The sequence below is a fragment of the Streptosporangium pseudovulgare genome (assembly GCF_014648055.1).
Lineage (GTDB): Bacteria > Actinomycetota > Actinomycetes > Streptosporangiales > Streptosporangiaceae > Streptosporangium > Streptosporangium pseudovulgare.
Genome location: NZ_BMQJ01000027.1, coordinates 1 through 57,671 on the forward strand (window position 1 = coordinate 1; position 57,671 = coordinate 57,671).

The 57,671-nt window shown below is 74.1% G+C and carries 45 protein-coding genes, 1 tRNA gene and 1 riboswitch (1 of these 47 running past the window's edge); of the genes, 26 read left to right on the plus strand and 20 right to left on the minus strand.

Going from position 1 to position 57,671, the window contains the following annotated elements; translation table 11 throughout:
* Window positions 1–264, plus strand: a 264-nt coding sequence (locus tag IEZ10_RS34525) for an FGGY-family carbohydrate kinase (protein ID WP_268246409.1), incomplete at its 5' end; no start/stop codon positions are given.
* A 260-nt stretch (window positions 265–524) separates the two neighbouring features.
* Window positions 525–821, plus strand: coding sequence for a hypothetical protein (locus IEZ10_RS34530; RefSeq protein ID WP_189250718.1), 297 nt, complete (start codon window positions 525–527; stop codon window positions 819–821).
* 106 nt (window positions 822–927) lie between these two features.
* Here the strand turns inward: IEZ10_RS34530 and IEZ10_RS34535 are convergent, their stop codons facing one another.
* The 5 genes from IEZ10_RS34535 to IEZ10_RS34555 form a co-directional block, all read right to left on the minus strand.
* Window positions 928–2,289, minus strand: coding sequence for a cytochrome P450 (locus tag IEZ10_RS34535; RefSeq protein ID WP_189250719.1), 1,362 nt, complete (start codon window positions 2,287–2,289; stop codon window positions 928–930).
* The gene (locus tag IEZ10_RS34540) at window positions 2,286–3,764 is read right to left on the minus strand and encodes an acyl-CoA reductase (RefSeq protein ID WP_189250720.1); all 1,479 of its coding nucleotides are present in this window, start codon (window positions 3,762–3,764) and stop codon (window positions 2,286–2,288) included. Before IEZ10_RS34540 ends, IEZ10_RS34535 begins: the two co-directional genes overlap by 4 nt.
* Window positions 3,764–5,158 (minus strand): phenylacetate--CoA ligase family protein, encoded by a 1,395-nt coding sequence (locus tag IEZ10_RS34545; protein ID WP_189250721.1) that lies wholly within the window; start codon window positions 5,156–5,158, stop codon window positions 3,764–3,766. The genes IEZ10_RS34540 and IEZ10_RS34545 overlap by 1 nt, the downstream gene beginning before the upstream one ends.
* Complete coding sequence (locus IEZ10_RS40155; protein ID WP_189250722.1) at window positions 5,155–11,121, minus strand: type I polyketide synthase; 5,967 nt, start codon at window positions 11,119–11,121, stop codon at window positions 5,155–5,157. Before IEZ10_RS40155 ends, IEZ10_RS34545 begins: the two co-directional genes overlap by 4 nt.
* Window positions 11,122–11,246: 125 nt before the next feature.
* Window positions 11,247–11,819, minus strand: a complete 573-nt coding sequence (locus IEZ10_RS34555) for an EF-hand domain-containing protein (RefSeq protein WP_189250723.1) — start codon at window positions 11,817–11,819, stop codon at window positions 11,247–11,249.
* Window positions 11,820–12,412: 593 nt separating this feature from the next.
* Between IEZ10_RS34555 and IEZ10_RS34560 the strand changes: the two genes are divergently transcribed.
* The gene (locus tag IEZ10_RS34560) at window positions 12,413–14,038 is read left to right on the plus strand and encodes a serine/threonine protein kinase (RefSeq protein WP_189250724.1); all 1,626 of its coding nucleotides are present in this window, start codon (window positions 12,413–12,415) and stop codon (window positions 14,036–14,038) included.
* 55 nt (window positions 14,039–14,093) lie between these two features.
* Here IEZ10_RS34560 and IEZ10_RS34565 read toward each other — a convergent pair whose 3' ends face one another.
* Entirely contained in the window at window positions 14,094–14,810 is a 717-nt protein-coding gene (locus IEZ10_RS34565; protein ID WP_189250725.1) for an OsmC family protein, read from the minus strand.
* Between the two features lie 196 nt (window positions 14,811–15,006).
* Here IEZ10_RS34565 and IEZ10_RS34570 point away from each other — a divergent pair, with 196 nt between their 5' ends.
* Together IEZ10_RS34570 and IEZ10_RS34575 are read left to right on the plus strand one after the other, a co-directional pair.
* On the plus strand, window positions 15,007–16,341 hold the full coding sequence (locus tag IEZ10_RS34570; protein WP_229811939.1) for an acyltransferase family protein: 1,335 nt from the start codon (window positions 15,007–15,009) through the stop codon (window positions 16,339–16,341).
* Window positions 16,338–17,477: a CapA family protein gene (locus IEZ10_RS34575; protein WP_189250726.1), complete on the plus strand. Its 1,140-nt coding sequence runs from the start codon at window positions 16,338–16,340 to the stop codon at window positions 17,475–17,477. The genes IEZ10_RS34570 and IEZ10_RS34575 overlap by 4 nt, the downstream gene beginning before the upstream one ends.
* A gap of 151 nt (window positions 17,478–17,628) precedes the next feature.
* Here the strand turns inward: IEZ10_RS34575 and IEZ10_RS34580 are convergent, their stop codons facing one another.
* On the minus strand, window positions 17,629–18,447 hold the full coding sequence (locus IEZ10_RS34580) for an NAD-dependent protein deacetylase (protein ID WP_229811949.1): 819 nt from the start codon (window positions 18,445–18,447) through the stop codon (window positions 17,629–17,631).
* A 591-nt stretch (window positions 18,448–19,038) separates the two neighbouring features.
* Here IEZ10_RS34580 and IEZ10_RS34585 point away from each other — a divergent pair.
* The 3 genes from IEZ10_RS34585 to IEZ10_RS34595 all read left to right on the plus strand — a co-directional run bounded on the left by IEZ10_RS34585 (window position 19,039) and on the right by IEZ10_RS34595 (window position 22,422).
* Entirely contained in the window at window positions 19,039–19,944 is a 906-nt protein-coding gene (locus IEZ10_RS34585; RefSeq protein ID WP_189250728.1) for a nitroreductase/quinone reductase family protein, read from the plus strand.
* Between the two features lie 15 nt (window positions 19,945–19,959).
* Window positions 19,960–20,055: riboswitch (TPP riboswitch) on the plus strand.
* A gap of 88 nt (window positions 20,056–20,143) precedes the next feature.
* Window positions 20,144–20,824 carry a thiaminase II gene (gene tenA / locus IEZ10_RS34590; protein ID WP_189250729.1) on the plus strand — a complete coding sequence of 227 codons (681 nt, stop codon included), beginning with the start codon at window positions 20,144–20,146 and terminating at the stop codon, window positions 20,822–20,824.
* Window positions 20,825–20,946: 122 nt separating this feature from the next.
* On the plus strand, window positions 20,947–22,422 hold the full coding sequence (locus IEZ10_RS34595) for a glycosyltransferase family 39 protein (protein WP_189250730.1): 1,476 nt from the start codon (window positions 20,947–20,949) through the stop codon (window positions 22,420–22,422).
* A 143-nt stretch (window positions 22,423–22,565) separates the two neighbouring features.
* Here IEZ10_RS34595 and IEZ10_RS34600 read toward each other — a convergent pair whose 3' ends face one another.
* The 4 genes from IEZ10_RS34600 to IEZ10_RS34615 form a co-directional block, all read right to left on the minus strand.
* Complete coding sequence (locus tag IEZ10_RS34600) at window positions 22,566–23,558, minus strand: SDR family oxidoreductase (protein ID WP_189250731.1); 993 nt, start codon at window positions 23,556–23,558, stop codon at window positions 22,566–22,568.
* 88 nt (window positions 23,559–23,646) lie between these two features.
* Window positions 23,647–24,207, minus strand: a complete 561-nt coding sequence (locus IEZ10_RS34605) for a TetR/AcrR family transcriptional regulator (RefSeq protein ID WP_189250732.1) — start codon at window positions 24,205–24,207, stop codon at window positions 23,647–23,649.
* A 168-nt stretch (window positions 24,208–24,375) separates the two neighbouring features.
* Window positions 24,376–25,044 carry a response regulator transcription factor gene (locus tag IEZ10_RS34610; protein ID WP_189250733.1) on the minus strand — a complete coding sequence of 223 codons (669 nt, stop codon included), beginning with the start codon at window positions 25,042–25,044 and terminating at the stop codon, window positions 24,376–24,378.
* On the minus strand, window positions 25,041–26,219 hold the full coding sequence (locus IEZ10_RS34615; protein WP_189250734.1) for a sensor histidine kinase: 1,179 nt from the start codon (window positions 26,217–26,219) through the stop codon (window positions 25,041–25,043). The genes IEZ10_RS34610 and IEZ10_RS34615 overlap by 4 nt, the downstream gene beginning before the upstream one ends.
* Before the next feature lie 111 nt (window positions 26,220–26,330).
* Between IEZ10_RS34615 and IEZ10_RS34620 the strand changes: the two genes are divergently transcribed.
* Entirely contained in the window at window positions 26,331–27,932 is a 1,602-nt protein-coding gene (locus IEZ10_RS34620) for a DUF1349 domain-containing protein (RefSeq protein WP_189250735.1), read from the plus strand.
* On the opposite strand, the gene malQ is transcribed toward IEZ10_RS34620, so the two are convergent.
* Together malQ and treZ are read right to left on the minus strand one after the other, a co-directional pair.
* Window positions 27,906–30,104 carry a 4-alpha-glucanotransferase gene (gene malQ, locus IEZ10_RS34625; protein WP_229811940.1) on the minus strand — a complete coding sequence of 733 codons (2,199 nt, stop codon included), beginning with the start codon at window positions 30,102–30,104 and terminating at the stop codon, window positions 27,906–27,908. The genes IEZ10_RS34620 and malQ overlap by 27 nt on opposite strands.
* 3 nt (window positions 30,105–30,107) lie before the next feature.
* A complete protein-coding gene (gene treZ / locus IEZ10_RS34630; protein WP_189250736.1) occupies window positions 30,108–31,838 on the minus strand; it encodes a malto-oligosyltrehalose trehalohydrolase in 1,731 nt (576 codons plus the stop codon).
* Window positions 31,839–32,152: 314 nt separating this feature from the next.
* Between treZ and IEZ10_RS34635 the strand changes: the two genes are divergently transcribed.
* From IEZ10_RS34635 to IEZ10_RS34685, 11 genes are all read left to right on the plus strand, one after another.
* Window positions 32,153–32,545 carry a hypothetical protein gene (locus IEZ10_RS34635; protein WP_189250737.1) on the plus strand — a complete coding sequence of 131 codons (393 nt, stop codon included), beginning with the start codon at window positions 32,153–32,155 and terminating at the stop codon, window positions 32,543–32,545.
* A 1-nt stretch (window position 32,546) separates the two neighbouring features.
* Window positions 32,547–35,027, plus strand: coding sequence for a DUF4132 domain-containing protein (locus IEZ10_RS34640; protein ID WP_189250738.1), 2,481 nt, complete (start codon window positions 32,547–32,549; stop codon window positions 35,025–35,027).
* A 349-nt stretch (window positions 35,028–35,376) separates the two neighbouring features.
* On the plus strand, window positions 35,377–37,023 hold the full coding sequence (locus tag IEZ10_RS34645; protein ID WP_189250739.1) for a TIGR04028 family ABC transporter substrate-binding protein: 1,647 nt from the start codon (window positions 35,377–35,379) through the stop codon (window positions 37,021–37,023).
* A 2-nt stretch (window positions 37,024–37,025) separates the two neighbouring features.
* On the plus strand, window positions 37,026–37,961 hold the full coding sequence (locus IEZ10_RS34650; RefSeq protein WP_189250740.1) for an ABC transporter permease: 936 nt from the start codon (window positions 37,026–37,028) through the stop codon (window positions 37,959–37,961).
* A complete protein-coding gene (locus IEZ10_RS34655) occupies window positions 37,958–38,755 on the plus strand; it encodes an ABC transporter permease (protein WP_189250741.1) in 798 nt (265 codons plus the stop codon). The genes IEZ10_RS34650 and IEZ10_RS34655 overlap by 4 nt, the downstream gene beginning before the upstream one ends.
* Window positions 38,752–40,305, plus strand: a complete 1,554-nt coding sequence (locus IEZ10_RS34660) for a dipeptide ABC transporter ATP-binding protein (protein WP_189250742.1) — start codon at window positions 38,752–38,754, stop codon at window positions 40,303–40,305. Before IEZ10_RS34655 ends, IEZ10_RS34660 begins: the two co-directional genes overlap by 4 nt.
* On the plus strand, window positions 40,302–41,294 hold the full coding sequence (locus tag IEZ10_RS34665; protein ID WP_189250743.1) for a putative FMN-dependent luciferase-like monooxygenase: 993 nt from the start codon (window positions 40,302–40,304) through the stop codon (window positions 41,292–41,294). The genes IEZ10_RS34660 and IEZ10_RS34665 overlap by 4 nt, the downstream gene beginning before the upstream one ends.
* A 46-nt stretch (window positions 41,295–41,340) precedes the next feature.
* Window positions 41,341–41,970 (plus strand): CMD domain protein, encoded by a 630-nt coding sequence (locus IEZ10_RS34670; RefSeq protein ID WP_189250744.1) that lies wholly within the window; start codon window positions 41,341–41,343, stop codon window positions 41,968–41,970.
* Window positions 41,967–42,536, plus strand: coding sequence for an alkylhydroperoxidase domain protein (locus tag IEZ10_RS34675; protein WP_189250745.1), 570 nt, complete (start codon window positions 41,967–41,969; stop codon window positions 42,534–42,536). Before IEZ10_RS34670 ends, IEZ10_RS34675 begins: the two co-directional genes overlap by 4 nt.
* On the plus strand, window positions 42,533–43,174 hold the full coding sequence (locus IEZ10_RS34680) for a VOC family protein (RefSeq protein WP_229811941.1): 642 nt from the start codon (window positions 42,533–42,535) through the stop codon (window positions 43,172–43,174). The genes IEZ10_RS34675 and IEZ10_RS34680 overlap by 4 nt, the downstream gene beginning before the upstream one ends.
* 40 nt (window positions 43,175–43,214) lie before the next feature.
* Window positions 43,215–43,751: an OsmC family protein gene (locus IEZ10_RS34685; RefSeq protein WP_189250746.1), complete on the plus strand. Its 537-nt coding sequence runs from the start codon at window positions 43,215–43,217 to the stop codon at window positions 43,749–43,751.
* Between the two features lie 97 nt (window positions 43,752–43,848).
* Here the strand turns inward: IEZ10_RS34685 and IEZ10_RS34690 are convergent, their stop codons facing one another.
* The 5 genes from IEZ10_RS34690 to IEZ10_RS34710 all read right to left on the minus strand — a co-directional run bounded on the left by IEZ10_RS34690 (window position 43,849) and on the right by IEZ10_RS34710 (window position 49,424).
* Window positions 43,849–45,414, minus strand: coding sequence for a pectate lyase family protein (locus IEZ10_RS34690; protein WP_189250747.1), 1,566 nt, complete (start codon window positions 45,412–45,414; stop codon window positions 43,849–43,851).
* A gap of 654 nt (window positions 45,415–46,068) precedes the next feature.
* Window positions 46,069–46,305: a hypothetical protein gene (locus tag IEZ10_RS34695; RefSeq protein ID WP_189250748.1), complete on the minus strand. Its 237-nt coding sequence runs from the start codon at window positions 46,303–46,305 to the stop codon at window positions 46,069–46,071.
* 43 nt (window positions 46,306–46,348) lie between these two features.
* On the minus strand, window positions 46,349–47,119 hold the full coding sequence (locus tag IEZ10_RS34700) for an SDR family oxidoreductase (protein WP_189250749.1): 771 nt from the start codon (window positions 47,117–47,119) through the stop codon (window positions 46,349–46,351).
* A gap of 176 nt (window positions 47,120–47,295) precedes the next feature.
* A complete protein-coding gene (locus IEZ10_RS34705) occupies window positions 47,296–48,474 on the minus strand; it encodes a low temperature requirement protein A (RefSeq protein ID WP_189250750.1) in 1,179 nt (392 codons plus the stop codon).
* Between the two features lie 206 nt (window positions 48,475–48,680).
* Window positions 48,681–49,424 carry an SDR family oxidoreductase gene (locus IEZ10_RS34710; protein WP_189250751.1) on the minus strand — a complete coding sequence of 248 codons (744 nt, stop codon included), beginning with the start codon at window positions 49,422–49,424 and terminating at the stop codon, window positions 48,681–48,683.
* 349 nt (window positions 49,425–49,773) lie between these two features.
* Here IEZ10_RS34710 and IEZ10_RS34715 point away from each other — a divergent pair, with 349 nt between their 5' ends.
* Entirely contained in the window at window positions 49,774–50,199 is a 426-nt protein-coding gene (locus IEZ10_RS34715) for a DUF4259 domain-containing protein (RefSeq protein WP_189250752.1), read from the plus strand.
* 205 nt (window positions 50,200–50,404) lie between these two features.
* Window positions 50,405–50,878, plus strand: a complete 474-nt coding sequence (locus IEZ10_RS34720) for a hypothetical protein (protein ID WP_189250753.1) — start codon at window positions 50,405–50,407, stop codon at window positions 50,876–50,878.
* Between the two features lie 73 nt (window positions 50,879–50,951).
* Here IEZ10_RS34720 and IEZ10_RS34725 read toward each other — a convergent pair whose 3' ends face one another.
* Window positions 50,952–51,107, minus strand: a complete 156-nt coding sequence (locus tag IEZ10_RS34725) for a hypothetical protein (protein WP_189250754.1) — start codon at window positions 51,105–51,107, stop codon at window positions 50,952–50,954.
* A 646-nt stretch (window positions 51,108–51,753) separates the two neighbouring features.
* Window positions 51,754–51,830: transfer RNA gene (locus tag IEZ10_RS34730), tRNA-Arg, on the minus strand.
* Between the two features lie 218 nt (window positions 51,831–52,048).
* Here IEZ10_RS34730 and IEZ10_RS34735 point away from each other — a divergent pair.
* The 4 genes from IEZ10_RS34735 to IEZ10_RS34750 form a co-directional block, all read left to right on the plus strand.
* The gene (locus tag IEZ10_RS34735; RefSeq protein ID WP_189250755.1) at window positions 52,049–52,849 is read left to right on the plus strand and encodes a phosphotransferase; all 801 of its coding nucleotides are present in this window, start codon (window positions 52,049–52,051) and stop codon (window positions 52,847–52,849) included.
* Between the two features lie 190 nt (window positions 52,850–53,039).
* The gene (locus tag IEZ10_RS34740; RefSeq protein WP_189250756.1) at window positions 53,040–54,026 is read left to right on the plus strand and encodes a cobalamin biosynthesis protein; all 987 of its coding nucleotides are present in this window, start codon (window positions 53,040–53,042) and stop codon (window positions 54,024–54,026) included.
* 178 nt (window positions 54,027–54,204) lie between these two features.
* Window positions 54,205–55,695, plus strand: coding sequence for a cobyric acid synthase (locus IEZ10_RS34745; protein ID WP_189250757.1), 1,491 nt, complete (start codon window positions 54,205–54,207; stop codon window positions 55,693–55,695).
* 288 nt (window positions 55,696–55,983) lie between these two features.
* Window positions 55,984–57,671: the 5' portion of an NACHT domain-containing protein gene (locus tag IEZ10_RS34750; RefSeq protein ID WP_189250758.1), read on the plus strand. 1,684 nt of this gene lie beyond the right edge of the window; the window shows 1,688 of its 3,372 coding nt (coding positions 1–1,688); its start codon is at window positions 55,984–55,986; its stop codon lies beyond the right edge, outside the window.

Here is a 57,671-nt window from a genome sequence, read left to right on the forward strand (position 1 = left end):
GCCAACGACCTGTGCATGCAGATCCAGGCCGACGTGCTCGGCGTGCCCGTCTCCAAGCCGGTCGTCGCCGAGACCACCGCCCTGGGCGCCGCCTACGCCGCCGGGCTCGCCGTCGGCTTCTGGAAGTCCACCGAGGAGCTGCGGCAGAACTGGAACGAGGACCGGCGCTGGGAGCCGCGGTGGTCCGACGAGCAGCGGGCCGAGGGCTACGCCGGCTGGAAGAAGGCGGTGAACCGCACCCTCGACTGGGTGGACGTGTCCTGACGCGTCCCCCGGCGGCCACCGGAACGCCGGCCGGCTTCTCCGGTGGCCGCGTCATCTCCCGGACCTTCCGGGACCCTCCCGCAGCCTTCTCAAACCTCCCAGATCATCCCAAAACTTAAAACCATCGGAATCCTCTCGGACTCTCCCTGACCCTCCCGGGCCGGACGTATGGAACCGCGCGGGGCGGGCACGGAGCCCGTGACGGGACCCCGCCGCGGGAGGGCGGGGCGCCGAGGGACGAGCGGGGAGGAAAGGGCACGATGGCGGCACGCGGTGACCCCTCGGTCGCGGCGTCGGACGAGTGGGTGGACGAGAACGGGGTCCGGATGCCCGCCGGTGACGCGCACGCCTGGTGGCAGGGGACGAACCAGACGCTGTGCGGGCTGGCGCTGAGCCGGTCGCGGCTGCGTCGCTTCGCCCACGTGCCGTGGCCGGACGCGTTCCCTGAGACGGGCGGCGCGGCCGAGGAGATCCGCCGGGTCTGCCCGAAGTGCCGGGCCGCGAGCGGGCACGGCCGCTCCGGCAGGAGCTGGACCAGGACCGACCCGCGCCCCTGACCCGGGCGCGGACGTCGTCGGGCCGGCCGCACCGGGGGCATCGGGGAACCGGGGGACCGGAGCCGGGACCCGTTCCCGTCTCCCCGGAACGCCCGGACAGGCCGGCTCAGGGTGTCCGGGCCGTGCGGAACCGTACCGGCAGCCGGTCCAGGCAGATGTGCCGGCCGTTCTCGTAGTAGCGGCGGGTCCCGCCCGCGAGCTCGTAGTCCGGGTGGCGGGCGAGCTCGCGCAGGACGGCGAGGAACTCCACGCGGGCCAGGTGGGCGCCGAGGCAGAAGTGGATGCCGTGGCCGAAGGTCAGGTGCCGGTTCGGCGTCCGGTCCAGCCGGAACTCCTCCGGCTCGGGGAAGGCCCGCGGGTCGCGGTTGGCCGCGCCGGTCAGCAGGACGACCCGCGACCCGCGCGGGATGACGACCCCGCCGACCTCGACGTCCCTCGTGGTCAGCCGGGTGCCGTGGTCGACCGGTGTCCACAGCCGCAGCGCCTCCTCCACCGCCGCGGGCATCAGGTGCGGCTCGGCGCGCAGCCGGTCCTGCAGGCCGGGGTGCGCCGCCAGGTGCCGCAGCAGGTGCGCCAGGGTGTTCATGGAGGTCTCGTGGCCGGCGATGGCGTAGGCGACCAGCATGACGTGCAGCTCGGCGTCGGTGACCGGGCGGCCGTCGATCTCCTCGCGGACCAGGACGGACAGGTGGTCGCCGCCGGACCGGGCGCGGGCCCGGCGGATCTCCGACTGGAACAGCTCGGCGAACGCCGGCCAGAAGCCGCCCGCGTCGCCGTCCCTGGGCATCCGCGCCCACGTGTTGCTGGTCAGGTCGCGGATGCGGTCGCGCGCGTCCTCCGAGAAGCCGACGGCGAGCGACACCACCGCCAGCGGCAGCGGTACGGCGAGCTCGCGCACCAGGTCCCCGCCGCCCCGCGCGACGACGGGCCGTACGGTGCGGGCGACCAGGACGGCGATCTCCGGCGCCAGCCGCCGGGCCTCGGGCAGCAGCAGCGGGGGCTTCATCAGGGCGCGGAAACGGGTGTGCTCCGGCGGGTCGTACTCCAGGGGCGCGAACGGCGGGGTGCCCTCGGCGCGCGGGAAGAAGACCCCGGAGGCCGAGCTGAACGTGTCGTGGTCCCGGAGCGCGGCGCGGACGTCGTCGTAGCGGGACAGGATCCACATTCCGCCGTGGGCGCGGGAGTACGCGACCGGCGTCGTCTCCCGGATCTCACGGTGGACCAGGCACGCCAGGTCGGGCGTGAGCTCGGGGTCGTGGTGGTCGAAGTCGGCGGCCAGCCGTTCGACGGCCCGCCGGTCGTCGTCCACCGGCCCGCCGCTCTTCGGAGTCCCGTCCGCCGCGTCCCCGATCGCCGGGCCGCCGCTCTTCGGAGTCCCGTCCGCCGCGTCCCCGGTCACCGGGCCGCCGCTCCCCGGCCCGTTCACCGGGCCGTTTCCCGCCGCCTGGACGCCGCGCGTGCCCGTCATGACCGTCCCCAGGGCTCCGCCCGCCGGTCCAGGTGACCGAGGGGGTGGACGTCGCCGGGGGAGCAGCTCTCGTCGACGATCCACTTGACCATGCGGCGGACCGGCTCCATGGCGTCCTGGGGCACGTCCGGCCGGAAGCGGGTGGCGTAGCCGAGCGAGACCAGGCGCTGCACGCCGTACAGCGGGAGAAGGTCGCGCAGCCGCCGCTTGAGCGACTCGGGGTAGACGCCGACCGTCTGGGTGTAGGCGTTCATGGCCTTCAGCGCGTCCCGCGGCGAGGCCACCGGAACGACGTTGGCCACCCGGCCCGACAGGGCGGTGTGGAAGTCGACCGGCTCGGCCACCCGGGAGACGACCACCGCCCCCTCGTCGTCGTGGCCGCCGATGACGCGGTACCAGTCGGGGCTGGTCCGCAGCGCCCGCAGCGACGCCCGCAGCTCCGGGTCGAACCACCGCGCCGGGGTGCTCACCGCGGCGGGCAGCCGCAGGATCTCCCGGTGGAGCAGTTCCCCCCAGCGCTCGGCGCGTTCCAGGCCCGCGGCGTCGAGGCCGGTGACGACGTGGACGACGCGGGCGTTGAAGCAGCCGAGCTGGTTCAGCGCGCCGACGTCCACGGCGGCCAGCCGGGCCGTCTCGGCCATGCTCGCCTCGTCGGCGAACGCCTCCGCGCCGACGATCGTGGCGCTGAGCTTCGGGTCGAGGGTGACCAGCTCCACGCCCGGCTGGATGTAGCGGGTGACGTGCCGGACGGACGCGAGCCCGCCCCACGCCACGATCTTGTCGATGTTGCCCGGCTGGTAGAGGCGGTCCTCGACGGCGGCGTTGCCGCCCTTCCAGTAGGCGACGGCCAGGTGCCGGGTGAGCGGGTGGCCGGGCGCCGTCTCCGCCATCGTCCGGGCGACGGCCACCGCGGTGAGCGGGTCGTTGGCCGGGGTCTTGATCACGGCGTCGCCGCGCACGAGGGCGTTCCGGATGATCGTGATGGCCGCGATGATCGGGCTGTTGCCCGCGATGACGTGCACGGCGCGGGCCCCGACGGCCCGCACCGCCGCGGTCCCGCCGCCGGGCGAGGCCACCTCCTGCCAGCCGTCCAGGAACCGGGCTCCCACCGTCCCCTCGGCGACCGCGCGGACGGCCTCGGGCGTGAACAGCGACGGGAGCTGCTCGTAGCAGGCCGCCAGGACCTCCGGCGTCATGTCGGACCACGCCGCCGAGTGCTCCAGCGCCTCCCGCAGGAAGCCGTTCACCGAGAGGCGGAGCCGCGGCCCCAACTCGGCGAGGTAGTCCACGACGTCGGAGGTGGTGATCTCGGCCAGGTCGCGCATGCGCAGCGGGTCGGTCAGCGGCAGCCGGTCCAGCAGGGCCACCGGGTCGGGCGCGCGGAACGCGCACGCCTCGCCGGTCCCGCCGAAGGCGACGGGGTCGTCCCAGACCGTCTCGCCCCGGACGAACGCCGGGATCGTCGGCGCGCCCATCAGAGCAGCGCCCCGTTGAGGAAGTCCAGCGCGTCGTTGAGCGCCTCCGGGGTCGCCGCGCAGGTGATCTTGTCGTCCCCCCGCCGGTCGCTGTAGCGGCCGATGTCCATGGACAGGTGGGGGGTGGTGCGCCCGCAGCCGCACGGCGACCAGTCGACGGTGACCTCGTCGCCGGAGACGAAACCGCCCCAGCAGACGTCGGCGAGCAGGTCGAAGAACGCGGCCCGGCCGGTCCGCGTCCCCTCGCGGGGCAGCGGGGCCCCGGTGTCGGGGTCCAGGACGTACAGGACCACCCACGGCTCGATGTGGTAGCGGCCGCGCGGGCAGATCAGGTTGAGCGCGATGACCTCCGCCATCGCGTAGCAGTACCGCAGGGCCGGCACCCCGGCGAACCGCTCGACGTCCCCCGCCCAGTCGGCGGGCAGGGCCGTGCCCTTCGCGCCGCCGCCCGGGAAGATCACCGAGTCCGGGGCGAAGAGCCCCTCGATGCCACGGACGAGACCGGCCGCGGCCATCTCGTGGTAGGTGGCCCAGAGGCTGAGCGAGACGACCCGCCGCCCGGCGAGACGCTCGGCCAGCTCCTCGACGTACCGGCCCATCCCGGCCGCGGCGGCCCGCTGCGCCTCCTCGAACTCCGCGCGGCGCTCCCGGAGCGTCGCCGGGATCTCCATGCGGCCGGCCTCACCCCGGGCGGCCGCGGCCCGCAGCCGGGCGGCGAGGAACATCACGTCGGCGCTGAGCGGCCCCGGATGGGCGCTGTGGAACCGGTCCGGCGAGCCCGCGATCCGCTCCGCCATGGCGGCGGCGTGCCGGTCGATGCCGCTGCGGCCGGTGCGGAACCCGGGCCAGACGACGTCGAGCCGCTCCCCGCTCCGCTCCGGGCCGGGGAGGACCTCCAGCCGCACGATGTCGTAGAGCCTGGTGTACTGCTCGCGCGTGTGCGGGATGAACGACATCGTGCCCGAGGTGCCGGAGGAGTGGGCCAGACGCAGCTCGGTCCGGCCGTCCAGCAGGTCGAGCCACCCGTCGATGGAGTCGCACCCCGAGACGTCGAGGCCGGACAGGTCGACGGTGACGAGCCGCGACAGCCAGGTCGTCAGCCGGTCGAACCTGCCCTCCAGCAGCAGCGACGCCGGGTACGACTTGTAGATCGTGTGCGGGAACAGCAGCGGGGCCGCGTCGTCGAGCCGGGTGATCCCGTCGATGCCCTGCTCGTCGGCCATCGCGCGGAGCACCGGCAGCCGGTCGCGCAGCTCGGTGAAGCGCAGCCGCAGCGCCGCGAGCTGGAGGGCGGCGAGGTCGTGCGGGGGCATGGTGTGCATGGCGTGGCGCGAGCCGCCGAAGAACTCCATCGGGTCGTCCGCGAAGAGGCGGACATCGGGTCCGGTGATCATGTTGCGCTCCTAGGGAGGGAAGAGTCGGCCGCGCGCAGTTCGGCCAGGTAGTCGGCGATGTCGGAGATCGCGGGCCGGTTCCACAGCAGCGTGGCCGGCAGGGTGAGCCCCAGCCGTTCCTGGAGCCTGGACCGCAGCAGCGTCGCCAGGAGGGAGTCGACGCCCAGCTCGGCGAGCGGCCGGTGCGGGTCCAGCGCGCCGGGCTCGGCGCGCAGGGTCTCGGCGGCGGCCCGGCCCGTCTCCGCCAGCAGGAACGCGCGCAGCTCGGGACCGTCGAGGTCCCTCCAGGAGAGCTCGGCTCCGGTCCCGGCACCGGAACCGTCCGCCGCCGCGCCCGCGGGGCCGGTCGCGTCGGACGCGGCGGCGTCGGGGATCGCCGCCAGGACGCGGGGACGGCCGGCGCGTGCCCCGCCGGGCAGGACGCGCAGCACCGCCAGGTTGCCCGCCGCGCGCGGGCCGGCGCGGTCCCACGCCCGCAGCGCCTCCCCGGCCGTGATGCCCGCGGTCCCCCGGACGCGCAGCTCGGCGTCGGTGACCGCGGACGACACGGACATGCCGAGCCCGTGCCAGCTCGTCCACGCCACGGAGACGGTGTCGCGGGCGCCCCGGCACCGCCGGTGCCGGGCGAGGCCGTCGAGGAAGGCGTTCGCCGCCGCGTACGCGCCCTGCCCCGGCAGCCGCAGCAGCTGTCCGGCGGAGGAGAACAGCACCAGGAAGTCCAGGCTGCCGGGCGGGTAGAGGTCGTGCAGGGTCAGCGCCCCGGCGACCTTCGGCCGCATGGCCGCCCGGATCGCCGGGCCGTCGAGGTCCCGCAGCAGCCGGTCGTCGACGACCCCGGCGGCGTGCACGACCCCCCGTACGGCCGGCATGCCGAGCGCGTCGGGCGCGAGGAGGTCGGCCATCCAGTCGTGGTCGGCGACGTCGGCGGCGATCGTCCGGACCGTCACCCCCGTCGCCTCCAGCGAGCGGATCATCGCGACGGCGAGGTGGCCGTCGCCGTCCCACCGCCCGCGCGGCGGCAGGGGGGTGCGGCCGACGAGCACCAGCCGCCGGGCGCCCCGCTCGGCCAGCCGCCGGGCCACCCGCAGCCCGAGCGCCCCCGTCCCGCCGGTGACGACGTAGGTGGCGTCCGCCCGGCACCGGACGCCGGAGGCCGCGCCGGCCGGGGCGGCCGGGGCGGCGGGGACGAGCCGCGTGGTGGTGGCCGTACCGCGGTCGACGCCGATGACGTCCTCGTCCCACCGGCCGCCCAGCAGCCGGGCGAGGGTCGCGACGTCGTCCCTCCTGGGCTCCGCGGGCAGGTCGGCGAGACCGCCCCAGAGGTCGGGGTGCTCGCCCGCGACCACCCTGCCCAGGCCCCACAGGGACGTCTGCGCCAGCGCCGCCTCGTCCCGCGCCTCGCGCGCACCGCGGGTGACGCACCACAGGCGCGGACCCCCGACGGGCGCCGTCGCGGCCAGCAGCCGCACCGCCCCGGTGAGGAGCAGCGCGTGGCGCGCCGCCGCCTCGGCCGGATCGAGACCGCACGACGCCGACCGGCCGGGACCGTACGGCGACGCGACCGGACCGGAACCGTACGACCACGCGGCCGGATCGAGGCCGTACGGCGACGCGGACGGTGACAGGGACGGCGCGAGGACCACCGCGTCGGCGGCGGAGAGCCGCCCGGCCCGCCGTACGAGATCGTCCGGATCGGCCGCGATCTCCAGGGACGACCCGGCGCCGGACAGGCAGGCGTCCAGCGCCTCGCGGAGGGCGGGGTCGGCGCCGGCCAGGAGCACGGTGCGCGGCAGTCCCCGGTCGGTGACCTCCAGGGGATGCCAGGCCACCTCGTGGACGAGGCCCGCCGGGTCGCCCGCGCCGCCCGCGTCCTCCGCGTCGCCGTGGGGACCGGGGCGCGGGCCCGCGTCCGGCTCGCCGAACCGCAGCCCGAGCAGCCGGGCGACGGGGACGCCCCGCCCGTCGATGATCTCGACGTCGACGACGGCACCGGTACCGGCACCGGTGCCGTCACCGGACCCGGTGACCGCGCCGACGACGGCCGCGGCGCCGGCATCGGCGGCGGACGCGGCGTCGACGCCGTGACCGGGCGCGAGATCCGTACCGGTCGGCCGCACCTCGATCACCGCGTGGGACGGCGGCTCGCCGATCAGGACCGCGTGGCCCACGTGGGCCGGCATCCGCAGGCGCGCCGGGCCGGGAAGGGTCACCGAGGCGACGGAGAAGGCGGCGTCCAGGACGCCGGCCCAGGTGGGGGAGTACGGGGTCTCTCCGGGAGCGGTGGTGACCGTCGCGGTGCGTGCGTCACCGGTCCGTCGTGGCTCCTCGGGAACGACGGTGACCGTCGCGGTGAGCGTGCCGCCGGTCCGGCGCAGCTCCTCGATCCGCCAGGGGAGGCCCATCGACGCCACCCCGACCGAGGCGAGCCGGTCGACCACGAAACCCGGGTCGAGCGGCTCCCCGGCCCCGGCCGGCCCCTCCGGTGCGGGATCGGCGGCCGGGGCCGGCCGCTCGCGGGTGGTGACATCGGGAAGGCCGCCGAAGGCCGCGACACGCGGACGCCCGGGACGCCCGCCGTCTCCGGCGCGCGCCTCCCGGCGGCCGGGTGGAGACGATGGTCCGGGGACCTCGTCGCCCGGGGGGACGACGACCGCCGTCGTGTGGGTGAGCCACTCGTCGGCCGCCTCCCCTCGCCCGCCCGGCTCGTCCACGCCGAAGCGGGAACCGCCCATGCCAGGCGGAAACCCGTTCATACCGGGACGGAGCCCGTCCGTGCCGGCGGGTGGTCCGGCGGGGTCGCGGAGCAGCCGGGAGGACAGCCGCAGCGTCCCGTCCTGGCAGACCACCTGGACCTCCCGGGGAACGGCGGGGGACAGGGGCACCCGCAGCGACACCCCGGCCAGCGCCGGCGTCCCGCCGAAGACCTCTCCGGCCGCCGCGAACAGCGTGTTCAGCAGCACGGCCGCCGGCACCACCTCGGTCCCCCGCACGGGGTGCTCCCCGGGGTAGGGGCGGTTGCCGTGCCGGAGCCGGGTGCGCCACAGGTACGCCGGGGAGGCGCCGTGCACCGTCTCCCGGCCGCCCAGCAGCGTGTGACGGTCCGGGTCGTGGCCGGGGCCCCCGGCCGCCGCGGGCGGGTGGCCCACCCAGTGCGACCGGTGCCGCCAGGCGTATCTCGGCAGGTCCACCAGGTCGTCGCCGGGGCAGAGGGCCGGCCAGTCGACGGGCACGCCACCGCCGTGCAGGACGGCCAGGCCGCCGAGGAGCGCGCGCCGTCCGGGCCGGCCGCGCCGCAGGCTGTGCGTGACGACGGCGCCCGTCACCCCGGCCGCGGCGAGGACCTCCCCGATCGAGTGGCTCACGACCGGGTGCGCTGAGACCTCCAGAAAGGCCCGGTGGCCGTCCTCCGCGGCGGCGCCCACCGCCGCGGCGAAGCGGACGGGGTCGCGGAGGTTGCGCGCCCAGTACGCCGCGTCACGCTCGGCCGGGTCCCTCGGATCGGCCAGGGCGGTCGTGTAGAGGGGGACCCGGGCCGGGCCCGCCGGAAGGTCCTTGACCGCGGCGGCGAGGTCGGCGCGCAGGGGGTCCATGTGACGGCTGTGGAAGGCCACGTCGGAGGCGACCTCGCGGACGGCGATCCCCCGGGCGCGCCAGCGGCGGGCCGCCCGTCCCACCGCCTCCCGGTCACCGGCCACGACGGTGGAGTACGGCGAGGCCCACACCGCCGCGCACAGCTCCCCGTCCCCGGCTCCGCCCTCGTCCCCGGCTCCGCCCCCGTCCCCGGCTCCCTCCCCGTCATCGGCTCCGTCTCCGGCGAGCAGGGCGGCCGTCTCCTCGGGGGACAGGCCGACCATCACCATCGCCCCGGCCCCCGCGACCCGGCGCAACAACCGGGAGCGGCGGCAGGCCAGGCGCGCGCCGTCGGACTCGGTCAGGACCCCGGCGGCCACCGCGGCCGCGATCTCGCCGACGGAGTGCCCGATGACGGCGCCGGGCCGCACGCCGTACGACCGCCAGACGGCGGCCAGCCCGGCCTGCAGCGCGTAGGTCAGCGCCTGGACCCGGTCCGTCCCGCCCAGGTCGGCGGCGCGCAGCGCGTCGGCGGGGGAGAGGCCGAGCTCCTCGCGGTACACCGGCTCCAGGCGGTCCAGCGTGGCGGCGAACGCCGGCTCGTCGGCGAGCAGGTCCGCGCCCATGCCCGCCCACTGCGCCCCGTGCCCGGAGAACACCCACACCGGGTCGTGCCGTGCCGGCCCGGCGTCCGCGTGCGGGCCGGATCGTACGTACTCCGGTGCGGCCTGGCCGGTCACGCGGGCGGGCCGTCCGGGTTCCGGCGCGGCGTGGCCGGTCACGGCGGCCGGGTCGCCCGCCGCCAGGGAGCGCAGCCGCTCGACCAGCTCGGCCCGTCCGGCCGCGACGACGACGGCGCGGCGGGCCAGGTGGGTACGGCGGCGGGCGAGGGTGGAGGCCACCGCGGCGAGCGGCGGGTCCTCGCGCTCCGACAGCCGGTCGGCCAGCCGGGCGGCGTTGGCCCGCAGGGCCTCGTCGGTGGCGCCGGACAGCGGGTACGGCCGGACCACCGTGTCGTCCGTGCCATCCGCGTCGTCCGTGCCATCCGCGTCGTCCGCGTCGTCCGCGCCGTCCGCGGGGTCCGGGGCGGGGACGGGCGGGGCCTCCTGGAGGACGAGGTGGGCGATCGTGCCGCCGTACCCGAAGCCCGAGACCCCCGCCCGCCGGGGACGCCCGGTGTCCGGCCACCCGGTCGTCTCGGTGACCAGCCGCAGGCCGGAGCTCTCCCAGGGGATCGCCGGGGTGGGCCCGGCGGTGGTCGGCGTCGGCGGGATGAGCCCGTGTCCCAGGCACAGCACGGTCTTGATCAACCCCGCGACGCCCGATGCCGCCTCCAGGTGGCCGATGTTGGGTTTGAGCGAGCCGATGAGGCAGGGGCGGCCGGCGGGGCGTCCGGCGCCCAGCACCGCCGCCAGGGCGCCGGCCTCCACCGGGTCGCCCACGCGGGTCCCGGTGCCGTGGGCCTCGACGTAGCCGACGCCTGCCGGGTCGACGCCCGCCGCCCGGTACGCCCGGCGCAGCAGGTGCTCCTGGGCCTCGCGGCTGGGGGCCATGATGCCCGGGGTCCTGCCGTCCTGCAGCACCGCGCTCCCGGTGATCAGTGCGAGCACCCGGTCGCGGTCGGCGACGGCGTCGCGCAGGAGCTTGAGAACGACGACGCCGCAGCCTTCGCCGCGCCCGTAACCCGTCGCCGCGGCGTCGAAGGCCCGCGACCGCCCGTCCGGGGAGATCGCGCCGGCGGCGTCGAGCACCACGCTCAGCTCGGGGCCGGCCATCAGCATCACGCCGCCGGCCAGCGCCAGCGGGATCTCGCCGAGCCGGAGGCTCTGGCACGCCTGGTGGATCGCTACCAGCGAGGCCGAGCAGGCGGTGTCCACGGCAACGCTGGGGCCGCGCAGGTCGAGGGCGTGGGAGACGCGGTTGGCCACCCCGCACGGGGCGGCGCCGATGCCGGTCCACGCCTCGATCCGGGGAAGGTCGGAGAGCAGCCGCCGGCCGTAGTCGTCGGCGCTGACGCCGGTGAAGACGCCCGTGTCGGAGCCGGCGAGGGAATGCGGCGGGATGCCGGCGTGCTCCAGGGCCTCCCAGGCGACCTCAAGCGTCATCCGCTGCTGCGGGTCCATCAGCCGGGCCTCGCGCGGGGATATCCCGAAGAACTCCGCGTCGAACCCGGCGATGTCGGGAATGAAGGAGCCGCGGGCCGTGGTCGCCCGCAGAACGGCGGAGTTTTCCGGACTTATGCGGTAATAAGGGGACCAGCGGCCTTCCGGCACCGTTCCCGATGCGTCGCCGCGTTCGATGAGAAAACGCCACAGCGAATCGGGGGTGTCTATGCCGGATGCGAAACGGCACGCCATTCCGATGACCGCGATCGGCTCACATCGGCTTTCCATTGGTTCTCCAAGCTCGCGTTCGCTCGTTGGCGGGATCCGGCGGACACGCGAGAGCGGTCCCCGGCGCGGGCGCGCCGCGCCGGGGACCCGTCCCGGTCCGGTCAGAGCTTCACGCGCGGGCCGTTCTAGGCCTCGTCGCCCCAGATGTCACCGAAGAGCCAGTTGCCGGCGGCCTGGGGGTCGGGGCTGGTGTAGTACTCCTGCCACGCGGCCAGCAGCTCCTCCACCGAGAGCGTGCCGCTCTTGTTCGTGTCGAGCCTGTCGAAGGCGATCCTGCTGTTGGCCGGCGACGTGCCGAAGGCCCGCTGGAAGGCCGCGAACTCGTTGGGGCCGACCGTCCCGTCGTCATCCCGGTCGCAGATGCTCCACAGAGCCTCGGCCAGGGGGCGGAACCCCTCGTCGAACGCCTTGGAGTCACCGGCGAACGCGCCGATCATCCCGGTGCGCCACTCCAGGGGAGTGACCTTGCCGTCCTGGTTGGTGTCCATGCGGGCGGAGACGTGCTTCCAGAAGTTCTCGAAGCCGTCCAGCAGCGCCTGCGCCTTGGGGGAGTTGAAGGGCTCGCCCAGGTAGGCGATGATCCGCGCGGCCAGGGCCAGGGCGTCGGCCGGTTCGAGGATGCCGTCGCCGTTCTGGTCGCCGTGCCCGAAGCAGATGTCGATCTTGCGGTTGAGGAGCTGGTTGCCGTTCAGTTCCATCGGTCTCTCCTTCTTTTCTGGGCACCCCCTGCCCCAGGTGATTGCTCTGACATTCTTGTGCGGCCCGGGCGTCATTTCTTCATCCGCACGGGAGGGGAATTCTGGCCGTTCGGCCATGGAAAATGGGCGCGGAGGAGTATTGCGGAACGGCGGCGGATATGTCGCTCGGGGACGTTCCCAATTACTTTTCTGACCTATTTCGTATATAGCATTTAAGGTGCTTAGGGTGAATAGGGTCAATAAGGTATATGTCGCCCGACAGATCGCCGTAGCGGCCCGCCCGCGCCACGGAGAGCCGCCCGCGCCGTGACAGCCCGCTCGTGCCATGCCCGGCCGTCGTGCCGACCCGCCGTGCCGACCTGTCGTGCCGACCTGTCGTGCTGACCCGCCGTACCGGGCCACCGGGATGGTGATCATCGGGCCCATCGGAGCCGTGCTGGACATCGCGCCTCGGATGTATCCGTCAAAGACCGTTATGGCCGTCGAACACCGCCATGGCGGGTGAAGCCCGCCTCAGTGGAAAGACTGATTTCTCCCACCACGGGATTTACGATTCGTACGTTCGCCGGTCGACGGAAAGGTGTCGGAGGCAGATGTCGGATCTCCACCCCCTGGAACCGGGTGATCCCACAATGCTCGGCCCCTACCGCGTCGTCGGAAGGATCGGCGAAGGCGGGCAGGGCGCCGTCTACCTCGCGGAACTCGCGGAACTCGCGGACACGGGTCCCGGTCTCCGCGTGGCGGTCAAGCTCTACCACGCCCGGATCGGCGGGGAACCCGCCGCGCACGACGACCTCATGCGCGAGGCGGAGATCGCCAAGCGGGTCGCCCGGTTCTGCACGGCGCAGGTCCTGGACTTCGGCCTGTACGGCATGCGCCCCTACCTCGTCAGTGAGTACGTCCCGGGCCCCTCGCTGCAGCGCGTGGTCACCACCGAGGGACCGCGCTCGGGCGGCGCCCTCGAACGCCTCGCCGTCGGCACGGCCACCGCGCTGGTCGCCCTGCACGACGCGGGCGTCGTCCACCGGGATCTCAAGCCGCAGAACGTGCTCCTCGGCCCGGACGGCCCGCGGGTCATCGACTTCGGCATCGCCCGATCCCTCGCCGCGACCGGCACGGTGACCAGCGGGATCGTGGGCACGCCCGCCTACATGGCGCCCGAGCAGCTCAACGCGGACGAGCCCGGCCTCCCCCTGGACGTGTTCGCCTGGGCCTCCACCATGGTCTTCGCCGCCACGGGCCGCCCGCCGTTCGGCAACGACTCCATCCCCGCGATCATCAACCGGATCCTGAACGAGGAACCCGTCCTGGACGGGATCGAGCCGCCCCTGCTCGATCTGATCCGCGAATGCCTCATCAAGGACCCGGCGCGGCGGCCGACGGCCCAGCAGATCCTCGGCCGTCTCGTGGGCGGAGGACACGGAGCGGCCGCCGGCGGCCATCCGCCCCCGGGTGGGCCGGCCCCGGTGCGACCGCCGGGCGGCGCGACCGCGTCCGGCGGGACGGCGGGCACGCGGCCTCCGGCCACGCCGGGAAGGCGCCGCGTGCCGCTGATGACCGCCGTCGCCGTCGCCGCGATGGCCGTCGCCGGGACCGCGGGCGTCATGCTGCTGCCCGGCGGAGACCCGACGGGGACGGACGCCGGCGTGTCCCGGACCTCGCAGGCCAGGGCCGCGGGGATCACGCCGGAGGCGCCCACCGGCCTCGATACGACCTCTCCCGCCGGGAAGCCCCACCTCACGGCGACCCCCGCGGCCGCTACCCCGGAGACCTCCCCGCCGACCGCGCCGACCTCGCCGTCCCCGGCGACGCGCGGTCCCCGGCCCCGGGTGAGCGGGCATCCCACGGCCACCCGCACGCCGGACGACCGGGTCCGGCCGCGGCCACCCGAGACCACCACCGCCCTCCCCTCCCCGCCGAGATCACCGAAGCCGCCGAAGCCGTCGAACACGTCGAAGCCGTCGCCGTCCCGGTCGCCCCAGGCCCGGGTCGCGGAACTCGGCCCCGGCCACTTCACGCAGTACTGCGTCACGCTGGGCTGGGAATGGGTGGAGTACCGGGAGACTCCCCGCCCGGGCGCCTACTGCGTCAAACGGAAGGGCGAGACCATGTACCTGGCCGGTGGCCGCCTCGACGACGGCTGCCGGTGGCGGTACCGGGAGCCGCGCGCGTTCCACCGGTTCAAGAACAAGTCCAACTACTGCTACATCCTCAGGTGAGATCCCGGGCGACCGGATGGGGGAACCGGCCGTGCCCGGTGCGCCGCTCAGCCGTTCACCGGGGATGGGTGGGCGGTCCCGGAACGGGGGCGGGGATCGCCGGGAGGTCGAACTCGACGCAGACCCGGAGCGCCTCCTCCGGGGGGCGGCGGCTCAGCCGTACGAGCAGGCGGGGGATCCGCAGCCCGAGCCGGTCGAGGGCCTCCACCAGGGGCGTGACGTCCCAGCGGCCGTGGTCCGGCTGCTCGCGCAGGAACCGCGCGAGCAGGTTGTCGAACTCGCGCCGCAGCCTCTCGTCCCCGCGGACGTAGCGGAGCGCGGTCCCCCGGGCCCTCTCCGGCACGCACCCGGGGACGGAGCCGGGCTCGGCCTCGTGGACCCGCACGCCGACCTCCGGCGGGACCCGCAGGAAGGCGGTCACGGTGCTGTGGTCCAGGGCGTTGGCCAAGGACTCCCGCAACCCGTGCGGGATGTCGGGGACCTCCACCACCAGCTCGACCCGGCTGGCGTGCTCCGGGCGGACGTCCAGGTCGTAGCGGGCCGTCACCGAGACGCCGGCGGGCAGCTGGCAGCGGTGGAGGTAGCGTTCGGCGCACTGGGCGACGGAGGCGGCGAGGCTCCCGACGAACAGTTCCACGGGGGTGGGGCCCGTGTCGCTGCCGCGGAAGTCGCTGGTCTGGTCGACGCGGACCACGTGGCGGCGGGCCGCCAGGTCGAAACGGTCCCCGCCCCGCCAGGAGAGCCTCACCACGCCGTTCCTGTCGTGTTCCACGAGTGGCTCCAAGTGTGCGATCCCCGCGCCCCGACGGTTCACGGGTTTTCCCCTGCCTTCGTTCACCGTGCGACGGCGGGACCCGCGCGCACCAGGGACCTAAGCCCCGCTCTCCCGGGCCCGAGGTCCAGACCCGCCCTGACCGGGTAGGAACCGTTCATCCGGCCGGGCCGGCCGGACGGATGGAGGATCGGCCGTGTGCGAGGTGCTGCTACGCCGCCCCCGGGCCGCCGTCCGCGCGATCCGCCTGACCGCGGAGCGGACGCCGCCGCACCGTGACCGCCACCTCGACCTGCTGCGCGCCGTCGCGATCACCGCGGTGGTGCTCGGCCACTGGCTGGCCGTCGTGGTGACCTACCACGGCGGGTTCGGCGGCGACACCGTCCTCGCGGTCCTGCCCTGGGCCCGCCCGCTGACCTGGGCGTTCCAGGTCATGCCGGTGTTCTTCCTGGTGGGAGGCTTCGTGAACGCCGCCTCCCTCGACTCCCACCGGCGGCGGGGCGGCACCGCCACGGGCTGGTTCCTCGGCCGCACCGACCGGCTGATCCGCCCCACCACGGCGCTCCTCCTCACGCTGAGCGCCGCGGCGCTCCTCGCCCTCCTCCTCGGGGCCGGCGAGGGGACGGTCGCCACGGCCGTGTGGCTCGCCGTCATGCCGCTGTGGTTCCTGGTCGCCTATCTCGCGGTCGTCCTCCTGACGCCGGTGATGCTCGCGCTGCACCGCCGGGCGGGCCTCGCCGTGCCGGTCGTGCTCGCCGCGCTGGTCGGGCTGGGCGACGCCGTCCGCATCCGGTCCGGCCCGCCCCTCCTCGGCCAGGCCGGCTTCCTCTTCGCCTGGCTGGCGATCCACCAGCTCGGCATCGCCTGGCGGGAGGGGGCGCTGCCGGCCCGCCGTACGGTGGCCCTGCCGATGGCGGCCGGGGGGATCGCGGCCCTGGTGCTGCTCACCGTGGCCGGGCCGTACCCGGTCAGCATGGTGGCGGTCCCCGGCGAGCGGCTGCAGAACACCTCCCCGCCGACCCTCGCCCTGCTGGCCCTGGCGACCGCGCAGACCGGGCTCGCCCTGCTCCTGCACGACCCCGCCGACCGCTGGCTCCGGCGCGCCCGCCCGTGGACGGTCGTGGTGGGCGTCAACTCCGTGATCATGACCGTCTTCCTCTGGCACCTGACCGCCGTCGTGGTCGCGGCCGTCGCGCTCTACCCCACGGGCCTGCTGCCGCAGCCGCCCGTGGGGTCGGTGCCGTGGCTGCTGCTCCGCCTGCCCTGGCTCGCCTGCCTGCTCGTGGTCCTGACGGTCCTCGTCGCGGTGTTCGGCCGGATCGAGCGGCGCGCCGGGCCGGTCCCCGGCGTGGACGGGCCCGCGAGCGGGGTCCCGCGCGCGGTCGCGGCGGTCGCCGGCGCGGCGCTGGCCGCCGGGGGGCTGCTGGGCGCCGCCGTGACGCTCCCGGCCCGCCTGCCCGTCCCGATGCTCCTGGCCTATCTCGCCGGGGCGGGCCTGCTCCGGTTCCTCCGGAGACGTCCGGGATCATGAGCCGGTCCGCGGACACGACCACCGGCCGGATACGGCTGTTCCTCGGCGGGGACGTCATGCTCGGCCGCGGCGTCGACCAGATCCTGCCGCACCCGGGCGACCCGGAACTGCGGGAGCCGCACATGCGGAGCGCGCTGTCCTACGTCGAGCTGGCGGAGGCGGTGGGCGGCCCGGTTCCCCGCCCGTGCGGCTTCTCCCTGCCCTGGGGCGACGCACTGCCGATGATCGATGACTTCGGGCCCGACGCGCGGGTGGTGAACCTGGAGACGAGCGTCACGCGAAGCGACGACTTCGCCCCGGGAAAGGCCGTGCACTACCGGATGAACCCGGCCAACCTTCCGTGCCTGGCCGCGGTCCGGCCCGACGTCTGCGCGCTGGCGAACAACCACGTGCTGGACTTCGGCCGGCGGGGGCTCGCCGAGACGCTGGACGCGCTGGCCGCCGCGGGACTGCGGTCGGCGGGGGCGGGACGGGACGCGGAGGAGGCGCGGCGGCCCGCCGCCGTCCCCCTGCGCGGCGGCGGGCGGGTGCTGGTCCTGTCGTTCGGGATGGAGTCCAGCGGCATCCCGCCGGACTGGGCGGCGACCGCGGACCGCGCGGGGGTGGATCTCGTGGACCTCGCCGCCGGCACGCCGGACGCCGAGGCGGCGCGGATCACCGATCGGGTACGGCGGATCCTGCGGCCGGGGGACGTCGTGGTCGCCTCCGTCCACTGGGGGTCCAACTGGGGTTACGACATCCCGCCCGGCCTGGTGCGTTTCGCGCACGCGCTCGTCGACGGCGGCGTCGACGTCGTGCACGGCCACTCCTCGCACCACCCGCGTCCCGTCGAGGTGTACCGGGACCGGCTCGTCCTGTACGGCTGCGGCGACCTCATCGACGACTACGAGGGCATCGCGGGTTACGAGGAGTACCGGGACGAGCTGCGGCTGCTGTACCTCGTGTCGCTGGAGGCGGCCACCGGGAGGCTGGCCGGGCTGCGGATGACGCCGGTGCGGACCCGCCGGATGCGGCTCCACCGCGCGCCGGACGAGGACGCGGCGTGGCTGCGGGCGGTTCTCGACCGGGTCAGCCGTCCCTTCGGGACGCGGATCGGCCTCGGCCCCGAAGGCACGCTCGTGGCGGGGTGGACGTGAGCCGGGCGGCACGTCACCGCGGACGGCGGGCCTGCCGCCGCCCACCGGGTCGTACGTGTCGCGCCAGGCCGTACGCGCCGGGCCGGGGGCCGGTGCCGGGCCGTGCGTCAGCGTGCCGGGCCAGGCCGGGCCGTACGCGCCGGGCCGTGCGTCAGCGTGCCGGATCTAGCGCGGCGGCCAGGGCGGCGAGGGTGGGACCGAGCGGGGCGTCGAGCGTCAGGAGGGCGTCGCCGTCACCCCGGGTCGGCCCCTGGTTGACGATCGCGACGGGGATGCCGTGCTCGGCGGCGCGCCGTACGAACCGGTAACCCGACATCACGGTCAGCGAGGACCCGAGGACCAGCAACAGGCCCGCCCGTTCGACCAGCTCGTAGCACTCCTGGACGCGGGGGCCGGGGACGTTCTCCCCGAAGAAGATCACGTCGGGCTTGAGCACGCCGCCGCAGTCGCGGCAGTCGACGATCCGGAACGCCTCGACCAGGTCGTCGTCGAGCACGGCGTCGCCGTCGGGGTTGATCACCGCGGTCCGGGCGTGCGCGTGCCAGCCGGGGTTGGCCTCGCCCAGGCGCCGTTCGAGCTCGTGGCGGGACGTCCGCCGGCCGCAGGACAGGCAGCGGACGCGGTCGAGGCCGCCGTGCAGCTCGATCACGTCCCGCGCCCCGGCGGCGTGGTGCAGGCCGTCGACGTTCTGGGTGATGATCCCGCCGACCAGCCCCCGCTCCTGCAACCCGGCGACCGCGCGGTGACCGGCGTTGGGGAGGGCACCGGCGATGTGCCGCCAGCCCAGGTGGCTGCGCGCCCAGTATCGCCTCCGGGCCGCGGCGCTGCCGACGAACGTCTGGTACGTCATCGGCTCGGCCCGCCGCATCCGGCCGGTCTCCCCGCGGTAGTCGGGGATGCCGGACTCCGTCGACAGGCCGGCCCCGCTCAGCACCACCACGTCGCCGTCGGCGACGAGATCGGCCAGCATGCGGAGCCGGGGGTTCGCGGTGCCCGGGGTGCCGGGCGGGGCGCCGGTCCGGGCGTCGGGTCCCTCGTCCACCTTCCACATCACTCCTTCATGGTGCCTCACGCCCGAGGCCGCCGGGACGGGCCGCCGCCGGGACCGGCGCGAGCCCGGTGATCATCCCGTTGACAGGCGACCGCCGGATGGTTGTAATGGTCGGCGTGCCACGTGGCGCCGGCCAAAGAGCAATGGGCCGGCCGGCGGCCGGGTGAGCACCTTTCCAGAAGGGACACACGCCATGAGGTCACACTCCGCGTCCCACGTCTGACGTAACCGCCGCGCGCCGTACCGGGCATCCCCGCTCCGTGCCGGACGCCGCGCGCCGTCTCCCGCCCGCCGCGGTGCCCGGCACCGCCGTGCGGTCCCGGTGCGTCCCGGCCCGGCGGCGTCCGCCGTCTCCGGACGGCCGTTCGTAGCCCCACGGACTCCGCGTATCCGGTCCGCGCCCGTCATCGGGTACGGGCACCCGGCCTTCCTCCGTTCCCACCCTTTTCCCATGTCCTCAGCGTCCTCAGTGTCCTCAGCGTTCTCACGAGAGAAAGGTTCCCGCACCGCATGCCCATGTCCTTCAACCAGTCGATCATCGAGGAGTTCCGGGCCAACGGAGGGAGGGCCGGCGGCCCGTTCGAGGGCGGCGACCTCCTCCTGCTGACCACCACCGGCGCGCGGTCCGGCGCCGAGCACACCGTCCCCCTCGGCTACGTCCGCCACGATGACCTGCTGCTGGTCGTCGCGTCCGCCGGCGGCGCGCCCCGCCACCCCGCCTGGTACCACAACCTGCTCACCCACCCCATGGTGCGGGTGGAGGTCGGCGCCGAGACGTACTGGGCGATCGCCGTCCCCGCCGAGGGTGAGGAGCGGGACCGACTGTTCGAGCACGCCGTGCGCGCGGCCCCGGGCTACGCCGACTACCAGGCCCGCGTCGACCGGCGCCTGCCGGTCGTCATGCTGCGGCGCTCCGGGCCCGAGGAGGCCGGGGGCGAGGTCACCGACCTCGCCGGCGTGCTCCTGCGGGTCCACGCCTGGCTGCGCTCGCAGCTGCGGCACGTGCGCGTCGAGGCCGACGCGCACTTCGCCGCGCGGGCGGTCCACCGGGGCCCGGACGAGCCGCCCGCGCCGGGGCTGGGGCTGCAACTGCGGCAGCACTGCCTGGCGTTCTGCCAGTCGCTGGAATCCCACCACACCCACGAGGACGCGTACACGTTCCCCGACCTCGCGAGCCGGTATCCCCACCTGCGTGACGCCATCGACCGGCTCCGCGAGGAGCACCGTACGGTCGCCCGCATCCAGGCCGAGCTGGTCGTCCTGCTGGACGGCATCGCCACCGCCGACCCGCACCGCTTCCGCACCGAGCTGGACCGGCTGTCGGAGGAACTGCGGGCCCACCTCGACCACGAGGAGGAGTCGCTGCTTCCCGTACTGGCCGAGATCCCGTTCCCTCCGGTCCCATCCGCCCCCTGAGCCTCTGTTACGGTTGGTCGCGACGCGGGGTGCCCGGTGCGCCGGGCTGAGATCAAACCCGTAGAACCTGATCTAGTTCGTACTAGCGGAGGGACGTCACCGCCTGCCGTGTCCCCGGGCGCGGCAGGCCGCGGTGCGCGGCGCCCGCGGGCCTCCCGTGGCGCCGTCCTCCCCGAGACCCGGTGAGCGAGGGGACACGATGTTCTGCGAGGAGATCTGGGCGCGTACCGCCACGCTGCTCAAGGCGATCCACGACCACCCGTTCAACGCCGCCCTCGGCGACGGCACCCTCGACCGGGAGCGCTTCGCGTTCTACATGGTCCAGGACGCCCGCTACCTGTCGGCGTTCTCCAAGGCGCTGGCGGCGGCCTCGGTGCGGTCCGCCGACCCCGCCGACGCGATGTTCTTCGCCGAGAGCGCGCACACGGCGCTGGCCGTCGAGCGCGGCCTGCACACCTCCTACCTGGGGGAGTTCGGGGTGAGCGCCGAGGAGGAGGCGGCGGTCCCCACCTCGCCGACCTGCCTGGCCTACGCGTCGTTCCTCCAGGCGACGGCGCTCGCCGAGCCCCTGCCCGTGCTCGCCGCCGCGGTGCTGCCGTGCTTCTGGGTGTACCAGGACGTCGGCACCGCGCTCCTCGCCCGTACGGCGGGCATGGACGACCACCCCTACCGGGCGTGGATCGACACCTACTCCGATGAGTCCTTCGCCGCCTCGGTGGAACTGATCAGGGCGATCACCGACCGGCTGGCCGAGACCGCCGACCCCGCGACGCGCCGTGCCATGGCCGAGGCGTTCTGCCGGGCGACGGAGTACGAGTGGATGTTCTGGGACAGCGCGTGGCGGCTTGAGACCTGGCCCACCCGGCAGTGGCTCGGCTAGCCGGCCGGGGGCCTCGTCCGGAGGACGGGCCTCGCACGGGTCGCCGGGCCCGCCCGGGTGGCCGTGCCGGGCGGACCCCCTCCCCGGCGCGGCTGCCGCTGCTCCTCGCGGCGGTCGCGCTGGTGCTGGCGGTCGCGGGCTCCTGGGCGCCCTCGATGTGGGCCGACGAGCTGGCCACCGCGCAGACCGTGACCTCCTGGGACACGCTGTGGGAGACGCTCCGCGAACGGGACGCGGTGTTCCTGCCGTACTACCTGCTGATGTACGTCTGGTCCCGGGTGGGTACGGCCGACTGGTGGCTGCGGCTGCCCTCCGCGCTGGCGGTGGCCGCCGCCACCGGGCTGCTCGCCGACCTGGGCCGCCGGCTCGGCGGCGCCCGCGCCGGGACCGTCGCGGGGGCGGCCCTGCTCGTCCTGCCGGCGATCTCCCGCTTCGGGCAGGAGGCCAGGCCGTACACGCTGGCCGTCGCCGCCGCGGTCTTCTCCTACTGGTGCCTGCACCGGGCGCTGGAGACCGGACGCTGGGGCCGTTACGTCCTGTCCGTCGTACTGCTGCCCTGCACGCACCTCTTCGCGGTGCTGTCCCTCCCGGCCCACCTGGTCGTCTCCCGGCGCTGCCTGCCGTGGCTGGCGCTGGGCTCGCCGGTCACGCTCGCCGTCGCGGCGATCTCGGCCGGGCAGGTGGGGCAGGTCAACTGGCTGGAGGCGCCGGGATGGGAGAACATCGTCCTGGTCCGCAGCGCGATCACCGGCTGGCAGCCGCAGTCCGAGCCGGGGGACCTGCCGGCCGTGCTCCTCGGCTGGGCCGTCGCCCTGGCCGGGCTGGCCTCGGCGGTGGTCCTGCTCCGGCGGGGGAACGGCGACCGGCGGGCCGCCGAGGCGTCCACCGGTGATCCCGCCCCCGACCGGCCGCTCGCCGGGACACCTACCGATGACCTCGCCCTCGGCCGGCCGTCCGACGGGGTTCTCGCCGGCCGGTCGGCCGGTGGTGGCGTTCCCGCGCTCCGGGCCTTCGCCGCGGGGCTGGTGGTGTGGGGCGTGCTGCCGATGCCGGTCCTGGTCGCGGTGTCCCACCTGGTCACCCCGGTCTACAGCTCCCGGTACGTCCTGTTCGCCGCGCCCGCCTTCGCGCTGCTCACCGGGCTGGGGGCGGCCCGCCTGCCGCGCGCCGTCCTGGTGGCCGGGCTCGGCGTGGCCGTGGCGCTCGGGGCCCGGCAGCAGGTGCTGCTGCGCACTGAGCCGGGTCACCAGGTGAGCTACCGTGCCGCCGCCGAGATCGTCGCGGCGCAGCGCCGGGACGGCGACCGGACCGTCTACGTCGTGCCCTGGGCCCGCCAGGGCCTGACCCGCTACGGGGCCATGCCGCCGGAGAGGCGTTCCGGCGACGCGGCGGGGGAGCGGGTCTGGCTCGTCCGGAGCGACTTCGGACGGGCGGTCCGCCCCGGGACCGCGCTGCCGTCCAGGAACGGCGTGGCCCCGGCGATGATCCCCAAGATCGACGCGCTGCTGGAGGAGCGGTTCACCGTGACGCGGACCTGGCCGCTGCGCGGCGTCACCGTCCTCCTGCTCGAACGTCCCCCGCGCGCCGCCCGCCGGTGAGTCCGGCGGCCACCGGGGATCCCCGTACGGCTCGCCGCCTCGTGTCAGGCCGCCCGCGCCCGGCGGCGTGAGATCGTCCGGTCGAGCAGAACGGCGCCGGGGTTCCCGCGGAAGCGGGAGGTCCGGGGCCGGTTCCGGAGGGCTCAGGGGGCGCCGGCCGTACCGGCGCCGAAGCGCGCGGACACCAGGTCGTCGGCCCAGCGCCGCAGCGCCTGCTCCACCGGCGGCATGCGCAGTCCCGCCCGCTCGGCGAACGCCCGGGCCGGGGCGGTGTCGTAGCGGTCGCCCGACAGGAACGACAGCGTCTCCGGGTCGGCCCCGGTCAGCGCCCGGGGCAGCCGCCGCAGCAGCCAGACCGGGACCGACCGGCGCGGGGCGCGCACCCCCAGGTGGGAGGCCAGCAGAGCGACCAGTTCCGGCAGCTCGGGCGTGTCGTCGTCGAGCACCCAGTACGCCCGGTCCGCCGTCTCCTCGTGCTCGGGCACCGCGGCCATGAAACGGGCGAGATAGCCGATGTCCACGACCGGGACGAAGACGCCCGGACCGCCGGGCAGGACCGGCAGCCGCCCCCGCCACAGGTCGTGGACCACCGAGGCCAGGCCGATGAACTGGCCGGGACCGATCACCGTGGCGGGGTTGACGATCGTCAGGGGGACGTCCAGCTCGCGGGCGCGGCGGCGGACCGCCGCGTCCCCCTCGGCCTTGGACGCCTCGTACGGACCCAGCCTCCGGTAGTCCGGCTCCGCCCCGCTGACCCGGTAGCCGCTGACGTGGACCAGGCGGCGCAGGCCGGTCCGGGCCGCGGCCCACTCGGTCACGTTGACCGCGCCGGTGACGTTGGCGAGCCGTGCCTCCGCCACGTCCAGGCCGAAGGCGAAGCGGGCAGCGGCGTTGTAGACGTCGCGGACCTCGGCGAGGTCGGCGAGGCCCAGCCCCGGCACGGTGACGTCGCAGGTGACGACGGTCAGCCCCGCGGTGTCCACCTCCTGCCCGGCCAGCCAGGAGGTCAGCCGGTCTCCCGGCCCGCGCACCGCGGCGGCCACCCGGCGCCCCTGGCGGAGCAGTTCCGCGACGAGGGACCGGCCGAGGAACCCGGCGGCGCCGAAGACGATCGAGTCGGGCGGGTGAGGGGTCATGACACTCCTTGAAAATAGATCGGTCTACATATTTTTTGGCCGAAAAGAAGGCCCGCCGGGGGCGGGCCCTACCGCGACGGCGCCCGGGTCACAGCAGGGCCTCGACCCGGCGGGCGACGCGCTCCAGCGGCTCGCGGCTCCGGTGGGCCCTGGCCAGCAGCAGCGCGCCCTCGATCAGGGCGAGGACGGTGGCGGCGGTGTCGGCGGGCTCGGGGTGCCCCTCGGCGGCCAGGCGGCGGCGCAGCTCCGCCTCCCAGGAGCCGTAGACCTCGGCGCAGATCCGCTGGAGCGGGTCGCTCGTGGCCGCCGTCTCCAGCGCCACCGTCGCCACCGGACAGCCCCTGCGCCACCCCGACCTCTCCAGCCGGTCGCCCAGGAACGCCAGCATCCCGGCGACCATGCCGCGGGTGCCGGACGAGGACTCCGCCAGCGCGCGCAGCGACCGGCCGATCTCGTCGCCCGCCCGCCGTACGGACTCGCCGACCAGCTGGTCCTTGCCGCCCGGGAAGTGGAAGTACAGCGAGCCCCGGGGCGTGCCGCTGGCCGCGATCACCTGGTTCAGCCCGGTCCCGAAGTAGCCCCCGGTCTCGATCAGGTCCCGGGTGGCGTCCAGCAGGCGTCCGCGCGTCTCCTCGCCTTTCTGTCCCACGGGATAAAAATAGACCGGTCTGCCGATTTTCGGCAAGGGCCGGGCAGGCGAAGCCGATGGGTGATCCTCCCGCTCACGGCACGGCCGGCACCCGGTCCCGTGGCCTGCCGCCCGATTCCGCGGCGTGCCGTCCGGTCCCGTTCCGGGCCCGGGCGGCACCGACCCGCGCTAACCGGCCGGATCGGTGATGCGGTAACCCACGCCGGGCCTCGTGGTGATGGGTGACGGGTCACCCAGCTTGCGCCGCAGACGGCCGACGGTCACGGTCACGGTGTTGGTGAAGGGGTCGGCGTTCTCGTCCCAGACCCGCTCCAGGAGGGCCTCGGCGCTGAGGAACGCGGGGGCGACGCTCAGGAGGGCTTCGAGGAGGGCGAACTCCTTGGGCGAGAGGTCGAGGAGACGGCCGTCGCGGGTGGCGACGTGGCGTGCGGCGTCGAGTTCGATGCCGGCCGCGCGCAGCGTCCGCGGGCGGGCGGAGGGGCGCCGCCGGGCCAGGGCGTGGATCCGCAGGACGAGTTCGGGAAAGTGGAACGGCTTGGCGAGGTAGTCGTCGGCTCCCAGGGTCAGGCCGCTGACCCTGTCCCCCGGCGAGCCGGCCGCGGTGAGCATCAGGACCATGGGACGGTCGTCACGTTCGGTGATCATGTGGCAGAGCGTGTCACCGTGGATGCCCGGCAGGTCGCGGTCGAGGACGACCACGTCGTAGGCGTTGAGATCGAGTTTGGCGGCGGCGGCCAGGCCGTCGTGGGCCGTGTCCACGGCCATGCCCCGGTCGCGCAGCCCCTCCGCCAGGACATCGGCCAGGGCGCGGGCGTCCTCGACGACCAGGATCCTCATGCGGCGGCACCAGCCGGCGCGGGCGCGGACGGCACCGAGACGGCGACCCGCAGGCCGCCTCCCGGCCGGGCGCGCAGCTCCAGATGTCCGCCGTGCGCGCCGACGACGGCCGCGACGATCGACAGGCCGAGGCCGGAACCGGCCTCCGATCCGGTCCGGTCCGCGGCGAGCCGCCGGAAGGGCTCGGTGAGCCGGGCGACGTGCTCCTGGTCGAGGACGGCCCCACCCGTCTCCACGACGAGCCGCGCCGAGGAGCCCGCCGTCGTGGTCGCCACCCGGATCCAGCCGCCGCGCCGGTTGTGGACCACCGCGTTGTCGATCAGGTTGTCCGCCACCCGGGACAGCAGAACCGGGCTGCCCCGGGTCCACGCGCCGTCCCCCGTGTCGGCGTGGACGGTCAGGTCCTTCTCCGCGATGGCCGCGGAGCGGCCGGTCACCGCCTCCGACAGCAGCCGGGCCAGCGAGACCGGCGCCCGGCCGGGAAGCGCGCCGTGCTGCGCGCGGGCGAGCAGGAGGAAACCCTCCAGGAGATGGTCGATCCGGTCGAGCTCGGTGCGGAGCCGATCGGTCAGCGCGAGCGTCTGGGACGTCGCCGACGGCTTGGCCGCGGCCACGTCCAGCGACGCCCGCATGGTCGCCAGCGGCGTGCGGAGCTCGTGGGAGGCGTCGGCCACGAACCGCCGCTGGGCGGCGAAGGACGCCTCCAGGCGTTCCAGCAGTCCGTCGACGGTGTCCGCGAGGTCCTTGACCTCGTCGGCGGGGCCCGGCACCGCCAGCCGCTCGTGCAGGTTGTCGGCGGAGATCCGCCGGGTGGCCGAAGTGATCGCCCGCAGCGGACGCAGCACCCGCCCGGCGACGAGCCCGCCGAGCAGGACGGAGACCGCCCCCATCACCACCAGCGCGACCAGCGAGCCCGCCAGGAGCTGCCGCGACTGCGTCGCGTGGACGTCCGCCAGCTGTGCCTGGAGCCGCTCGACGTGTTCCTGGAGGGCCGTGAGATCAGGCTGCGAAGTGGGCGGCCCGGGGGCGACCCGGGACGCCCGCCACCCTCCGGCGAACAGATTGGTCATGGCCAGCAGGGCGATCCCGGAGGCCAGGAACAGCGCCGCGTACATGACGGTGAAGCGCTGCCGTACGGTCCGGCCCCTCAGCGTGAGACCTCGCGGCTTGCCCATCGGTCCTCTCCCCGGTGACGTGCGGACCACCAGGATGCCCTGCCGCGCCTAACAGCGGCATGACGGCGGCGGTTCGCGCGGTGTTGGGCGCGGAGCCGTAGAACCGGCCGCATGCCGTCAACCGACGAAACCACCGCCATGTCACCGATCACGTCCGCCGTGCGGCGGGAGTGGGCCGCTTTCCGCAGCCGGGGCCGGGTGATCGCCATGATCGCGGCGACGCTGGCCGTCATCGTGCCCGGCCTGCTCGCCGCGTACGGCGACCGCGCCTCCTGCGGCGCGGGAGGCGCCGAGATCGCCTGTCCCACGGATCCGGTCGGGCCGGACGGCCGGGCGGTGAGTGACCAGTTCTTCTTCGTGCACCGGCCCCTGGGCGAGAACGGCGTCATCACCGCACGCGTGACCTCGATGACGGGCGTCATCACCTATCCGCCCCCGGACCACGACGAGATCGTCCCGGGCCTGGTGCCCTGGGCGAAGGCCGGGATCATCGTCAAGGACGGCACCGGGCAGGGCTCCGCCTACGCGGCGCTCATGGTCACCGGCGGCCACGGCGTCCGGATGCAGCACGACTACGTCCACGACACGGCCGGCCGCCCGGGAGGCGTCTCCCCCCGCTCCCCGCGCTGGCTGCGCCTGGTCCGCTCCGGTGACACCGTCACCGGGTACGAATCCGCCGACGGCCGCCGGTGGACGAAGGTCGGCACGGCCCGCCTGGCCGGATCGCCCCGCACGGTGGAGGCCGGGCTCTTCGTCACCTCCCCCGGAGATCTGACGGTACGGCGCACCGGCCTGGGCGGCGGCACCACGGAGACGCGCTTCACCCAGGCCACCGCCGTCTTCGACAACGTCAGCCTCGACGGCGCGACCGCCGGCGGATGGCGGCACGACGGCGTCGGCGAGATGGGCCACACCGACTGGGAGCGGAACCACCGGGCACCCGGGCTCGTCGAGGCGGACGGCACGTTCACCGTCACCGGGTCCGGGGACATCGGCCCGGTCGGCACGGAGGGCGGCCACGACGTGGCGGACACCCTGGTCGGGCTGGCCGCCGGTCTGGCGGTGGTCATCGCGGTGGCGGCGCGCTTCGCCGTCGCGGCTCCCCGTACGACGCGTTCCGTCACCACCGGGTCCCGCACGGCACGCTCCACCGCCGTCGCGGTCCGTACGGCGCGCGGCGGCGTCCCGCCATCCGGCGGCCGGGATCTGGCCGCCAGGGCGGTCGTCGCCGGCGCGGCGGCCTTCTCGGCCGGACTGGTCGCGGCCGGGGTCACGATGCCGGTCGGCGCGGAGATCCTGCGCGCCAACGGCAACGCCGTCCTCACGGTGTCCTGGCTCACCCTGTCGCGGGTCGTCATCGGCGTCGCCGTCCTGTTCGCGGTCACCGCGGTGCTCGCGCTCGCCCTCGGCGCGCTGCTGCGGCGCACGTGGGCGGCGGTCCTCGGCGCGATGTCGGCGGTCATCCTCCCGTACGTCCTGGGAGCGTCGCCGCTGCTGCCCGACGAGGTGGCCCGATGGTTGCTGCGGCTCACCCCGGCGGCCGGGTTCGCCGTACAGCAGACCGCCGTCCGCTACCCGCAGGTGATCGCCCACTACGTGCCGTCGGAGGGCTACTTCCCCCTGGCGTGGTGGGCGGGACTGGGCGTGCTCTGCGGTCATGCCGCCCTGGCCCTGGCCCTGGCCGCGTCACGGTGGCGTCGGTCCGCCGTATGAGACCACGGGCCCGGCGGCGGTGACCGCGCCGGACAGCGTCTCCGCCAGCCGGCGGGCCAGCGGCCCGCTCTCCAGCTCCTCCAGCGGGACGGGCAGCGCCAGGCACCAGTTGGCGCGCTCGCCGTCGGCACCCGGGATGTTGGGCCGCTCCGGCTCGGCCAGCGCGTCGTCGAGCGTGGCCGACAGCAGCAGCGAGGGGGCGCGGGCCAGCAGCCGGTAGGCGGCGAGCACCGCGGCCTCGGCGTCCGCCCCCTGAGCGGGTACCGCCGCCTCGCCGCCCGTCCCCGGAGCATGCATCGCGGCCTCGGCGTCCGCCCCCTGAGCGGGTACCGCCGCCTCGCCGCCCGTCCCCGGAGCATGCATCGCGGCCTCGGCGTCCGCCCCCTGAGCGGGTGCCGCCGCGCCGTCGTCCGCCCCGGAAGCGGACGCCGTCGCGCCGCCGTCCGTCGCGCCGTCCGTCGCAGCGTCGAGGTCGCCGGCCTCGGCGAGCCTGCGGCGCAGCTCCTTCGAGCCGTCCTCGTTCGGATCGAGCCCGAGGCGGCGCTGGGCCGCGAGGTCGCTCCCGTCCCACAGGCCCGCGACCGTCGGCAGGTCGTGCGTGGTGACCGCGGCCAGCGCGCGTTCCGGCCAGCGGGCCGGATCGTCCTCCTCGAACCACAGCAGCCGGTAGGACAGCATGCGGCGGTCGGCCAGCGTCTCGCGCACGCCCGGCTCCACCGTCCCGAGGTCCTCGCCGACCACCACTGCCCCGGCGCGGTGGCTCTCCAGCGCGACGATGTCGAGGAGGTCGCCGGCGGGGTAGCGGACGTAGGCGCCCTGGCCGGCCCCCGCGCCGGACGGGATCCACCACAGGCGGAACAGGCCCATGACGTGGTCGATGCGCAGGCCCCCCTCCGAGGCGATCGTGGCCCGGACGCTGTCGACGAACGGCCGGTACCCGGCCCGGCGCAGCTTCCACGGCACGAACGGCGGCAGCCCCCAGTCCTGCCCGGCGGTGTTGAACTCGTCGGCGGGCGCCCCGACGCTGACGCCCTGGGCGAGCAGGTCCTGCCAGGACCAGGCGTCGGCGCCGTCGGGGTCGACCCCGACGGGCAGGTCCTGGATGATCTGGACGCCGGAGGCGGCCGCGGCCAGCTGCCGGTCGGTGAGCCACTGCAGCCAGGCGTGGAAGCGGACCCGGTCGGCGTGCTCGCGGGCGAAGCGCGCCACCGCCGGGCCGTCCGGGCGGCGGTACTCCGCCGGCCAGACCCGCCAGTTCGGGCCGTGCAGCTCGGTCAGCGCGCACCAGGTGGCGAACTCCGCGAGGCCGTCCCCCCGCCGGGCCCGCCAGGCGTCGAACTCCTCTCCCGGCGGGGTGCGCCGCCAGATCGCCTCCAGAGCGGCCAGCTTCAGGCGCCACGCCTCGTCGCGGTCGATGTGCCGCCGCTCGTTGAGCGCCCGGCCGCGCGCCGCCAGGTCGTGCAGGTCCGCGCCCGACTCGGCCGCCCCGGGCACCTCCTCCACCCGCAGGTAGAGGGGGCTGCGGAAGCGGCGGCTCGCCGGGAAGTAGGGGCTCGGCTGGACCGGGGTGACGGGCGCGGTGGCGTGCAGCGGGTTGAGGAGCAGGAATCCCGCCCCGCACTCCCCGGACGCCCAGCGGGCCAGCCGCCGCAGGTCGGCGAGATCGCCGACGCCCCAGCTCTCCCGCGACCGGGTGGCGTACAGCTGCGCGGCCCAGCCCCAGGCCCGGCGCTCCGGCAGGTGGCACCGGCCGGGGCTCACGATGAGCCGGTGGCCGGTCTCCTCACCGGGCCGCCGCAGGGTGTGGTAGCCGAACGGCAGGTCGGGCGGGAGCACGTCGTCCACCCGCAGCTCGGAGCCGTCCTCCAGGACCAGCTCGGCCGGGCCGACGCGGTCGCCGCGCCGCCGTACCAGCGTCCGCGGGCCGTCCCCGCCGTCCCCGCCGTCCGCGTCGCCCCGGGACCGGTCCGCGCTCGGACCCGAGCCCGCGCGTCCCCCCGCGCCGCCCCGGGACCGGTCCTCGCCCGCGTCGCCGTACGATCCGTCCGGCCCCGCGTCGTACGGCGGCGCGCCCATCGCCTCGCGCAGCGCCGCCACGGTCTCGGGGGACACCCGGCGGCGCCGGCCTTCGGCGTCCTCGTATTCGTGTTCGATCCCCCAGGCGTCGGCCATCGTTCAGTCCTCCAGGATCGCCACGGTGTCCGGCGGCAGGGTCAGGTCCGTTCCGGACAGGGCGACCTCCGGGTCGGAGGCGGCCAGGACGCGACCGCGTCCCCGGGACGGCACGGTCAGCGTCTCCGCGCCGAGGTTCACCGCCACCAGGACCGGCCCCCGCTCGACGACCAGCAGCCCGGTGTCCTCGTCGCAGTCGGCCCGGACCCGGTCCAGACGGCCGTCGGTGAGGGCCGGGACGCGCCGCCGCAGCGCGATCAGCTCCCGGTGCCAGTCGAGCAGCCGCCCCTGGACCTCCTTGTCCCGCTCGCTCCAGTCCAGCCGCGACCGTTCGAAGGTGGCCGGGTCCTGCGGGTCGGGCACCTGCTCGGGTTCCCAGCCGAACGCGGCGAACTCCCGGCGGCGGCCCTCGCTGACCGCCCGGCCGAGCTCGGGGTCCTCGTGGTCGGTGAAGTACTGGAACGGGGTCGTCGTGCCCCACTCCTCACCCTGGAAGAGCATCGGGACGAAGGGCGCGGTGAGCAGCAGCGCGGCGGCGATCCGCAGCCGGCCCTCGCTCATCAGCGCCGAACCGCGCTCGCCCCGCGCCCTGTTGCCCACCTGGTCGTGGTTCTGCGCGCACACCACGAACCGGTGCCCGGACAGCCCCGCCGGGGGCCTGCCGTGCATCCGCCCGCGGTGCGGCGACCACGTGCCGTCGTAGACCCACGCCTGCCGCAGCCCCTTGGCGAGCAGGGACAGCGGGCCGAAGTCGGAGTAGTAGCCGCTCCGCTCGCCGGTCAGCACCGCGTGCAGGGCGTGGTGCCACTCGTCGGCCCAGGCCGCGTCGAGGCCGTACCCGCCGGCCTCGCGCCCCCGCACGAACCGGGGGTCGTTCAGGTCGCTCTCGGCGATGAGGAACAGCGGCCGGCGCACGTGCGCGGCCAGCGCCTCCACCTCCTCGGCCAGCCGCTCCAGGACGTGCACGGCCGAGTCGTCGGCGATGGCGTGCACGGCGTCCAGGCGCAGCCCGTCCACATGGTAGTCGCGCAGCCACATCAGCGCGTTGTCGACGACGAACGCGCGCACCTCGTCGCTGCCGGGACCGTCGAAGTTGACCGCGTCGCCCCAGTTGGTGCTGTGGCGGCCGGTGAAGTAGGGCCCGAACTCCGGCAGGTAGTTGCCCGAGGGCCCCAGGTGGTTGTAGACGACGTCCATCACCACGCCGAGCCCGTGGGCGTGGCAGGCGTCCACCAGCCGTTTCAGGCCGTCCGGCCCGCCGTAGGCGTGGTGCGGGGCGAACAGCGACACCCCGTCGTACCCCCAGCCCCGGCCGCCGGAGAACTCCGCCACCGGCATCAGCTCGACCGCGTCGACGCCCAGCTCCACCAGGTGCGGGAGACGCTCGATCACCCCGTCGAAGGTCCCCGCGGGGGAGAAGGTGCCCACGTGCAGCTCGTACAGCACCGCGCCGGGCAGCGGCGTCCCGCGCCAGCGGTCGTCGGTCCAGCCGAAGGCGGCGTGGTCGACCACCCGGGAGGGGCCGTGCGGGCCGTACGGCTGGTACGGCGAGCGCGGGTCGGGCCGGGGCGGCCCGCCGTCCAGCGAATAGGCGTAGTCGGTGCCCGGCCCGGCCTCCTCGACGGCGCGCTCCCACCAGCCGTCCCCGGAGCGCCGCATCGGCAGTCTGTGCTCGCCGAGCACCAGTTCGACCCGCTCACGCGCCGGTGCCCACACCCGGAACTCGTGTCCCACCCCGTCCCCCTACCCGTCGCCGGACATCGCGAGCGGCCCGCCGTACCACTCCGGGCGCGGGCAGGCCGCGGCTTCTCCTTACCCGTCCGGGCCCCTCACATGCGGGACGACGGCGCCGCGCCGCCTTCGGGGATCCGCCGCGCCCGGTACGGCTCCGCGGTCACCTTCCGAGGGGTGGCGCGGTCACCCCGGCGGGGCGGCGGTGCGGGCACCTCCGGTGGAAGGGTTCCGAGAGGATGGCCGCCCCGTTCCCGTCGGTACCGGCTGATATCGATGATCTTCACAATGTTTCCCATGATGTGCGGAGCCGCGTGATGACAACGGTCACCTTCCGGGACGAGACGGCCACGGGGAAGACGATGGAGGAGTTCACCCTCCCCGACCTGCCCGAGAGCATCTCGGCACGGGAACTGGTACGGCTCCGCGTCCGCGAGGAGGTCGCCCGGTACAACGCCGCGCCCTCGACCCGGTTCAACGGCCTGGTCCGCCCGGTGGACGCCGAGGCGGAGCTGAACGGCTACCGGATGGGCGCCGGGCGCCGGATCGACTGGGAGCGGCAGGCCGACGCCGCCGAACGGGCCTTCCTGCGCAACGGGTTCCTGCTGCTGGTGGGGGACCGCCAGATCGAGGACCTGTCCGAGACGATCGACCTGACCGCCGGCCCGGTGGTGTCGTTCATCAAGCTCGTCCCGCTGGTCGGAGGCTGACGTGGGCGTGATCGAGGAGATGACCTGCATCTACAACCACCTGCACGGATACGTGAGCGATGAGACCAGGGAGATCTGCCGCCGCTTCGAGGAGCTCTTCGAGCAGGGGCTGCCACCCGGGCCGGACACCGACTGGCGGGTGTACGGGCACTGGGCGCAGCTGAAGCTGGGCCTGGGCCCGGAAGGAGGGCACGAGCACGACGAGCGGGCGTTGCGGCTGATCCACTCGGTGGCCGAACGCGACATCGACTGGACGCTCATGGACGCGCGGCTCCTCGTGCACCGGGCAGGCGAGCTGGTCCACCGGGGCCACACCCGCTACGAGGAGATCTACCGGCTCCCGTTCGCGGTGGCGCGCCGCTTCGGCTTCCAGGAGCGTCGTGAGCTGCTCGGATGGCTGGCGGAGCCGTCCCGGCGCTCCGGGTCCCGGACGCAGCAGGTCTGGCAGGCGCGGAGCGAGCAGGCGAGGGAGGCGCTGGCGGGGCGGCTGCAGGAGCTGCTGACCGAACCTCCCGGGCACGGCCCGGCCGGCGTGGTGCGCAACATGATCTGGGAGTGCGATGACTTCGCCCGGCTGCTCGCCGAGGAGTACGGTCCCCGCCTGGCCGCCCCCGAAGCCCTGCCGCTGCTGCGCCACTGGAACACCGCCCGGTCCGCCAAGCCGAGCGCCCGCTGGATCAGAACCGCCGAGACGCTGCTCACCGCGGACACGGTCGCCCTGCTCCGGGAGATCCTCACCCGCCTGGTGGCCCACCGGGAGAGGCGGGTCCGCCACATGGTGGACGGCGAGCACGTGTGGACGGAGACGGTCTTCCTGCACGAGCGCACCATCGTGCCGGTGCGCGGCATGATCTGGACGTGCGAGGTGACCGAGGAGCGGTGGGTGACCTCGCTCCTCGGCGACATCGCGCTGACCTGTGGCACCGGGAGCAACGGTATGGGCTCCACCTGCCGCAGCGAGAAGCTCGCCAACGCCGCCGTCGGCGTCCTGGCCCGCCGCGGCGGGCTGGAGGCGATCGTGCCGCTGGCCCGCGTCCAGGCCAAGACCCGCGCTCGATCCGTGCTGGCAGCCGTGGCGCGCACCCTGGACGCGGTGGCCGAGCAGGCGGGGCTGACCCGTGAACAACTGCTGGACCGCACCGTGCCGGCCTTCGGCCTCGGTCCGGACGGGGTGCGCGAGGAGAGGATCGGCGACCACCGGGTACGGCTGTGCGCCGACGGCCCCGCGCTGCGGTTCGTCAACGCCGCCGGAAAGGCCCTCAAGTCGGCGCCGCAGGCCGTCCGTAAGGATCCGGTGCTGGCCGAACTCAGGATCACGCTGAAGGAGCTCCGGCAGGCGCTCGCGGCCGAGCGGTTCCGGCTGGAGCAGGCGCTGATCAAGGAGCGTACGTGGCACTGGCGGGAGGTGGTCGAGTTCTTCCTCGACCACCCGGTCACCGGCCGATACGCCCGCACGCTGATCTGGCGGCTCCCGCAGGGGTCCGCGGGGATCCCCGTCCGGACCGATGACGGCTGGGAACTGTCCGATCCCCGGGGGCACAGGGTCCGGCCGGACCCCGGCACCCGGGTCGGGCTCTGGCACCCGATCCACGCGAGCGCCGAGGAGGTGCGGGTCTGGCGCGACCACCTGCTGGAGCATGGGATCCGCCAGCCGTACAAACAGGCGTTCCGCGAGGTCTACCTGCTGACCCCGGCCGAGGAGCGCACCGGGACCTTCTCCAACCGGTTCGCCGGACACGTGCTCCGCTACGGCCAGGCCAAGACGCTGCTGAACCAGCGCGGCTGGACCGGCCTGTCGATCGGTCACTGGGACTACGAGTGCGGCGGCGACCAGGGTGCGGCGGTCAGGGAACTGTCCGGCTGGCGGGCCCGCTGGGGCATGCACGTGGTCAGCTCCCCGGAGGGCGACGGCTGGGACACGGCCTCACTCTGCGCCGGTGAGCGGATCACCTTCCACCGCGCCGAGGACGCGCCCGGCCGTCACGACGAAGGCCACCGCGGGGACGTGCCGCTGACCGAGGTGCCGCCGCTGGTGCTGTCGGAGGTGCTGCGCGACGCCGACCTCGCCGTGGGCGTCACCTCGGTCGGCCTCGGCGAGCGGGCGACCGGCGGGCACGAGGACTACTGGCACTCCTACGGCTTCGGCGAGCTCACCGAGACCGCCCGGACCCGCCGCGACGTGCTGACCCGGCTCCTGCCCCGGCTGAGGATCGCCGACCGGACGGAGCTGACCGACCGGTTCCTGCGGGTACGCGGCGACCTGCGGACCTACAGGATCCATCTTGGATCGGGCAACATCCTGATGGAGCCCAACGACGCCTACCTGTGCATCGTCCCCGGCGGTGACCGGGCCGCGCAGGCGGTCTTCCTGCCCTTCGAGGAGGACGGCGGCATGCTGTCGGTCATCCTGTCCAAGGCGTTCCTGCTGGCCGATGACACGTCCATCACCGATCCGTCGATCACCCGCCAGCTCGTCCCCTGAACCCGCCGTGGCGGCCTCCCCGTGCTCCCGCCGCGGCCATCGGGGAGGCCGCCACCGCCGGGGCGGCGGCACGGGGCCGTTCCGGGAGGTCGTGACCGGGGCGGCGCGTCGCCGCACGCCGTCCCGGCCGTCACGTCGTCCCGGCTGTCACGTCGGCCCGGCCGGCCGTACGTTGCCCCGGGCCGTCGCGTCGGCTCGGTGCCGCCCGCTTTCCCCCGTGTGTCTTATCCCCGGAGATCCACACCCCCCGTGTGGCCACGATCACACCCGACCATAACCCTCTTTTCAGGTAGGTTATTATAGATTTACTCCAGGCGATCCCATGCCTCCGTTCACGAAGGGCAGCCCCATGTCACGTTCCAGACTGCGATTCGCCGCCGCGAGCGCCGCCACGCTCGCCGTCGCAGGGCTTCTCGGGGCCTGTGGCGGCACGGGACCCGCGGCGGACTCCCCGGCCGGAAAGGCGAAGGCCGCGGGGCGGCCGGTGTACGGCGGCACGCTGACCTATCTGGAGCACCAGCCTCCGACCTGCCTCTACCTGCCGGCCGCCGGGTTCTATCCGAACGGCGGCATCCTGAACCAGATCACCGACAAGCTCACCTGGCAGAACCCGGAGACGCTGAAGATCGAGCCGTGGATCGCCACCAAGTGGGAGATCGACAAGGACGCGACCGAGTACACCTTCCACCTGCGTGACGGCGTGACGTTCAGCGACGGCACCCCGCTCGACGCGGAGGCGGTGGCCGCGAACTTCGACGTCTACGGCCTCGGCGACGAGAAGCGGAAGCTCCCGGTCGCGGAGTTCGTCAACAACTACGAGCGCAGCGAGGTCATCGACCCCCTGACCGTGCGCTTCCATTTCACCAAGCCCTCGCCCGGTTTCCTCCAGGGCACGTCCGTCATCGGCGCCGGCCTGGTCTCGAAGAAGACGATCGCCCTGCCGTACGAGGAACAGTGCCGGCTGAGGAACATCGTCGGCTCCGGCCCCTTCACGGTGAAGAACCAGGTCGTCGACAAGGAGGTGGACCTCGCCGCCCGCGGGGACTACAACTGGGCGCCGCCGTCGTCCGAGCACCAGGGCCGGGCCTACCTCGACGAGATCAAGATCATCGTGACGCCCGAGGACAACGTGCGCGTCGGCGCGCTCATCTCCGGACAGGCCGATTTCGTCCGGTACGTGCAGGCGTACGACGAGGCGACCGTCAAGAACGCCGGGTTCACCGTCTACGCCGAACCCACCAGGGGCGTGAACAACGGCCTCTACCTGCGGCCGGGCAACAGCATCCTGAAGGACCGCGACGTCCGCAAGGCGCTCCAGGCCGGGACGAACGCCAAGGAGGTCGTCGAGACCCTCTTCACCTCCGGCTACCCGGTGGCCACCTCGGTGCTGAGCCGGCTCGCCCAGGGCTACACGGACCTGTCGAAGGAGCTCGCCTACGACCCGGACCGGGCCGCCAGGCTGCTGGACGAGGCCGGCTGGACCCGCGGCCCCGACGGCGTCCGGGAGAAGGACGGCAGGAAGCTCCAGCTCGGCGTGTTCGTCTCCGGCCCCCAGCCGCTCTCGAAGCAGACCCTGGAACTGGTCGGCCAGCAGTGGGCCAAGATCGGGGTCAAGCTGGAGATCCGCCCCGCCGACGCGGGCACCCAGGCCGTGGACATCAAGGACGCCGAGAAGACCGCCGTCGCGCACAGCATGGTCGGCCGCGCCGACCAGGACGTGATCAAGAGCCACTTCCACAGCCGGAACCGCGACGCCATCCTCTCCGACGACGAGAAGCTGGACCGGCTGCTGGAGGAGGAGTCGGCCGAGCCCGACGTCACCAAGCGCAACGCCAAGGTCGCCGAGATCCAGCGGTACGTGGTCGACCAGGGGTACGCCATCCCGCTGTTCGAGGAGCCCCAGGTGTACGGCGGGGCGCCCTACGTGCACGGAGTCGCCTTCGAGGCGGTGGCCAGGCCCTCGTTCTACTCGGTCTGGAAGTCGGAGCGGGAGTAGCGGTGGCGAGGTATCTGCTCCGACGGGCCGGGCAGGCGGCGTTCGTGCTGTGGGCCGCCTTCACCGTCGCCTACGTCCTCCTGCAGCTGCTGCCGGGCGACTCGATCCTGATCAAGTTCCAGAACCCCGAGCTGGGCCTGTCGCCGCGGCAGATCGAGGAGATCCGCGCCTACTACGACGGCGGCGCGTCCCCCCTGGAGTCCTACGCGACCACCCTGCTCGGGTTCCTGCGCGGCGGCTTCGGCTACTCCATCGACACCGGCACCCCGGTGGTCGAGAGGCTGGCCGAGGCGCTGCCCGCGACGGCCGTGCTGGCCGGAAGCGGGTTCCTGCTGGCGGTGCTGATCGCCGTGGTGATCGCGTTCGCGGCGGGTCACAGCAGGACGTCGTGGGTCAGGGACGCGCTGCTGGCGGTGCCGTCGCTGTTCGTCTCGGTCCCGGTGTTCTGGCTGGGCATCCTGCTCATCCAGGTGTTCTCGTTCCGGCTCGGCCTGGTGCCCGTCATCGGGGGAAGCGCCCTCCAGCAGCTCGTCCTGCCCGTGCTGACGCTGGCCGTGCCGATCGCCGCCCCGATCGCGCAGGTCCTGGCCCGGAGCGTCGACCGGGTCCAGGCGCAGGCGTTCGTGCCCGTCGTGGCCGCGAAGGGCGCGTCACGGTGGTGGATCCTCTGGCGGCACGTGGCGCGCAACGCGGCGCTGCCCGCGCTGACCGTGGCCGGGGTGACGTTCGGCGAGCTGATCGCCGGTTCCGTCGTGACGGAGACGGTGTTCGGCCGCAACGGCATCGGCAGGCTGACCGAGCAGGCCGTGAACGCCCAGGACACGCCGGTGATGCTCGCCGTCGTGGTGCTCGCCGCGGCCGTGTTCGTGCTGGTCAACCTCGCCGTCGATGTGCTCTTCCCGGTGCTCGACCCGCGGCTGAGGGCGGTGACCGGATGAACCGGCCGAAGACCGGGCTGCTCGTGGCCTCGCTGGTGCTCGCGGTCGTCGCGCTCTGGGCGCTCGCGCCGGGCCTGTTCACCGCCCACGACCCCATCGCGGGCGTGCCCGCCGAGAAGCTCCAGGCGCCGAGCGCGCGGCACCTGTTCGGCACCGACGCGGTGGGCCGCGACCTGTTCGCGAGAGTGGTGCACGGGTCCGTGCACTCGCTGTCGGGGGCGTTCGTGGCCGTCGCGGTCGGGCTGCTCCTGGGGACCCTGCTCGGGCTGCTGGCCGGATCGGCCGGCGGGCCGGTCGACGACGCGGTCATGCGCTTCGTCGACGTGCTGCTCTCGGTGCCCGGCCTGCTCCTGGCACTCACCGTGATCATCCTGCTCGGCCCCGGTACGGTGAACGTGGCGATCGCGGTCGGCACCGGCTCGGTCGCGGCCTTCGCCCGGCTCGCCCGGTCCGAGGTGGTGCGGGTGCGCCGTACCGACTACGTGGAGGCCGCGTTCGGCAGCGGCGGCAGGTACCCGGTCGTGCTCTGGAGGCACGTGCTGCCGAACTCGCTCGGACCCGTCATCGCGCTCACCGCGCTGCAGTTCGGCATGGCGATCCTGGCCATCTCGACGCTCGGCTTCCTCGGCTACGGCGCGGAGCCGCCCACACCGGAGTGGGGCCTGCTGATCGCCGAAGGGCGCAACTACCTGGCGACGTCGTGGTGGCTGACCACGCTGCCGGGGGCCGTGGTGGTCGCGGTGGTGCTCGCCGCCGGCCGGATCAGCCACTCCATCGGAAGGAGCACGGCATGAGCCTGCTCGACATCCGCGACCTCGCCGTGTCCTACGGCGGCAGGCCCGCGGTCAGAGGGATCTCCTTCCGCGTGGAGCCGAAGGAGGTCGTCGCCCTCGTCGGCGAGTCGGGGTCCGGCAAGTCCACCACCGCGCACGCGGTCATGGGACTGCTCCCCCCGGGCGGGACGGTGGACGGCGGCCGGATCCTGCTCGGCGACGCCGACCTGACCTCGTGGTCCTCACGGCGCATGGAGTCGGTGCGCGGCACACGGATCGGCCTGGTCCCGCAGGACCCGGCGAACTCCCTCAACCCGGTCAAGACCATCGGCGCCCAGATCGGCGAGGTGTTCCGCCTGCACGGGCGGGGCGACCGCCGTACGATCCGGCGGCGGGTCGTCGAGCTGCTCGCCCGCGTCGGCCTGTCCGACCCGGAGACACGGGCCCGCCAGTACCCGCACGAGCTCTCCGGAGGGATGCGGCAACGGGTGCTCATCGCCATCGCGATCGCCCTGGAACCGCAACTGATCATCGCCGACGAGCCCACCAGCGCCCTGGACGTCACCGTGCAGCGGCGCATCCTGGACCTCATCGACGACCTGCGTGCCGAGTTCGGCACGGCGGTGCTGCTGGTCACCCACGACCTGGGCGTGGCCGCCGCCCGCTCGGACCGGCTGGTCGTCATGAAGGACGGCCTGGTCGAGGAGGAGGGACCGACCTCCGCCGTGATCGCCGATCCCCGGGCCGGCTACACCGCGCGGCTGCTGGACGACGCCCCGGCCCTGTCGGCCCGGGACTTCCGGACCGCCGAGCCGGGCGGCCGCGGCCCCGCCGTCGTGGTCCGGGACCTGGTCAAGGAGTTCCGGACCGGCCGGCGCCCGTTCCGCGCCGTCGACGGAGTCTCCTTCGAGGTGGCGGCCGGGACGACGCACGCGCTGGTGGGGGAGTCGGGCTCGGGCAAGACCACCACGGCGCGGACGGTGGCGCGCTTCGCCGAGCCCACGTCCGGGACGGTGGAGATCCCCGGGGCGGGCCCGGGACGCCTGTTCCGCCGCCACGTCCAGCTCGTGTACCAGAACCCGTACGGGTCGCTCGACCCCCGGCAGTCCATCGCGGAGATCGTGGAGGAGCCGCTGCGCAACTTCCGGCTCGGCGACCGCGCGGCCCGCCGTACCCGCGTCACCGAACTGCTGGAACGGGTGGCGCTCCCGCGGGACGTCGCCGGGCGCAGGCCCCGGGAGCTCTCCGGCGGGCAACGGCAGCGGGTGGCCATCGCCCGCGCGCTGGCCGCCGGACCCGAGGTGCTCGTGCTCGACGAGGCGGTCTCCGCGCTCGACGTCACCGTCCAGGCGCAGATCCTCGACCTGCTGGAACGGCTCCAGCGCGACCTCGGACTGACCTATCTCTTCATCTCGCACGACCTCGCGGTGGTGCGGCAGATCTCACACACCATCTCCGTCATGAGCGAAGGACGCATCGTGGAATCCGGAACGACCCGGCAGGTCTTCACCGACCCATGCCATCCCTACACCCGGGAGCTTCTCGCCGCGATCCCGGAGCCGGTCCGATGAGGCTCGGCTTCTTCACCCGGATCCTCGACGAGGCGCCGCCCGGAGAGCGTTACCGGCTGGCGGCCGAACAGATCCGGCACGCGGAGGCCCTGGGGTTCGACACCGCCTGGGTCGCGCAGCACCACTTCGACGCCGCCGAGGGCGGCCTGCCCTCGCCGCTGGTGTTCCTGGCGCACGTGGCGGCGGAGACCGGCAGGATCCGCCTCGGCACCGGCATCATCACGCTCCCGCTCGAAGATCCGCTGCGCACGGCCGAGGACACCGCCGTACTCGACCTGCTGTCCGACGGCCGACTGGAAGTGGGCGTGGGCAGCGGGGGGACACCCGCCTCCTTCGCCCCCTTCGGCCGCGACAGCGCCGGCCGCGCGGCCCTTTACGCCGAGCACCTGGCCGTGCTGGTCCGGGCCTGGTCCGGGGAGGACCTCGGCGGCGGCAACCGGCTCCATCCGCCCGCGCCCCGGCTGACCGGCGCCGTGTGGGAGGCGACGTTCTCCGCGGCCGGCGGCGCCCGCGCCGGCCGGGCGGGCAACGGGCTGATGCTCTCGCGCACCCAGCCCCGCCCCGCCGACCGGCCGCAGGCGACCCTCGCGGAGCTCCAGCGGCCCATCGTGGACGCCTACCTGGAGAACCTGCCGCCGGACGCCACACCGCGGATCATGGCCTCGCGCACCGCCTTCGTGGCCGACAGCCGGACCGAGGCGCTCCGGCACGCGGAACGCGGCCTCAGCGGCGGCAGGCTCCCGTTCGAGCTGCCCGACAGCGACCTCGACCGGCGGATCACCGCGTTCGACGTGCACGTCGGCACCCCGCGGGACGTCATCGAGACCCTCCAGGCCGACCCGGTCCTCGACCGGGTGACCGACCTGGCCCTCCAGGTGCACTCGGTCGACCCGCCGCATCCCCTCATCCTCCGCTCCATCGAGCTGCTGGCGACCGAGGTCGCGCCCGCGCTCGGCTGGGTCCCCTCGGCGGAGAGGAGCCTCGCGTGACCACGACGGCACGAGACCCGTACGCCCCGGCAGGAACGAGCCCCGCATGACCCTCGACATCCCCGACAGCGCAAGTACTTCCGGCGCCGCCGGCACCGCCGACGTCATCGACCTGCTGGCCGGGATCACGCCCGGCTCATCCCTCGACCGGCTCCGCCACCGGCGGCCGGGCGCCCGCGAGCACGCCCAGCGCAGCTTCGACGCGCTGTTCGCCCCCGACGCGGAGACCGAGGTCACGCTCGTCGAGCGGAACGCGATCGCCGCCTTCGTGACCGGGCTGCACCGCGACGCCCCCGCCGCCGGCTTCTACGCGGAGCGGCTGGCCGGACTCGCCCCGGGCCTGTCGGCGGCCGTACGGGCCGAGGTCGAGGCGGGCGCCGCCACCGGACCCTACGGGGTCTATCCGCCGGGCGTCGCGGCGCCGGGGGAGAGCGCCGAAGGACCGCGCTACCGCACCGGCGACCCCGGCGCGCTGGGCGCACGCCTCACCGCCGCGTTCGAGCACGCGCACCTGCTCGTGTTCCGGCCCCGCGAGGCGAGCAGGGAGGCCCTCGACGCGCTGCGCCGTGCGGGCTGGAGCTCCACGGGCATCGTCACGCTCTCGCAGCTCGTGGCCTTCCTCAGCTTCCAGGTCCGGGTCGCCGCCGGACTGCGTCTGCTGGGGGCCGCCGCATGACCGGTTTCACCCGGGAACAGCTCGGCTGGACACCGTGGCTGGAGCCGCTGGCCGCCGATGAGCTCACCGACGAGCACCGCGAGGCACTGGTCGACAGGGCGCGCGCCGCGTCGCCGTACTTCCGCCTCCTCGCCCGCGACCCGCGAATCCTCCACGCGCGTACGGTGACCGACAACGACATCTTCCACAACGCCGACGGCGGACTGCCGCGGGCCGAACGCGAGCTGGCCGCCACGGCCACCTCCCGCCGGAACGGCTGCGTGTTCTGCGCCTCGGTGCACGCGCGCTTCGCCGCGCACCACTCCAGGCGACCCGGCGACGTACAGCGGCTGCTCGACGAGGGCGTCCACGCGTGGCAGGACGACCGATGGCGGGCGATCATCGACGCGTCGGCGGCGCTCACCGCCACCCCGGGCGAACTCACCGTCGGACACCTCGCCGCGCTGCGCGCCGCGGGGCTCGACGACCTGGAGATCAGCGACGTCATCAACGCCGCCGCGTTCTTCAACTGGGCCAACCGGCTCATGCTCTCACTCGGCGAACCAGTGAAGGAGGAGGACCGGTGACCACCGGTACGACCATCGACCCCCATCTCGACCACCTCGTCTACGCGGTGCCGGACCTGCTCGCCGGCGTCGCCGAGTTCGCCGAGCGCACCGGCGTCACCCCGGTGGCGGGCGGCAGCCATCCCGGCGGCACCGCCAACCACCTCGTCGGCCTCGGCCCCTCCTCCTACCTGGAGATCATCGGCCCCGATCCGGCGGCCGGGCCGGACGCCCGCCCGCGCGCCTTCGGCCTGGACTCCCTCCGCGAGCCGCGCCTCGTCACCTGGGCCGTCCATCCCGATGACATCGACACCGCGGTACGGCGGGCGCGGGAACGCGGCCACGACCCCGGCGACGTCCGGCCGCTCTCCCGGCGCACGCCCGGCGGGACGCTGCTGGAGTGGCGGTTGACCCGCCGCGACGACCCGGCCGCGGTCAGACCGGTGCCGTTCCTCATCGACTGGGGCCGTACCCCCCACCCCGCAGCGTCCGGGCTGCCCGGACTGCGCCTGGACTCCTTCGCCGCCACCCACCCCGACCCCGCCGGGCTCCGCCGCGACCTGGCCGCGCTGGACGTACGGCTCGACGTCACCGACGGCCCGGAACCCGCGTTGAGAGCGGTGCTGCTCACCCCTCGCGGCCCTGTGACGCTGACCTGAAACGGCCTGTGACACTGACCTGAAACGGAGATCCACCCGTATGAGCACCCTCCGCGACTACCTGTCGCAGAAGCGCACGGCCCTGCTGGCCCGCCGGGAGTCCCTCGCGCGGGGCCCCGTCCCGCTGCACGCCCACGTCACGGCCGAGGGTCGCAGCGGAATCCGGCGCATCAGGATCAGGGACTTCCAGATCCTCAGCGACAGCGGACCCGACTTCGCCGGATACGACCTCGGCCCGGGCTCCCCCGAGCTGCAGGCGGGTGTGCTGGGAAGCTGTGTCACCCACATCTTCCTGATCAAGGCGGCCGAGTCGGGGATACCGCTCGACTCACTGGAGGTGGACGTGCGGGCCGAGTACGACCCCGCGGCCCAGCGGCCGGGCGAGACCGGAATCCCGGCGTACCCTCAGAACTTCCGCTACGAGGTGCTGATCGACTCACCCGCCTCGGACGAGGAACTGGCCCGCCTGCACGCCGAGGTCGAGCGGGTGTGCCCGATCCTCAACCTGATCCGCCACGCCCAGGACATCAGCGGCTCGGTGGTGAGGGTCCGCTCCGGGTCGGCCCTCCCGGCGTAGCGCCGCGGCCCCGACCGCCATCCGATACGCGGCCGGCCCGTGCCCACGCCCGCCCGGAACCGGGAGACGCCGGTTCCGGGCGGGGGTGACTCCGCCGCTATCCGGCGTAGGTCTCGTACTCGGCGACCTTCGGCGTCCCGGTCGAGCCGGTGATCTCGAAGGTGATCTTGCGGAGTGAGGTCCGGGGGAAGGTGATGACGCCCGCCCCGTTGCCGGAGGTCAGGACGGCGCCGGTGTCGGCGTTGACGACCCTCCAGGTCCGGATGCCGCCCACGGAGCCCGGAGCCTCCCGGATGTTGATCGTGGATACCACGGTGGGGGAGTCCCACTTGATCGAGATGGAACCGGTCGAGCCGGACGGCGACCAGTAGGTGCTCATGTCGCCGTCCCGCACGTTGCCGTAGCTCGTCCCGCTCGCCTTGCTGGATCCGTCGGCGCCGGCTCCGAGGCTGAGGTTGGTCCCGCCGGGCTGGGTCGGCCCGGTGGTGGGAGTGACGGTGGGGGTGGAGGTCGGTCCGGAGGTGGGGGTGGTGGTGGGTCCCGGGGTGGGGGTCTGCGGTGAGCAGCCGCCGTCCGACACCTTCAGCCCCTTGCCGGCGCCCGCCGTCCGGCCCACGATGCCCGGCACGCAGCTCGCCCCGTCGAGGCTGTAGGGGTAGGGGATGCCGACGGTGGTGGTGGACCGCAGGTCGGGGCCGGCGGGGTTGGTCTCGCCGCCGGGGCCGGACCAGGTCACGTTGTCCAAGATGTTGCCGCTGACCTGCCAGTAGCCGGCCTCGCTGGTGTAGAAGGTGCCCAGGACGTCCCTGGAGTCCTTGAAGTAGTTGTTGTCCACCTTGGCGCGGGCCCCGGCCCGGGAGTTGATGCCGGACTCGTTGAGGCGCACGTAGTGGTTGTTGTAGATGTGGGCTATGCCGCCGCGCAGCAGGGGCGTGCGGGAGTCGATGTTCTCGTACAGGTTGTGGTGGTAGGTGATGAAGCCGTTCGAGCGGTCGCTCTCGCTGGACCCGACGAGGCCGCCGCGGCCGGAGTTGCGCAGGATGCTGTAGGACAGGGTCACGTACTGGGTGTTGTCCTTCATGTCGAAGAGGCCGTCGAAGCCCTCCGACTCCCCGCCCGACGCCTCCAGGGTGGCGTGGTCGACCCAGACGTTGCGGACGTCGCTCTCCATGCCGATGGCGTCGCCGCCGTTGGACGTGGGCGAGCCCGACTTCTTGACGTTCCGGACCGTCACGTTCTGGATGATGATGTTGCGGGCCTCGCGGATGTGGATGCCCACCTGGTCGAAGACGGCCCCGCCGCCGACCCCGATGATCGTGACGTTGCTGACCTGCTTGAGCTCGATCACGCCGGCGGCGGTGTTGCAGCTGTCGCCCGACACCTTGGCGGTGTTGGCGTGGTCGATGGTCCCCTCGACCTCGATGGTGATCGGGGTGCTGCTGTCGGCCCGGCTGCACAGGGCCTGGTGGATCGCGGTCCCCGTGGTGGCCCGTACCGTCCGCCCGCCCGCGCCACCGGTGGTCCCGCCGTTCTGGGTCGCGTAACCGGTGGCGCCGCCGGCCGCCGCCGACGCGCCGGGTAGCGACAGGACCGTGCCGGTCGCGGCCGCAACGGCCGTCGTGGCCAGCGCCGCACAGAGTCGCAGCGCGACTGGTCGCCTCATGATCGACGTTCCTTCCGTTGTTGAGTGCCGGGTGGCGCCGCTCCACGTCCGGGGTGTTCCGGCGGACCGCTGACGTCGGCGACCCGTCGCCGGGCAGGGGATGCGAGCGTTTTTCGATGTGGACGGGGGCGGTGGTTCAGCCGCGGTCCGGCTCCGCGGGGCGTCGGTGCCGGCCGCGGGGCCGCCGCGGCCGTGCTCCCGCCGCGGTGCGAAGGCCGCCTCCGCCGGGGCGGCCTTTGTATGGGAAAGCGCTTTCCAATGACGATAGGGCGGCCCTTTCGGATTGGCAAGGCCGCGCGCTGGAAATCCACCCGGTCCGGGCCGGACGGCGTGCCGGCACCCTGAGAACACCCCCGGAAAGCCGTGTTCGCGAGCATCAATCTGCGCGGTGAGCTGCGGATATCCGATGGAACGATGCAAATGACGACTCTGCCGCGGATTTATCGGTGAATGAAAGTTTCATGGCGCCGCAACGGTCTTTGTTCGGTGCCGACGAGCTCGTGACCGCGATGTTCTCGAATCGCCGCCGTCCACGGCGGACGGGATTCCGCGTTTCCGCTCACCACCGGGCGCTGAAGGCGGCGAGAGCACCGGAAGTGAAGGGGGCGGGAACCGGTTCCGGTTCCCGCCCCGAGGTCGCTCGAAGAACAGAATCTAGACCGTCCGGCCGTCACCGCCGGGCCGGGGCGCGTCCTCCAGCGCCTTGATCGCGCCCAGCAGACCTCGCAGGCCGATCTCCTCGCGTTCGACGTCCGTCGGATCGAACAGCCAGTCGGTGACCGGCAGGCTGGAAACGTCCTCCGGGCGGCCGGCCTCGGCCCGCATCACCTCCGCCTCGACCTCGGCCTTGAGTTCGTGCAGAACGTCGTCCCCGTCGCTCGGAACGCTCATCATTCCTCCCGGTGATCCCGGTGATCCCGGCGTGGACGCGGGGTCACCTTCCGCCGGCCTGTTCGCCGGTGGCGGCGCCGCCGAGCCAGTCGTGGTAGCGGATCGCGCCGAGGGTGGCGCCGTCCTCCGGAACCAGCGACCGCTCGCTCAGCTCGCTGCCGAAGTAGCGCGCGTGCGGGTCGGTGACCACCTCACGCGGGTCGCCCCAGGCGGCCAGCGCCCGGCGGAAGAACTCGTCCATCCGGAACCGCTCCGGCCCGGCGATCTCGGTCCTGCCGTTCAGCGGCGACCCCGCCGCGATCCGGCCGACCGCCTGGGCGACGTCGTCGCCCGCGATGGGCTGGAAGAGCACGGGCGCGATGTGCACCTTGCCGTCCACCGTGGCCTCGTCGGCGATGCCGCGGGCGAACTCGAAGAACTGGGTCGAGTGCACGAGCGAGAACGGGATCCCCGACTTCTCGATCAGCCGCTCCTGGGCGATCTTCGCTGCGAAGTAGCCGTTGTCCGGCATCCGCTCCGTTCCCACGATCGACACCGCGACGTGGTGACCCACACCCGCCGCCGCCTCCGCCGCGAGGAGGTTGCCCGTGGAGGTCTCGAAGAACCTCAGCACCGCCTCCCTCTCGAACGACGGCGAGTTCGACACGTCGACCACCACCTGCGCGCCCGCCAGCACCTCGGCCAGCCCCTCGCCGGTCAGCGTGTCGACGCCGGTGCCCGGCGCCGCCGCCACCGCCTCGTGGCCGTGCTCGCCCAGCCTCGTCACCAGCTTCGACCCGATCAGGCCGGTTCCGCCGACCACCACGATCCTCATCGCGTTCCCTTTCCGTCCGCCGGGCCGCCCTGTCGCCACCCGGTCGCCAGCTGAGACCGGGCAGCCTCCGGGTTTGTGACGGCCACCGCGAAATTCTTCCCGGGCCGATGACGCGTCATCGGCGGCGAGCGGAACCTTTGCCGCCCGTTCGCCCCGCACGGCGGAGGACGGTCACCTCACCGGGCGCCGGCGCGGGCCCCGGCGTTCGCCGTCCAGATCGTGACGGCGACCAGCAGAACGCAGACGGCCGCGATCGCCCCGACCACGGCGGCCACGCCGATCCAGGGCGCCGCGAGCGGCAGCGCCAGGACGACGACGACGCACCCCGGAACCGTGGCGGGAAAGAGGACGGGTGCGGCGCCGACCAGCGCGTTCACCGCCCACAGCAGGGCGAGGTACACACCCACCGGGGCGGCGACCGCGTAGCCGAGCGCCACCGGCGACACCGCGACGTCGTGCCCGCTCCGCTCCACCGCCACTTCGAGCCCGGCGCCGAGGGCCGCCAGGGCCGCGAAGATGCCGTAGTGGCCGTACCCCCACAGGTAGGACCGCCGGCGGTGGTCGCTGAGACCGTCCCCCGCCGGACCGAGGAAGTACAGCCACCAGAGGGCGAACAGCAGGAGGAGACCGGCGACGGCGATCACGACGAGGCGCCCGCCGACCTCGCCCGCCTCCAGCGCCCCTTCGACCCCCCTGCTCGCGGCCAGGACGCTCTCGCCGAGCAGGATGATCGTGAACAGGCCGTAGCGTTCGGCGATGTGATGCGGGTGCCAGCTGGTGGACCCGGCCCGCTCCGCCCACCACGGCACCGCGATCTCCAGGGCGGCCAGGAGGACGAAGGACGGCAGGCCCAGGGACGGGGGCAGCGCTCCCGTCTCCACGAGAGCGAGCCGCGACAGCCAGCCCACCTGCAGGAAGGTGATGCCGCCGGCGTAGCGGAACGCGGTACGGCGCCCCTCCGGATCCTCGCGGCCGGCCCGCAGCCACTGGACGACGAGCCCGATCCTCATGAGGAAATAGCCCAGCGTGATGACCCCGTAGTCGGAGTGGCCCGCCGCGGCGGGCACGCCGGCGGCGAGGACCAGCACACCGGCCATCTGCACCATGGTGAGCAGCCGGTAGGCGACGTCGTCGGTGTCGTAGGACGAGGCGAACCACGTGAAGTTCATCCACGCCCACCAGATCGCGAAGAACACCTGAAGGAACGGCACCAGCCCGGCCAGGCCGTGACCGCCGGCGATGCCGTGCGCGAACTGCGCGGTGGCGGCCGCGACCGCGACCACGAAGGTCAGATCGAACAGCAGCTCCAGCGGGCTCGAAACGCGGTGCGGCTCGTCGACGGCACGGGCGCTCATCCGGGTCCGGATCCGGATCGTGGTGCCTCCTGGGGGCAAGGTCCTGCTCCTGTCGTTTCGCAACGTACGGTCATCCTGAAAATAGACAGGGCGGCGTTCCGCTCTGTGACGGCGCGGCACCGGGATCGCGCGCCCGCCGCCGGGGAACGCGCGGAACCCGAGCCGGGGGCGCCGCGGCGCTCACCCGGCGCGGAAGCCCCGGTGGATCATCCGGTGTGACGCGCGAGCCACTGCCGATAGGTGGTCCCGGCGATGACGGCGCCCTCCTTGGCGACGAGGGCGTCGCCCGAGGCGGCGGCGTACATGCCGGCGCGATCGTCGGTGACGACGGCGCGGTGGTCACCGCGGGCGGCGAGGGTGATCCGGCCCAGCTCGTCGAGCGCGAAGACCTCGGGGCCGGCGACGTCCAGGGTACCCCGCAGCGGGACGCCCACGCTGACGTCGGCCACGGCCCGGGCGACGTCATCCGCGGCCACGGGCTGCAGGAGGGTGGCGGGCAGGCGTACGGTGCGCTCGTCGGAGGTCCAGGACAGCACCGTGTCGACGAACTCGAAGAACTGCGTGGAACGCACGATCGAGTACGGCACGGGCCCGGCCCTGAGGATGTCCTCCTGCAGCACCTTCGCGCGGTAGTAGACCAGATCGGGCACCAGGTCGGCGCCCACGATCGACAGGATGACCGCGTGGCCGACGCCCGCCGCCCCGGCGGCGGTCAGAAGGTTGTCCATGGTCCTCCGGAAGAAGGCGGGCGAGGCGTCGTCGAAGGCCCGCGGCTTCGTCAGGTTGACGACGACGTCGGCGCCCGCCAGCGCCCCGGGCAGGCCCCGCCCGCTGAGCAGGTCCACCCCGGTGGACGTCGAGTGCGGCACCGCCTCGTGCCCGCCCGTGTTCAGGATCCCGACCACCCTGGATCCGATGAGGCCGGTCCCGCCGATGACAGTGATCTTCATTTCATGACCTTCCCGGTTCTCGCACATGGCGGCACGCGCCGCCCCCCCTCGGACCCGGACGCCAGGGGCCCGCTCGCCTCCTGGGACCGGACGATCACGCGATTCGTGACAGGTTCCCGTCGGACGAACGACCTTGACCCCTGGCCCCCGGCCCCTGGTCCGCTCGCCTGCCCGAGGTCGATCGCGACGAGATCAGCATGCCCCCGCCGCCGCCGTTCACCGGCCGGCGGTGGCGGGCACTTCCTCGACGACCGTCCCGGAGCCGAAACGTCCCCGCCGGAGATGTCGGTCCCGGCCTGTACGTTGACGCCTCGTCGGCGTGTGATCCTTCGGGTGAGGAGTGAGCGGCATGGGTGCTTGGGACAGCGGTCCTTTCGACAACGACTCGGCGGCGGACTGGTGCGGGGACCTGGGCGCTGCCGGTCCGGAGGACCGGGTGGGCGTGGTCCGGCAGGCGCTGCTCGGCGCCGCGGAGTCCGTGGACTACCTGGAGGTGGATGAGGGGTCCGCGGCGGTGGCGGCGGCGGCCATCGTCGCGGCCGAGTGCTGCGGCGGTCCGCCGGTCACTTCGGCGTACGCGCCGGACTTCCTGCGGGAGGGCGGCGGGATCGGCCTTTCCGACGACCTCGTGCCGCTCGCGCTGCGTGCGCTGGACCGTGTCCTCGGTGAGGACTCCGAGCTCTGGGAGCTGTGGGAAGAGGCTGACGACGGTCGCTCGTTCCTGGCGGAGATCGAACCTTTGCGCGCCGCTCTCGCGCGGGGAACCTCCGGCTGAGGGATCCTCCTGACGACCGCCGCTCACGGAGGCCGCGCGGCGGTGGGGAGGGGGCGGCCGGTCACCTGTGAAGGACCAGGTCGGAATGCGGAAGACCTGGTCCTGGTGGCGCGCCCCGCAGGATTCGAACCTGCGGCGGCCGCACATGTCACTGGCGAGGACTTTCCTCCCAGCTCTTGACCTGTCCCGTCTACCGTCCGAGAGCATGTCGATCATGCTGTTTCTCCGCTTCTCGGCCATCGGGCTTCTCTGCGGGGTCGTGCTGGTCCCCCTCGCCTGGATCCAGCGGGGCGATGAATTCGAGCATCTGCGCCTGGCCGCGTTGATGGGCTTGGACGTCGCCCAGGTCGTCACGGTCCCGATCGCGCTGGCGGTCGGAGCCTGGAAGGTTCGCCCCTGGAGCAAGCGCCCCCGGCCGTCGCCTCCAGGCTTCGTCCTCGGAGGGGTCACCTTCGCGTTCGGGGTTCTGGTCATGACACAGGCGATGGCCACGACCAGCTGGCTCGAAGGCCGCCCCTCCGGGGTCGGCGATCCGGACGGCGAATCCTTCATGGCGATGCTCGCCGTGCTTTCGGGAGGAGTGACCCTGCTCATCAGCGCAGTGATCCTGATCAATCGAAGCGTGGCCCTGAGGCGTTCCCGGAAGGTGTCCTATGCGGCGTATGGTGCCGTGACCTGAAGCCTCGCGCCGCACCGGGTATGACGGGCCGAGATCGCTCCGCGTATGTTCCGGACCTTATGAGCCGAGGGCGTCAGCGGTAGGGATGGATGTGGTCGGTGGATCCGATCAGAGCCGGACGGGCGAAACGGGCGGAAGACAGGTGGACGCCCGTGGCGCGTTCGGCAAGGGCCAGAGCGCTGGAGACAGGATCTTCGGGGAAGCCGAGTCCGTCTCCGTCGATGTCCATGCCGAGGTTCTCGACATCCGCCTGGGCCCTTCGTCAGCAGCGACCGTCGTGGACGACGTGGACTTCATCGCACCGTCTCTGGACGGGCAAAGTGCGTCCGTCCGGCTGGACGCTCCGGATGACGGTTGGACGGTAGAGCCGAAACCGTTCGTGCTACGTCCGGGGGTGCTCTATCACGCGTTCGGCCACCAGGGGCGAGGCTCCGGCCAAGTCAGCACCGACCACGTCAGCTTCTCCGCCGAGAGCGTGGCAAAGCTCAAGCCAGGGTCGGTGCTGGTCCAGCGGTACGACGAGAGACGGTCACCCCCGAGTGGGGCGACGTTACGATCACGCGGGAAGAGTTCGACCGCCAAGGCCGGGATCCGGCCAACTGTCAATGATCACTCGTCCACTGAAGTGGAGCGCCGCCTGTCGCTTCGCGGCGTGGTACCCCGGCCGGGCCGTTCGGCCGGTACGGCGCGGCTGACACCGCCGTGGACGGGGCACGCCGGCCGGGGAACCCGTAGGGCGCATCGGAGGCGAAGCGCCCGGCGAAGGAGCCGTGTATGTTCCGCGACCGGTGGCGTGCGGCTGCCTCCGACTGCATGGGGCGCCTACCCCGGAACATGAAAAAGGCCAGGTCAGAGTGCAGATGACCTGATCTTGGTGGCGCGCCCTGCAGGATTCGAACCTGCGACCGTCGGATTAGAAGTCCGGTGCTCTATCCAGCTGAGCTAAGGGCGCTCCCGCCTAATTGTGCATGATTCAGGAAGCGGTCACGCATCAGTTATCAGGCTGTGTTGTGAGGATCACTGTAGGGGATCCGTGAACCGTCCGGTGCGGTAAGCGCCATCCGGGCGGCAGCGGCCCGGAAAGGCGGAACTCCGCGAGGGCCGGTCGGCCGGGCGGGTTCGCACGAGCGCGTTCCCGTCCGCCTTCGGGCGGGTCTACCCTCGTATGCCATGTCCGCTGTCACGGCCCACGAGGAGATCCCCTTGCTGGGCGGTGACGTGACCTGCGGGGTGGTCCGGGTCGGTGAGACCGTCCGCAGGCCCGCCCGGCCGTCCACGCCCGCGGTCCACGCGCTGCTGCGGCACCTGGAGGCCGCCGGGTTCGACGGCGCGCCCCGGGCGCTGGGAACGGACGAGCGGGGCCGGGAGATCCTCTCCTACGTCGAGGGCCGCTCCGCTCCCAGGCCGCTTCCCGGCTACGCACTCACCGACGAGGCGCTGGTCGCCCTGGCGGTCCTGCTGCGCCGCTTCCACGACGCGGCGACGGGCTTCACCCCGCCGCCGCGCGCCGTGTGGGAGGCCGGGTCCAACGACGACGCGGCCCCGGAGCTGGTCGGGCACTGCGACGTCAACCTCGACAACGTCATCTTCCGCGACGGCCTGCCCGCGGCGCTGATCGACTTCGACCTGGCCCGGCCGACGACCCGGCTGTTCGACGTGGTGACGACCCTGCGGCACTGGGCTCCGCTCGCCGACCCGCTGGACCTGGAGCCGCTCCAGCGTTCCCTGCCGGTCGGCCCTCGGCTGCGGCTGTTCTGCGACGCGTACGGCCTGGCCCCCCGCGACCGCCGCCGCCTGCTCGACCTCGCCCGCCTGCGCTTCGGCCGCTCCTACCACGTCATGCGGACCAGGGCCGTCACCGCCGGCGGCGGCTGGGCCCGCATGTGGGAGTCGGGCGCGGGGGAGCGCATCCGCCGGGCCCTCGCCTGGCTCGACACACATCAGGACGAACTCGATGCCCATCTCCTCTGACCTCCGCACCGCTCCGGGAGCCCTCGGCCGCCGCTCCGTCCCGGAAACACTCGGTGACGCCCTGCGCCGGACCCTCTCAGGAAGCAGGGCCCTCTCAGGAAGCAGGAGCCTCTCCGGGAACGGAACCCTCTCCGGAAGCGGGATCTCCGGACGGGCCTCCGGCCGATTCCTCGGACGCGCGCTCTTCCAGATGTCCGGCCCGGTGCGGCCCGGCCGGGCCGAGGCGTTCGGCGTGCTCGCCGGGGTCGCCCTCGACGCGCTGCTCGCCGACCCCCGGCGCGGCCACCCGGTGGCGCTGTTCGGCCGGGCCGCCACCGCACTGGAGAGACGCCTGTACGGCGACGCCCGCCCCGCCGGGATCCGCTACGTCGCCGCCTGCGTCGGCCCGGTGGCGCTGCTCGGGCTGGCCGCGGCCCGGACGCCGGACCCGCGGGTCCGGGGCGCGCTGGCCGCGGCGGCGACCTGGGCGGTGCTGGGCGGCACCACCCTGGGACGCGAGGGTGCCGCCATGGCCGGGCTGCTGGAGTCCGGTGACCTCGCCGGGGCCCGTCGGCGGCTGCCGCACCTGTGCGGGCGCGACCCGTCCCGGCTGGAGGAGTCCGGGCTGGCCCGGGCCACCGTCGAGTCGATCGCGGAGAACACCTCCGACGCCGTCGTGGCGCCGCTGTTCTGGGGCGCGGTCGCCGGGATCCCGGGCCTGCTGGCCTACCGGGCGGTCAACACCCTCGACGCGATGGTGGGCCACCGCGACGCGCGCTACGAGCGGTTCGGCTGGGCCGCGGCCCGGCTCGACGACGTGGCCAACTACGTCCCGGCCCGGATCACCGGGCTGCTGACGGTCCTCGCCGCCCCGCTGGCCGGCGGTTCGGTCCGGCGGGCGGCGGCCGTGCTGCGCCGGGACGGCCACCGCCACCCGAGCCCCAACGCGGGCCGGTGCGAGGCGGCCTTCGCCGGGGCGCTGGACCTCACGCTCGGCGGCGTGAACGTCTACGGCGAACGCGTGGAACACCGCCCGGAGATGGGCGACGGCGCCAAGCCGTCGGTCGCGGACATCCGCAGGTCCGTACGGCTGGCACGGACGATGAACCTCGCCGCCGCGGGCCTGGCCGCCGCCGCGCTGCTCGCCCGCCGTACCGGACCGGGGAAGGGGCGGCCCGCGAGCCGGGCTGCCGGATGATGAGCGGTGACCGGGCGACAGGCGGCGATCGGATGACGGGCGGGGGCCGGATGACGGGCGGCGGCCGGGCGACGAGCAGCGGCCGGATGACGGGTGGCGATCAGGCGACGGGCGGCGGCCGGGCGACGAGCAGGGCGGTCCGGGCAGGAACGGACGGAAGAGACGGGAAGGTGCGCGGGTGAAGGGCGCGTTGCTGGTCGCCGGGACCACCTCCGACGCGGGCAAGAGCGTCGTCACCGCCGGTGTCTGCCGCTGGCTGGCCCGCCAGGGGGTCAAGGTCGCGCCGTACAAGGCGCAGAACATGTCGCTCAACTCCTTCGTCACCGCCGACGGCGCCGAGATCGGCCGCGCGCAGGCGATGCAGGCCGCCGCGTGCGGCCTGGAGCCGGCGGCCGACATGAACCCGATCCTCCTCAAGCCGGGCAGCGACCGGCGCAGCCAGGTCGTGGTCATGGGACGGCCGCTGACCGACGTCGACGCGATGGAGTACCGGGACCTCAAGGACCACCTCCGCACGGTCGCCGTCGACGCGCTGGAACGGCTGCGCGCCCGCTACGACGTCGTGGTCTGCGAGGGCGCGGGCAGCCCGGCGGAGATCAACCTGCGCGAGGGCGACATCGCCAACATGGGCCTGGCCCGCGCCGCCGGCCTGCCGGTCGTCGTGGTCGGCGACATCGACCGCGGCGGGGTCTTCGCCGCGATGTACGGGACGGTGGCCCTGCTGGAGCCCGCCGACCAGGCGCTGATCGCCGGGTTCGTGGTCAACAAGTTCCGCGGGGCCCGCGAGCTCCTCGAACCGGCCCTCGGCATGATCAGGGAGCTGACCGGCCGGGAGGTCTACGGCGTGCTGCCGTGGCTGGAGGGCGCATGGCTGGACGCCGAGGACTCCCTCGCCCTGGACAACCGCCCCGCGATCGGGACGCGTGCGCCGTACGGCCGGCAGACCCTGCGCGTCGCGGTGGTCAGGCTGCCGCGCGTCTCCAACTTCACCGACGTCGACGCCCTGGCCGCCGAGCCCGGGGTGACGGTCCGCTTCGTGACCTCCCCGGCCGAGCTGGACGACGCCGACCTGGTGGTGCTGCCCGGCTCCCGCGCCACGGTCTCCGACCTGGCCTGGCTGCGCGCGACCGGCCTGGCCGCCGCGCTGCCCGGCCGGGCCGTGCTGGGCATCTGCGGCGGCTACCAGATGCTCGCCCGGACCATCCACGACGACGTCGAGTCCGGCGCCGGCCGGGTGGAGGGGCTCGGCCTGCTGCCCGCGACGGTGGTGTTCGCCCCGGACAAGACGCTGGGCCGGCCGGTCGGCGCGGCGTACGGCTGCCCCGTCACGGCCTACGAGATCCACCACGGGATCGTGACGGCCGAGGGCGGCGAGCCGTTCCTCGACGGTTGCCGCTCGGGCACCGTCTGGGGCACCACCTGGCACGGCGCGCTGGAGAACGACGGCTTCCGCCGGGCGTTCCTGGCCGACGTGGCGGCGGTGACCGGCCGCGACTTCGTGCCCGCCCCGGACGTCTCCTTCGCCGCGCTGCGCGAGGAACGGCTGGACGCCCTGGGCGACCTGGTCGAACACCATCTGGACACCGGCGCCCTGCTCCGGCTCCTGGAACACGGAGTCCCGGAGGGCCTGCCGATCCTGCCGCCGGGCGGCGTCCGGGGAACGCCGTGACGGGGCCGCCGTGACAGGAACGCCGCGAACGCCGGGACCGGACCCGGCGGGCGGGTCGGGGATGGGCCGGTCACGCGCGCCGCGTCGCGGTCCCGCGCGGGCCGGGACCCCGCGCGATCGGCGGGGCCGGGTGGAGCGGGACGGCCCCAGATCCCACGCGGGCCGGGACCCCGCGCCGACCGTCCGGCGATGATCGGGTCTTCGCCGGAGATCTCCGCTGACCCCTGCGGATCCCGGTATTTCGCGCGATCATGGTATGCGAACTGCACAGCGTCACCGAGGAGCGGGATGCCGGGACTGGAAGCCGTCGTCGCCGCGGCGGGAAAGGCCGTCGCCGAGCGCGCCGTACGGGAGGGGCTGGCCGCGCGGGCGGACGGGGCGGAGCGGAAGGCGGACCTCGCGACGCTGATCCGCAGCGGGTTCCCCGACCGGTTCGTCCGGCGCAGCCTCGAACGGCAGCTGGAGGCCATCGCCGACGGGGTGGAGCGGCGGCTGGCGGCGCTCGTCGAACGGGAGTACGGCGGGCTCACCGAGGGCGACCGGGCGGCGGTCCTGCACGAGGTGCTGGCGGCGCTGAAGGCCGCCGACCTGACCGACGGCGCCGTCCTGGCGGCCGACATGGACCCGATCAAGCTCGCCAGGGCCGTCCGCGCCGGGCTGCCCGACCCGGTCCGGCAGCTCGGCGAGGCCGGGGGACGGCTGTACGACGTGCTGCTGGACGAGTGCCTCGACTGCCTCGTCCGGATCATCCAGCAGCTCCCGCAGTACCTGCCGCGGGCCGCCACCGAGCTCCTCGGCCGCCTGTCGTCCGTCGAGGAGCGGATCGCCGCCCTCGGGCAGCACGTCTCGGCGGCACTGGCCCGGCTGCCCGCCCGCTCCCTGGAGGCGCCCTGCGGCACCCAGGACGACGCGGAGTTCGAGCGCCGCTACCTCGAACACCTCGGCCGCACCCTCGACGAGGTCGAGCTGTTCGGCGTCCGCGTGGAGAACTACCGGCCCCGCGCCACCCTGAGCGTCGCCTACATCAGCCTCAGCGTCTCGGCGGAGGCGGAGGCGAAGGCGCGCCGCCGCGTCCCGGAGCGGATGCGCCTCGCCGAGCTGGCCGGGACGGCCGCCGAGACGGAACCGGCGACCCTGCGCGTCGAGAGCGCCCTCGGCCGGTCCCGGCGCACCCTCCTGCGCGGCGACGCCGGGTCCGGCAAGAGCACGCTGCTGCGCTGGCTGTCGGTGACCGCGGCGCGCGGCGGCTTCTCAGGCGACCTGGAGTCCTGGAACGGCTCCATCCCGTTCGTCGTCAAGCTCCGCAGCCACCCCTCCGGCGACCTGCCCGCGCCCGAGGACCTCCTCGCGGACGTCGCCGGGCCGGTGGCCGGGCGGATGCCCGCCGGGTGGGCGCACCGGGTGCTCGACGCGGGACGGGCGCTGCTGCTCGTCGACGGGGTGGACGAGCTGGCCGTACGGCACCGCCCCGCGGTCCGTAAGTGGCTCGCCGGGCTGCTGGCCGCCTACCCCGGCACCCGGACCGTCGTCACCTCCCGCCCCGCGGCCGCCGACGCCCGCTGGCTGACCGAGGAGGGCTTCACCTCGGTCACGCTGGAGCCGATGACCCCGCCCGACCTGCGGGAACTGGTACGGCAGTGGCACACGGCGATGCGCGGGTCACCGAGCCTGCCGTGCCCGCCGGAGCGGCTGGACGAGTACGAGGGCGCGTTGCTGGCCCGGTTCGAAGGCGGCCCGCACCTGCGGGCGCTCGCCGCGACGCCGCTGCTCGCGGCGATGCTGTGCGCGCTGAACCTCGACCGCGGCAAGCAGCTGCCGCGCAACCGGATGGGCCTGTACGCGGCGGCGCTGGAGCTGCTGCTGGAACGCCGGGACGCCGAGCGCGGCATCGCCGCCGAGGTCGCCCTCGAAGCCGAACAGAAGGTCCGCATCCTGCAGGACCTCGCCTGGCAGCTCGCCGTGTGGGGCCGCTCGGA

Coding starts and splice junctions, on each gene's coding strand:
- IEZ10_RS34535 (WP_189250719.1), bottom strand. CDS start 2,289: ATGACGGGCACGCGCGGCGTCCAGGCGGCGGGAAACGGCCCGGTGAAC.
- IEZ10_RS34700 (WP_189250749.1), bottom strand. CDS start 47,119: ATGAGGATCGTGGTGGTCGGCGGAACCGGCCTGATCGGGTCGAAGCTG.
- IEZ10_RS34575 (WP_189250726.1), top strand. CDS start 16,338: ATGAGCCGGTCCGCGGACACGACCACCGGCCGGATACGGCTGTTCCTC.
- IEZ10_RS40155 (WP_189250722.1), bottom strand. CDS start 11,121: ATGGAAAGCCGATGTGAGCCGATCGCGGTCATCGGAATGGCGTGCCGT.
- IEZ10_RS34695 (WP_189250748.1), bottom strand. CDS start 46,305: ATGAGCGTTCCGAGCGACGGGGACGACGTTCTGCACGAACTCAAGGCC.
- IEZ10_RS34740 (WP_189250756.1), top strand. CDS start 53,040: ATGTCCGGCCCGGTGCGGCCCGGCCGGGCCGAGGCGTTCGGCGTGCTC.
- IEZ10_RS34710 (WP_189250751.1), bottom strand. CDS start 49,424: ATGAAGATCACTGTCATCGGCGGGACCGGCCTCATCGGATCCAGGGTG.
- IEZ10_RS34715 (WP_189250752.1), top strand. CDS start 49,774: ATGGGTGCTTGGGACAGCGGTCCTTTCGACAACGACTCGGCGGCGGAC.
- IEZ10_RS34620 (WP_189250735.1), top strand. CDS start 26,331: ATGCCGTCAACCGACGAAACCACCGCCATGTCACCGATCACGTCCGCC.
- IEZ10_RS34690 (WP_189250747.1), bottom strand. CDS start 45,414: ATGAGGCGACCAGTCGCGCTGCGACTCTGTGCGGCGCTGGCCACGACG.
- IEZ10_RS34735 (WP_189250755.1), top strand. CDS start 52,049: ATGTCCGCTGTCACGGCCCACGAGGAGATCCCCTTGCTGGGCGGTGAC.
- IEZ10_RS34600 (WP_189250731.1), bottom strand. CDS start 23,558: ATGACCCCTCACCCGCCCGACTCGATCGTCTTCGGCGCCGCCGGGTTC.
- IEZ10_RS34545 (WP_189250721.1), bottom strand. CDS start 5,158: ATGATCACCGGACCCGATGTCCGCCTCTTCGCGGACGACCCGATGGAG.
- IEZ10_RS34660 (WP_189250742.1), top strand. CDS start 38,752: ATGAGCCTGCTCGACATCCGCGACCTCGCCGTGTCCTACGGCGGCAGG.
- IEZ10_RS34585 (WP_189250728.1), top strand. CDS start 19,039: ATGCCCATGTCCTTCAACCAGTCGATCATCGAGGAGTTCCGGGCCAAC.
- IEZ10_RS34725 (WP_189250754.1), bottom strand. CDS start 51,107: ATGGACATCGACGGAGACGGACTCGGCTTCCCCGAAGATCCTGTCTCC.
- IEZ10_RS34635 (WP_189250737.1), top strand. CDS start 32,153: ATGACAACGGTCACCTTCCGGGACGAGACGGCCACGGGGAAGACGATG.
- IEZ10_RS34720 (WP_189250753.1), top strand. CDS start 50,405: ATGTCGATCATGCTGTTTCTCCGCTTCTCGGCCATCGGGCTTCTCTGC.
- IEZ10_RS34645 (WP_189250739.1), top strand. CDS start 35,377: ATGTCACGTTCCAGACTGCGATTCGCCGCCGCGAGCGCCGCCACGCTC.
- IEZ10_RS34670 (WP_189250744.1), top strand. CDS start 41,341: ATGACCCTCGACATCCCCGACAGCGCAAGTACTTCCGGCGCCGCCGGC.
- IEZ10_RS34705 (WP_189250750.1), bottom strand. CDS start 48,474: ATGAGCGCCCGTGCCGTCGACGAGCCGCACCGCGTTTCGAGCCCGCTG.
- IEZ10_RS34655 (WP_189250741.1), top strand. CDS start 37,958: ATGAACCGGCCGAAGACCGGGCTGCTCGTGGCCTCGCTGGTGCTCGCG.
- IEZ10_RS34675 (WP_189250745.1), top strand. CDS start 41,967: ATGACCGGTTTCACCCGGGAACAGCTCGGCTGGACACCGTGGCTGGAG.
- IEZ10_RS34560 (WP_189250724.1), top strand. CDS start 12,413: ATGTCGGATCTCCACCCCCTGGAACCGGGTGATCCCACAATGCTCGGC.
- tenA (WP_189250729.1), top strand. CDS start 20,144: ATGTTCTGCGAGGAGATCTGGGCGCGTACCGCCACGCTGCTCAAGGCG.
- IEZ10_RS34540 (WP_189250720.1), bottom strand. CDS start 3,764: ATGGGCGCGCCGACGATCCCGGCGTTCGTCCGGGGCGAGACGGTCTGG.
- malQ (WP_229811940.1), bottom strand. CDS start 30,104: ATGGCCGACGCCTGGGGGATCGAACACGAATACGAGGACGCCGAAGGC.
- IEZ10_RS34530 (WP_189250718.1), top strand. CDS start 525: ATGGCGGCACGCGGTGACCCCTCGGTCGCGGCGTCGGACGAGTGGGTG.
- IEZ10_RS34665 (WP_189250743.1), top strand. CDS start 40,302: ATGAGGCTCGGCTTCTTCACCCGGATCCTCGACGAGGCGCCGCCCGGA.
- IEZ10_RS34685 (WP_189250746.1), top strand. CDS start 43,215: ATGAGCACCCTCCGCGACTACCTGTCGCAGAAGCGCACGGCCCTGCTG.
- IEZ10_RS34580 (WP_229811949.1), bottom strand. CDS start 18,447: ATGCTGGCCGATCTCGTCGCCGACGGCGACGTGGTGGTGCTGAGCGGG.
- IEZ10_RS34615 (WP_189250734.1), bottom strand. CDS start 26,219: ATGGGCAAGCCGCGAGGTCTCACGCTGAGGGGCCGGACCGTACGGCAG.
- IEZ10_RS34555 (WP_189250723.1), bottom strand. CDS start 11,819: ATGGAACTGAACGGCAACCAGCTCCTCAACCGCAAGATCGACATCTGC.
- IEZ10_RS34610 (WP_189250733.1), bottom strand. CDS start 25,044: ATGAGGATCCTGGTCGTCGAGGACGCCCGCGCCCTGGCCGATGTCCTG.